This window comes from Lactobacillus kefiranofaciens, assembly GCF_900103655.1.
GTDB lineage: Bacteria > Bacillota > Bacilli > Lactobacillales > Lactobacillaceae > Lactobacillus > Lactobacillus kefiranofaciens.
Genome location: NZ_FMXC01000013.1, coordinates 1 through 49,568 on the forward strand (window position 1 = coordinate 1; position 49,568 = coordinate 49,568).

Below are 49,568 nucleotides of genomic sequence, written 5' to 3' on the forward strand. Positions count from 1 at the left end.
TCAAACAAACAGCTAAAGATAATCAAATCAAAATTGAAAAAATGGAAGTAATGCCTGAACATATTCATTTGCTTATTAGCTTTAGACCATCAAAATCAGGCTCAAGCGTAGTCAAAGCACTCAAGGGAAGAAGCGGCTTTTTATTCTTCAAGAATCATCCTGAAATTAAGCAAAACAAGATGTGGGGTGGGCATTTATGGTCACCCAGCTATTACTTTGGCAGCGTAGGAAATATGTCTAAAGAAGTAGTAGAAAAGTACATCAACGATCAAATCTACAATGCCGTTAAAGACGGCGAGCCCTATCCATCCCCGCATTAAAATACGAGGATTTCCGGGCGATTTTCATTAAAACCTTATCTTAATCTATTCGTCTTCACTAGATACAGCAAAACCAAACCGCCGATCATGGCTAATTCCGGTACCACGAGATAAGCTAGCCCCTTATGTGGTAACAAGTACAACAAACAAATTGCAGCCACTAATAACGAGACTGCCATATCTGTCCACTCGATCATGTGATATTCTCTTGTAATCCAGCTAATCACCAACATGATAATTCCTAAAACAATTAAAATAATAGCAACAAAAATTATCATCGATGAAGCCGTAAAATCGTGCCAAACAGGAATTGTCCCTAGTAAAAAAATGATGCCAAAGATAATAGCAGTTAGCCCGGCATTAAAGAGGCTGAACTTTTCTCTTCTACCTTCAAAGGCAACAAAAATCGCTGCTAATGCTATTCCCCAGTTAATTACTAAAATCGTTAAATGCATTTTAATACCAGCTTGGCTTGTCTCCTTCAGTACCTGGCTTGCCTAAACCAATTGATTCGCCAACATCTTCCTTAGGATTCTTGATCAAATAGTAAACGTAGGCAGCAACAGACTTGCGTGATACCTCAGTATCCTTGATTGGTTCACCCTTCTTAGACTTTTCGTAGTCAACTTCATCCTTATTGTCCATCCAAGTTGGACGAATAATTGTGTAGTCTAAGCCAGATTCTTCAATTCTCTTAGCTGCTTTAGCATATTCAGTAATGTAGTCGCCTAAAGTTTCCTTATTCCATTCACCAAACTTGCCAGGAACTTCGTTATAAATGCCTAAAGTTGAAATCCAAATCAATCGCTTAACATGGGTATTTTTCATTGCTTCAATAGTTGCTTCGGCTTCCAAGTCAATATCATCTTTACCGCCCAAGTTGGCATAAACGATGTCTTGCCCCTTCATTGCTTTTTCAAGCTGAGCGGCATCGGTTGCACTGCCTTCAAAAATTGTAGCTTGATTTTTCTTATCTTCCATGCGTTTAGCATTGCGTAAGAATAATGAAGTTTGAACGTCTTTATCAGCAAATAAAAATCTATCTGCAATTTGGGCCACTTGACCGTGAGCACCAAGTACTACAACTTTAACCATAATTTCCTCCCTTTAATTATTGTAAAAAGTCCCCGATTAAATCTAATAGTTTACACTTATATATTTTACCACTTACCGCCTGTCTACATTAACGTACCCATACATGATAACCTAGAAGAAATCCACAAAAAAACGATCAAATAATTATAATGTTCTTACTCTAGGCGTCAATACCTTCTTTAAATTATTTTTAATTCTATTTTTTCTGTCCCCCCGTCAACATATATATAATCACAGGTAGTGCGACTAAATTAGTAACCAGCACTACCATCGTAGACATATAGAAAGCTCTCCATTCCTAGAGCATCTGAAGTCATTGCAAATATTATAAAATCCCATGTTGTATGTATTATCATAGCTAGCCATGATTTTCCTGTATATAAGTAGACAATCGCTAACAAGCAACCAAAGCTAAATACATCAATTACTTGAAATGTTGTATTCATGAAGCTCTCTTGTTCTGACAGAATATTAACATAATGATTTAAACTAAAAATTAAAGAACTTAGCAAAATAATCAATTCTACTCGCATTTTTTTGCTCTTAAATGCTAAGCCTAAAACTACTATGAAAGCATATCTCTCAAATACTTCGAGTATTCCTCCATTAATTGACGTAAGATAAACTAATGCAGAATTAGAATAAAAAAATAATGATCGTGCTGGATTTAAAACACTCAAATTCCAAACTGCTCCTTTTAAGTCTGGTGCAATTTGAATAAATGAAGCAAAAAAATCATACCAAATCAAAAAAAGCAACTAAGAAAGCAGACATAATTAATGATTTTGTTGTCCATTTCTGTTTTAAACTTACTCTTTTTTTAGTCCCCATGCCTTCAATAGCCAGTAGAGAAATACAATAAATGAGGCTGCAAAAACAAGACTACTTTTTTCAATAGAACTTATCAATATACTATTTTTATCTATAGGATAATTAATTAAGAAGCAAATAATTATATATTACTACACGCGTGGTGCTAGTTAAATCGTTTTAGTTAAATAAAAAGTCCAATCTTGTTAGACTCGACTTGTAAATAGTAATAATAGAAAAGAGTCTGACTCGATTGAACTACCTCAAGCTTAAGCGTTTTTCTCACCATTTACAAGTTAGTTTTAGTCGTTTGAATATGATTTGTCGTTCCTGGTACAAGCTGTATGCACCGGATTCTTTGAAGCATCGCAGAAATACTGATCAGACCAAGATATCTGATAGTTCTATACTGGCTATGCTTATCTGGCAAGCAGAATTAGGAATCGAATCTCAAAGAAGATTCTGTAAATTCTTTGTAGGATTATCCCATTCAAGATTTAATCGCAGATCTCGTCAACTTTTACCACTGATTTACTTGATTCGTCATGTTCTGAACCAAGAAGTAGATCTGTCAGGCAAAATATTGATTATTGATAGTTTTCCTGTTCCGGTCTGTCATCCTGTTCGCAATTATCGCGTTAAAATCTTTCACGATATGGCTGATATTGGATACAAAGCAACGAAAAAAGTCTACTATTATGGCTTTAAGGTTCATGCCATTGTAAGTGATGACGGCTACTTGCTTGATTACGCAGTAACTAAAGCATCAGTGCATGATGCCAAGGAAACTACAGAACTGATGGCCAATGCCCATCCTGTTAACCATTATCTTTTAGGTGATGAAGGCTACCTCGGCAAAGATTTAGCTTTCAAGTTAAAACAAATGGGCTATAAACTTTGGACACCATACCGCAAAAACACGCAAGGCGCCAAAGAGCACAATGATCATCAGCTAATGGCTATCAGAAGAACAATCGAGAGCGATTTCTCCTTGCTTAGCTATTACAACGCTGAAAATAATCGTGCTCGGAGTCTAACAGGTTTTCAGGAACGGCTTGAAGTTGCAGTTTTAGCTTACAATATGGCGTATTGTCTAGAACGATTTAACTAGCACCACGCGTATTACTACTTCGATACTTATTAATCGTAATAGTCACGTTTTAATTTTACTGAAGCTAACAATAGTCAGTGGGATAAATATTAATGTAAATCCTAGTATTCTAATAATCCCAATAAAAAGATTAAAAGTTGAATAATTTTTGAATAGTATTTGAAAGGCAATTAAATACACTTTTGCAAAATCATATGGTAAAAACATTACATTAAATATTCGACTCGAACACTTAATATATTTACTTTTATTAATATTTGAAAGTAATATATATGAAGTGATTAACGAAAAAAGAACTATTCCACTACCATATTTATTTAATATTTCAATGCCTGGATCTTTAAAAGCATTAGGATAAGCATACCTGTAGTAAATCGTCAATATACTTGAAATAAAAATTTGTATTTTTAACGCTTTGGTCCACTTTGACATTATTATCCTCACAGCTTTTACAGTGATTTAGCTAGCATCACGCGTACTACTTACAAAATTCCTTAATTACATCAAGCAATTTTAAGCTTCTAACCGCGTAGCTATTATGGGTTTGATGGGGCATGATTATTAATCGTGCATTAGGCATAAACTGACTATACCACCGGACATGTTCGACCTTAACCCAATCCTTTTCCCCAACCACGCATAAGGTTGGCGTCGTGATTTTTTTCAAATCATCAACTGAGATAAATGACTCGGTTAATTCCACCCGACTATCGCGATCTAACTTAAGAAAACGGTGAAATCCTTCAGTTAAATAATGATACGGACGAATACCAGCACCATTAACAAAAACACCTGCTACAATCATTTTCTTAAAAATATTGGGATGCTTTCTAGCTAACATCATGGCTACTAAGCCACCAGCATCAAAGCCAAAGCAATAACAATCTTCAATGCCTACCTGTTTAATAAAAGCATAGACATCTTCTACTTCAGTCTGATAATGCTCGGCAATATCGCCTTCACTAAGACCATGACCACGCATATCTAGCACATAAACGGTGTAATAAAGAGAAAGTGGCGCTACGATCTTATCAAACATGCCGCCACCTAAATGATGCCCATGAAGAAGAAGCAAAGGCGTCCCTTTGCCTAATTTATGGTAATAGAATTCGACTCCATTAACTTTTTCTTTCATCAAAGTTCCCCTTTATTGCGCATCACTATCACGCAAAGCTGAACGAGTCAGTTTTTTGTGTGCTTTCTCTTCTTCATGATCTTTGAAGATCGTCTTAATAATCTTATGCCATACCCGATAATTCCCCCGGAAATTATCCGCAACTTTCTTAATATTCGGCTGGTGAATAATGCTGCCCTTGCGTTGCCAATAATGATAGTATGGCCTCTGCGTATAATAAACGCCTTTAGCTACAGAAATATACTTAACATTAAAAATCTGATCCTCTAATAAAGAAATATCACGATCAAACTTTAAATTAAATTTCTTAATAATCGCAGTTTTATAAGCCTTATTCCAGCTATAGCCTTTCATCGGTGAACCAAAAACATTGGTTAACTTAAGATAGGTCTCTCCTCGCGTTAATAAACCACCTTCGGGATGACCTACAACTCGAGCCTTCTTATCTGGATAATCAAGCCAATAACCACACGAAACTAAACTAACATCAGGATGCTCCTCAAAAGCCCTAATAAAAAACGCGGTATAGCCTGGATCAGCCCAATCATCGCCATCGTGAAAGGTGACATATGGCGTGTCGAGATACTGCATCCCCACGTTGCGTGCGCCTGATGGACCACCATTTTTTTGGGGGATTAATTTAAAATATGGAAAGCGATGGGCATAGCTCTGAGCTACTTCAACTGAATTATCAGTTGAACCATCATCGACCACGATCAACTTAAAACTCTTGTTAATTTGCTTAAGCAAAGCATCAAAAGCACGTGGCAGATATTGTGCCGTATTATAGACCGGCATAATGATAGTTAACTTAGGCACTTGTAACATAATGTCCCCCTTTGTTGCTACTTATTATACCATCTTCAAGAATTAGGGCGAATTTAAGAAAGATTTAAGGCATTGATGATTACCTTTTTATGAATTTTTAGTATAATGTTTTCTATCAAATAGAATAAACATTCGCTAAAAGAAAGAAGCAAATCATGAAAAAAACAATTACACTATTAACAGCATTTTTGCTCAGCTTAGTCGCGACATTTTCATTTACTCAGCACACAGCTTTAGCCGATGATGATACGCCAGTAGTTACCTTGGGGACATCATTAACCGATCAGCAAAAGCAAGGCACATTAAAGACCCTGACTGCTCCATTAAATGGCGGCAACTATCAAACCATTACAGTAACTGGCTCTGACTTAGTTAAATATTTGAATCCATCAGGCGATAACTTCACCACTTCTTCTGGTGTTTGGTCTAGTGCGATGATTCAAAAAACTAGTCAAGGTTCTGGGATCAACGTTAAGATTCTAGATTATAATGGCAAAGACAATATCACTACTATCACCGCCAACCAATATAAGAATGCGGCGTTAACCGCCGGAATTACTGATGCCAATATTTATGTCACTAGTGCTATTCCAATCGACGGCTCTGGTGCATTAGCTGGTGTCTATGCCGCATATGCCAAAAACGGCAATGCCTTGAACCAAAAACAAGTCAACGCGGCTCAAGACGAGATGAACACATTGAGCGGAATTACTCAAAACAATAAGAATAAAAAAGGCTATTCTGATGCCCAGTTAAACAACGCTGTTGCTGGAGCCAAGTCACAAATGGCTAAACAAGGGCAAAATATTTCCGATAGTCAAATTCGCGATATTGTTAATAACCAAATCAACATCAATCATTTGGGTGACACCATTAACAACAACCAAAAGAACCAAATTGTTAACCTTTTGATCGAAATTCGTGATTCTGGTGCACTAAAAAATGGCGATTTCAAGGGCCAAGCCTCTAAGCTTTCTAGTCAAATTCAAGATGGGGCTAAAAATATTTTCAACAAATTCAATACTCCTGAGAACCGTAACTTGTTCCAACAAATTTGGGACAGTATCGTTAACTTCTTCCAGGGATTATTCGGCGGCGTAATTTTGCGCTAACAAATAAGTCATAACTATCAAATTGATAATTATGGCTTTTTCTTTACATTTTTTGATCCATATAACGGTTCAATGCATGATCCACAAATTCATTACCGCGATTATTAGCATGGCCCTTAGTCCATTCAAACTTGCTATCAGGGAATTGCTGGAGCAGACGATCCAATTCTTGCCATTCTGGAACATTTTTTAATGGGCCATTTGAGCGCTTCCAGCCTCGTTTTTTCCAGCCAGCCAGCCAATGTTTATTAATAGCATTCAGCACGTATTGAGAATCAAGGACAAAAAGCAAATGTTGTTTATTAAAGCCAAGTTCAATCAGTTTTTTAAGAGCATTGATTAAGGCCGTTTGTTCCATTTTGTTGTTAGTTGCACCATATTCGCCACCGGCTCCATGGACCTTTTGCTCATCCCATTCAATCAGATAAGCCCACGCTGCCTTATCGGTTTTCTTCACATGCCCACCCTTAAAGACGCCTGTATTACGAGTACCGCCATCAGTATAGGTAGTTGCAAAGTAATCTTGAGGATTGCTATGGGCTTGTTTTTTGACTGCTTTTTTCTTTTTGGGTGCGACAACATCATTTTTGACATTTGTACTCTTTTGTTTAATCTTTTTAATCGCTTGCTGCAAAGTGTCCTCATCTTTTTGCAGCACTTCACCCTGCGTTTTTTCATTCCAGTCTAAATATTCTGTTGCATCCGTGATTTGCTCAAAAGACTTATATTCTGCTCCTGAAAAGCCGTCAACTTGTTTTTTAGCCTCATCCCAAGTGCGATAAATCCCAGGTTGCCGGCCCTTTTTTACTGCATAAAACTTCATATTATTACCTCAAAAATCAAAACATTATTACTCATGGTAAAATATATTTGTTATTACCTTTAATTATAAGAAAAAACTAGTAAGCAGGTGACTAAATTGTTCTTTAACTCCAAAAAATACGCGGAAGAAGCCGAGAAAAATCATCAACATGATCTCCAAGAAGAGCCCAGCATGTTCAATATGATTTCTTTAGGACTATTAGCCACCTTTGCACCAACCCGCATCTTTCTTAAACTGCATAAAAAACATATTGAAAATAAAGCCACCATCGAAAATAGTCAGCTAGAGCAGGTGCCTATTATCTACTTCCATGGCTTTCGCGGTGGAGATTACACCACTAACGTCCTAGTTCATCGAGCTCTGCACGACAAAGGCAGTAAAAAGTTCTTGAAAGTCACCGTTGATTTGCTCCGCAATTTTAAACTAGAAGGCACCTGGACCAATGACAAGAACCCTATCATTCAAGTGGCCTTTCGGCAGAGAATCGTAGGAATCTATGGTATTGACTATTACTTAAGCTTTGTTTTGCCCTTTTTAGCCCAAAAATATGGTTTCAAAAAATATATTGCCGTGGCCCATTCTCTAGCCTGTCCTTGCATCATTCGCACGGAAATGAAACATTACTTCAGCAAGTCATTTCCCCATTTAGTCAAATGTGCCCTCATCGCTGGACCTTTTGACGGCTTAACCTACCTAGGCGATATTCCCAACGTTAATGTGCTTAACGAAAATGGCCGCCCGAGCATGATGAATCCGCACTATCTATATCTACTGTTCAATCGTAGAAAATTCAATCCTAACATCTCGGTATTAAACATCTACGGCAACGTTTTAGACAATACCAACACGGATAAGTTCATCTCTGTTGTTTCTGCCAAAAGCATTCGTTATATCTTGGCTCCCAAGGCACACTTCTATCAGGAAGTCGAGATCCGGGGAAAAAACGACGCAGAACACAGCTGGATGCATGACAATCCATTCGTAATTGATATTGTTGACAAATTTCTTGAATTAAAAAAGTAAGGTTTATTTTGGAGGAAATAAATGATTTGGTGGCATGATCTCATTAGAATAATTTTTATCACAAATACGATTCTAGCCTTCTACATTGTCTTCCACCGTAGACGGTCCGTCTCCACCACTTGGGCCTGGTTAATTATTTTATTAATTTTTCCCATTATCGGAATCACCCTATATGCCTTCTTTGGCCGAGGTATTTCCCAGGAAAATATTTTTGCAATTAACAAGCAGCATCATATTGGCTTACGGAACGTGCAAAAGTCAATTGCCAAGGCCCCTAAAAAAATCAGTTCATCAGATACTTCCAACGATGCAGATATTGCTATTAATTTTTTTAACCACAATAATGAAGCACCATTAACCAAGAACAATCAAATAAAACTTTACACCGAAGGTGAGACCTTCTGTCATGACATGCTTAAAGATATGGTCCGAGCTAAGGAAACAATCAACGTTGAGTTCTACACTTTTTATAACGATAATATCGGCAATCGCGTACTGCAATTACTAATCAAAAAAGCTAAGCAAGGTGTGCAAGTGCGCGTCATCTATGATGCATGGGGGTCAATGGGCGCAACTAAAGCATGGTTTGATCAATTGCGTGACGCTGGCGGTGAAGTCTTGCCCTTCATTACCTCTAAAAATATGATCACTAGATACCGCATCAACTACCACTTGCATAGAAAAATCGTCGTGATTGACGGTCATATTTCTTGGACAGGCGGCTTCAATATTGGCGATCAATACCTTAGCAAAAAGAAAAAATTCGGCCATTGGCGTGACAGTCAAGTGCGGATTGTAGGGTCTGCATCCTTATTGCTGCAAGAACGCTTCGTGATGGATTGGAACGCTTCAATCAAGCGAACCGATCAGCTCATTCGCTTTAACTCCACGCTCTTTCCCAATCTAGATGAAGAAGATATTCACGAAGGCGACATCCCTACTCAGATTATTTCTGATGGACCAGACCGTTATAGTCCTTATTTGCGTAACGGCATGATGCGCATGATGCTATTAGCCAGAAAAAGACTCTGGATTCAGACTCCATATTTAATTCCTGATGATGCTGTTTTTGCCGTCTGGCAGACGATTGCTATGTCCGGTGTTGATGTGCGGATTATGATCCCGTGCAAACCTGATCATCCTTTTATTTATCGCGCTACCCAATGGTACGCTAACGAATTAACCCGTTGCGGTGTCAAAATCTACATCTATGATGCCGGCTTCTTGCATGCTAAAACCACTATTATTGATGACAAATTTTCAACTGTGGGGTCAATGAATCAAGATTATCGTTCTTATGATCTAAATTTCGAAGCTAATGCTGTTTTCTATGATCGCAAATTCAATCGTCAAATGGCCCATGTTTTTGAAGATGATATGAAAAAATCGCATCTGCTTACCCGAGCAGAAATAAAAAAACAAGGTCGCGCCTTACGAACCTTGCAAAGTTTTTCTCGTATGTTATCCCCAATCTTATGATTGAATCTCAACTGGAATATTTTTACCAATGTATTTTTGCAAAATAGCAACCACTTCTTGCACCGAAATACGAAAACGCATCATATAAGCTTTATTATTGCTAGTTCTAAAAATTGCCATAACTAGCGGCTTCTTAGGATTAGGCACATCAATTAGCGTGATATTAGCGATTTCATCATACTTAACCGTACGCTTGAAGTAACCAGAAACTACCATTCTCTTAGAACTAAAGCCAGAAAAGCCATCAACAATACTAATTAACAAGAATAATGCCAAGAAAACGTTAATCCCTGGATCGCCTTTTTCAATATAATTCCAGGTGAAGCCCAACCAGATAAAAATTATCGCCCAGACAATTGAGGAGACACGATAATGCCCACGAACTTCTACTTTAGCTTGCCAATACCAACTATAACAAGCATATGCCAGCATAAAAAGATTAACTATAATGTAAAAATAGGACAGATATGCCATAAAAATTCTCCTCAATAATTTTATTACTTCTCATTATAACAAAGGACTGTTCTATAATTAAAGTATGTCGATTATGGAGGCAAAAATGAAACCAGATATAAATGAATTACAAACTGATATTAAGCAAGCTAAGCATATCGTATTCTTAACAGGGGCTGGTGTTTCTACACATTCTGGAATTCCTGATTACCGCTCTAAAAATGGGATTTACAACGGGATTAAGGAAAGTCCAGAAACTATTTTAAGCGAAGACACGCTTTATCATCGACCAGAATTGTTTTACCATTTCGTCATGGACAACATGTACTTCCCCGATGCTAAACCTAATTTAATTCATCAAAAAATTGCTAAATTCTGTAATGAAAAGGGTGATCTAATCACGCAAAACATTGATCGCCTTGATTCTAAAGCTGGTAATCAACATGTAACAGAATTTCATGGTAATCTATATAATATCTATTGCACCAAGTGTCATAAGCCCGTATCTTATGAAGAATATGCCCAAAACTATTTTCATAAGGACTGCGGCGGCATCATCCGGCCAGGAATTGTTTTGTACGGTGAAGCAATTAATCCACTTGCACTAAATAATTCCGTAAATATTATGCAAAAATCTGATTTAATCATTATTTGTGGCACCAGCTTTGTTGTTTATCCATTCGCGCAATTGCTAGCTTACCGCTCACCTAACGCCAAGATCTATTCTGTTAATAAAACTGAAATTCCAACTCCTGGCGTTAAGCAAATTATCGGAGACGCGCTTGATGTATTCAACAAATTAAACTAAAATAACACAAACTACCAACTAACAGATTAGGCGGTGAAAAAACATGGCAGAGGTCTTTTATTATGATTACGTTACAATCAAGCCATGGACTTATTTCTTAACAGCTTCAGAATTCGGTTTAACTTATGTAGGGCTTAAGGGGGATGAAACTGTTTCGCCAATTTTCAGCTTTTACCCTCACCGGATGCTTGTACGTGATCCTAAAAAATTGGCACCTTATGTTCAACAATTAAAAGAATATTTTGCCGGAACAAGAAAAATTTTCGATGTCCCACTCGATATTTCTGAATTTGGAACTGAATTTCAAAGACGCGCATTATCTGTAGTAGAACATATCCCTTATGGATCAACAATTACCTATGGAGATGTAGCTACTTCACTACCCGATGCAACGTCTTCACGTTCAGTTGCTCATGCCGTAGCTTTAAATCCTGTATTAATGTTTATTCCAGATCATCGGGTCATTTTGTCTAACGATCGAGTAGGAACCTATCGTTTAGGCCAAAAAGAAAAAATTAGATTAATAGAATTAGAAAAGAGTCACTTGCATGACAATTCTTAAAATGTATGCTCCCTTTTTTGATTTAAATAATTGGGCGCATGTCTTAACCAGCGGCAAGGATTGGATGATTATTCTTACCCTAATCTTAATGGAATGTCTGCTGTCTGTTGACAATGCAGTTGTTTTAGCTGCACAGACACAGGTCTTGCCTAACAAATCGGAGAGAGAAAAATCCTTGCTATATGGACTTTGGGGGGCCTACCTTTTCCGCTTCATCGTCATCGGAATCGGAACCTACTTGATTCATTTTTGGGAAATCAAATTGGCTGGTAGTATATATTTGTTCTACTTGTCATTCAAATTTTTCTATGATCAACGTCACCCTAAGCAAGCTGCTGAAAAAGCTAAAGAAAAAGAACAACGCGAGGCAGCTCATCATAAGGGCAAAAAGAAAAAGCATGTTTTGTCATTATTCTGGCGAACGGTTATCTCAATTGAATCAATGGATATCGTTTTCTCAATTGACTCGGTTCTTGCGGCATTAGCCGTTTCAAGCAATCCAGTAGTTGTGCTAATCGGTGGAATGATCGGGATTCTTTGCATGAGAGGAGTCGCCGAAATTATCATTAAGCTGATGGATATTATTCCAGAATTACAGCCAATGGCTTACGTTTTGATTGGGATTATTGCATTGAAGCTATTACTCGCACTGCCACCACTTAAATGGGAAATGCCTAATACAGCTTTTGCGATTATTGTCTTTTCAATCTTAATTTTGACCATTCTTTTCCACTTCTGGCGTGTTAAAAAACACGGCCACAAGCATCTTTAAAAACAAATTAAGAGACTTATCTCAATCTCTTGGGATAAGTCTCTTAATTTGTTTACAATTTGCTTTCAACGTATTGCTTTAAAACCACTGCTTGGTTATGCTCTCTATTTTTTGCACCATAAAGAAAGAGGACATCACCTGTTTGCAATTTTTCTTTTACTGTTTTAATGAACTCAGGAGTAAAATCGTTGGCATTTAATTCCTTGATATATTTCTCTTTAAATTCAGGGAACTTTTCGTCTTCATGGTTAAACCATTTTCTCAATTCATTAGTAGGACCAATCTGCTTGTCCCGTTCACCTAAATCTGCCTTGATCTTGCTCATGCCACGCGGCCACATCCGATCAACTAAAATTCTGTAGCCATCGGGTTGTTCATGATCATAAATTCTGACTAATTTAATTTCTGACATTTGATCTTCCTCCCCTTTTTAGATTAGTGTATAACTACACAGTAAAAATTAAAACAAGAAAGGCATTTATGGATTACGCAGACTATTTTACTAATCGCACAACTGATAAAATTACTTGCGACTTAATTGGACGACCTCTGACTTTTGACAATGGTGAAGAAAAATTAGGTGGCTATATCGTTGAAGCGGAAGCCTACATGGGAAAACGAGACCGTGCAGCTCATTCTTATGGTGGCCGCCGCAGCTCAGCTAATGAAGGCTTGTATCGCCGTGGCGGTACTATTTACATCTATGCGCAAAGGCAATACTTCTTCTTTGATGTTGCCTGCCAAGAGGAGGAACGAACCACAAGGAGTTTTAATCCGAGCAATTCATCCCGTCTGGGGCATTGACACAATGATTAAAAATCGCAATGGCAAAAGTGGAGTTTTGTTAACCAATGGTCCTGCTAAAATGATGCAGGCCTTTGGCATCCATGATAAAAACTGGAATCTGCATTTTTTGAGTGATTCACCATTTGCAATCGACTTAAATGATCAGCATAAACGTATTGCCCGGGAAATTATTGCAGCTAAACGTGTTGGCATCAACCAATCTGATCCAACTTGGGCTAATAAAACACTACGCTACTACGTTGCTGGTAATCTCTATGTTTCCGACATGAAGAAAAGAGATTACGCTTACAATGATGGATGGGCTTGACAAATTTTAATTTTTCTTTTATTCTTTTTCATTAGTTAAATAATTTTCCAATGCAATAGAGGTTGCGACAATCACAAGATATTTCGGAGTCCGCGAAGACGCAGAAGATTATCTCAGGGTTGCCGCCGAAATGGCTCTAGTATTCGTGTACTAAGCCGTTGGGCTATAGAACAATATTCTATAGACTGTCCTGGTTAGTCCCCAGGGAGCGCTATAAGATTTGGTTTAAACACTGATGATTATAACCTCGCGCATTCTTTGGAAGAGCGAGGTTTTTATTTACGCTTTATTGTATTGGCTTTATGTTAAAACTATTTCTGGAGGTTTTACAATTGAAGTCAAGATTTAGATGGATTGCCGTATTAATGACAATCCTACTCAGTTTATTTATTGGATTCAGCTTTAACAGTCATGCGACTCAGGCTGCTAAGAAGGATTCTGGCACATTGAAAATTGGGATGGAAGCCAACTATCCTCCTTACAACTTGACTCAACCCAATAAGACTAACGGTGCCGTACCAATCGATGGCTCTCATTCTTATGCCAACGGTTACGATGTGCAAATTGCTAAGATTATCGGTAAAAGATTACATAAAAAAGTTGTCGTAGAAAAGACACAGTGGGATGGACTCCTACCTGCTTTGACCTCAGGCAAGATTGACTTAATCATCGCTGGTATGTCCCCTACTGCTGAAAGACGCAAGGCAATCAACTTCTCAGCACCATACCGTAAGAGTACCTTCGTAGTTATCACCAACAAGGCAAGCAAATATTCTAACGCTAAGAAGTTAACTGACTTCAAGGGTGCTAAGTTAACTGCTCAACAAGGTACTCTTCACTACAACTTAATCAAGCAATTAAAGGGTGCTAAGCGTGAACCTGCTATGCGTGACTTTTCAGCCATGCGCCAAAGCTTAGCTTCTGGCACTATCGATGGTTATGTAGCTGAAGATATCGAATTTGAAAGCTATCACAACGTCAACCCTAATATTATTGCCGTTAACTTGAACAAGATGGCCGGTTTCAAGGTAGACCATGATGATTCTGTAACCAGTATCGGTGTTAAGAAGGGCAATACTAAATTATTAAACGAAGTTAACGCTACTTTAAGAACTATTTCTAATAAAAAACGCGATCAATTAATGTCGCAAGCTATTAAAGAACAACCTAAAGCTGGTAACGAAACTAAGAAAGAAAACTGGTTAGTTACCACCTGGAAACAATATGGCGGCATGATTATGTCAGGTATTGGCATGACTTTACTCCTTGCTTTAGTAGGTACGATCGTTGGTTTCTTCATCGGTTTACTGGTTGGTATTGTTCGTACTATTCCTACCCCAACTACTCGTGGCAAGCGTTGGGCATTGAATGTTGTTAAATGGTTATTGTCAGTTTACGTTGAAATTTTCCGTGGTACGCCAATGATGGTTCAGGCAGCCGTAATCTACTACGGTATCGCACAATTCTGGCACTTAAACTTGAATAGAACCGTAGCTGCCCTGATCATCGTTTCAATTAACACTGGTGCTTACTTAGCCGAAGTTATCCGTGGTGGGATCATTTCTACTCCTGAAAGTCAGTTTGAAGCTGCAAGTGCTTTAGGTATGACTCACAATCAAAGAATGTGGCACATCATTTTGCCACAAGCAATCAAGAACTGTTTACCATCAATTACTAACGAATTTATCGTTAACATCAAGGATACTTCAGTATTGAGTATCATCTCAGTTTCTGAATTGTTCTTCGTTGGTACAACGATTGCCAGTCAATCATTCAAGTTCTTCCCAACTTACTTAATGATTTCAGCAATCTACTTAATTTTGACTTTCACTATTACCAGAATCTTCAACTTGATTGAAAGAAAACTGGAAGGCAACAAGAATTACAACTTGATGGCTAAACAAGTCCAAGTTGGTTCTCCAAAAGATGCGGAGGCAAATAACTAATGACTGAATCAAACGACGTAATTTTAAGTTTAAAACATATGCAAAAGTCATATGGTTCACACAAAGTTTTGAAGGATATTTCCTTTGATATTAAAAAAGGCGAAATTGTAACTATCATTGGTCCGTCCGGTGGTGGTAAATCTACTACTCTTCGCTGCATCAACTTGCTAGAAGAACCAACTGGTGGCGAGATTGATTTTCACGGTGAAAACATCTTGCATCCCAGCTACAACCGTAATACCTTCAGATCAAAGGTGGGTATGGTCTTCCAGCAATTCGACCTATTTGAAAACAAGAATGTGTTAGAGAACTGCATGATTGGTCAGGAATTAGTCTTAAAGCGTTCTAAAGACGAAGCCCGTAAGATCGCCATGGCTAACCTGAAAAAAGTTGGAATGGAACCTTTCATTAAGGCGAAGCCACAACAATTATCTGGTGGTCAACAACAACGTGTAGCTATTGCCCGGGCAATTTCAATGGATCCAGAGGTCTTGTTATTCGACGAACCAACTAGTGCCCTCGATCCTGAGATGGTTGGTGAAGTACTTGAAGTTATGCAAAAGCTAGCCACTACTGGTTTAACGATGGTAATCGTTACTCACGAAATGGGCTTTGCCAAAAGTATTTCTGATCGTGTGCTCTTCATCAGTGATGGCATAATCACCGAACAAGACTCACCTTATGAGTTATTCGATCATCCAAAGAATGAAAAGACGCAGAAGTTCTTAAGCAACTTCAGAAATAACGAATTTTAAATCATATCAAAAGCCGAGAAGTTTAATTGCTTCTCGGCTTTTTTAATTTTGCTGATTTTTAAAAACTTAATTATTTTTTGATTTCACTTTACAAAAAACGCCATTTTTTGCAAACTCAAAGTCACTTTTTACTTCAATTTACAAAAAACCGCGTAATTTTTAAATGATATCTTTATTAGCTTTAATGCGAGCTAGTTTCCAACCTGTTTCAAAATAGGTTTTCCGCGTTTCCCGCAAATCATCATAATCGCTTTGCAAACTATCAATCGCATCCTGCAGCTGCTTATTCTGCTTTCTAATCGCATTTAGTTCAGGATCATTAATTACACCCTTCAGATGAACCTGTGCAGCCAAATAGCGCCGACGATGCTTAAACTCTTCTTGCAACGTCCCCAGCGCATTTTCATACTTAACCAGCTTTTTATTAATCTTAGTAATTTGACTATTAAGCTGAATAAATAATTTATACGGCATGTCCGACTTAATCCGGTTGCATTCGGCACAGGCTAAGGTCAGATTAGTCAAATCATTATTATGGCTCAATGATACGGGATCCTTATGATCGACGCTGTGACCACGTCTACCGCAATATTGGCAGCGATATTTGTACTTAGCCCTGATGCGCTCACGATCTATAAAATTGACTTCATTTAATTGAAAATCAATTTTTAAGCCCAACTTTTCCATGTTTTGCGCAAAAGTTACATCCTGGTCAGGAATATAATCTATTTCGCCATCTTCGCTTTTGATGATAGCTAAATTCAAATCTTCCCGCTTAACCTGCTGGCGGGCAATTTCATTACCATCATAATCCTGTAAAAAGTCCTCGTATCTTTTACGAGCTTTTTTATTTTGCACAATCCAATTAGGCTTAACTGGCGCATCATCTTTTTTACCCTCATAAGTATAAAGCAGACTTTGAGCAAACGTAGCTACCGCATAATTGCTATAATCATGTGGATCTAAACCACGCATCAAACAAATATCACAAATATTGGTCAGCTTGGGATTCATCAATCCCTCTTGCTTAAAGTGCAGGGAGTCCATGCGTAAACCACATGAACTGCATAAAAATTTCACCTAATCATCCCCTAACAACAGAATGCTAAAAGCTATTCGCTGCATCTTATCCTTTCCCGCAAAATCGCCTTTAAATAAATCAGGCAAAATATGTTTAATGAAGTACTGTACGCAAACCAGATCATCAAACTTCTTGATGGTTTCTAGACTTTCCTTAAACATTTGCATATAAACCGGGTTAGGATTACCTAATTCAATTTCACCATATGCTTCATAAAGCAAATCTAATTTATCGCAGATCGACAGAATTTTGCCTTCCAAAGTATCATCTTTTGCTTCAGAGAGACGCTTTTTATAAATATCCTGAAATTCTTTAGGAATCTCATCCTTGATAAACTTCGTTGTCATCGTTTCTTCAACGTCACCAATCATCTTGCGCAATTGTGGCGTCGCATATTTAACCGGAGTCTTGATATCGCCGATGAAACGTTCAGTGTAATCATGGTTTAAGCTTTTTTCGTAAAGAGCTTTCCAGTTAACCTTTTGCTTGCCCTTTACCTCTTCAATGTCACCCATCATTTGAGCCAGTTCAGCCGTTCTAAAGCAGTGATCGGCAACTGAATGATGATGATATTTAAAGTAGCCTGGTGCACGATCAATTGACTCTAAACTGTTAAAACCTTGAATATAAGCATTTAATCCCATGATTTTTCCTCCCTAAACAATTTAATTTTTCCAAAAATTTTTACTATGTTACCAAAAATCAAATGGAACTGCAAGAAAAGATACAAAAAAGACTACTAACAAATCTAAACGATCTCCTTAGTAGTCTCCTTGTTTTTACTTTTTTAAAACGAAATTACTTATTTTCGTCTTTTGCGGCCTTGTTCAAGAAAGCAACAACTGCTGCTACGTGAGCAACACGCTTCTTTGCGTTTCTCTTGTTCTTAGGTCTTTGGTTTGGTTCACAACCAGTGTTGTAATTTTCACCTTTACGCATAGTACTATACTTCCTTTCAGATTTTCGAAAATCTAGTATAGTTTACCATGCTCACCACTCAAGATCAAGTCTAGGCTTCAAGATCATTAGGCATGCGAGCAACTATGATGTAATTCAAAATTCGGTTGGCATAACTAGAATCATCTTGGAACTGTTTAATTGTCTTTTTAGCCAAACTAACTTTATCAGTAATCAAGCCATCAACTTGTTCATACATCATCTTCATCATCAATTTTTCATCATTAATGGTCCAAGCATAAACAGGATGATCTTGCAGGTGTGCCTGCCAAATAAAATCGGAATTCAGAGTTGAATATTCCATTGAATAGCCATCAGCTACGCTACGCGGATAAGTAAAATTATAAGGTTGAATATATAATACGAATAAACGCGGATTGATTTCGTGTAAGCCTTCAATCACCCGATAGTCGAGAGATTGAACTTGGTATTTGTTCTTGATAATCGTTTGACCATACTTTTGATTAAAGCGCTCAAGCATCGTCTTGGAATCTTGCGGCGTAGTCTTAATCTCTATCAGCAATTTTTGGTTAAGACGTTGAGCCTCTTTTAAGTAGTTATCGAAACTAACCAGTTTAGCCTCATGTCCATCCTCTTTAGCCGTTAATTTAGTCAATTGCTTCAAAGTTAACTCACTTGGCGTCTTGTTCACTCCGGTTAGCTTTTGCAAATTATCATCGTGAACTACAATAAATTGCTTGTCTCTAGTCTCATGCAGATCAATTTCTACATAATCTGGCTTCTCTTTGGCCGTCTTTCTTAATGATTCGAGAGTGTTTTGCACGCCATTCTTGTCATCAACGCCGCGATGGGAAATAACTACAGGAGCATGACTATTTACTCCAACTAGGTACAAAATATTGGTTACTACTGATGTGACAACAATTAACCCAAATACGACAGCTGTGAAAGTCTTTAAGATCTTACCCGCAGGCATTTTTTCTGTTGCCTCATTGATTGGCGTAATTTTTAATGGAGCAAAAATAATTAATAAACTGATGACACTCGCCCAAATAAAGACTAGTTCACTGCCAATTTGGATTAGCGACAAGTTAATAATTGCTAGCACTAAAGCAGGATATTTCCCAGGTAACAAATCCCAACCTAATTGCAAGCCATAAACGGCTAAATAAAAAATGGCTAAAATTGCGGAAACAAATATCCCAATGATAATTAGGCGCAGAATAATCGCCCACCATTTGGCATTCTTGGTTAATTGCCAGCTCTTTTTCATAGCAGTTCTAGTCTTCTTTTGCCCAAATACCATTAGTGGCAACGTAAAAATTAGCCTAATGCCAAATAGCAAAACAACTGCATAAAATACGATCAGAATCGTTAATAAAATTGGGGTTCTAGTCATATAATCCAAAATAAATTCTGGGATTTGAATTTTGGCTAACAGTGGCGTGCGAAATACAATATCGGCAAAAGGCACAACTAATAAGAAATACAGTCCTAAAAGCAGCAATGAGCCAAAACGGATCTTCTTTACGTTTGCCCACGTTTCTTTAAAGCTGCCTTTGAAGGTGAAATTCTCGCTATAGATCGCGCGCACCCCATGCAATAAATAAGCAAATTGCGCGTAAATTACTACTAGCAAAAGCAATAGCTCAATAATTAAGATTACGAAAACCAAAGTATGCGTAGTAATGATCGTCACTACATTTTGATACGAAACAAACGGGATTGCGCTTGCCTGCAAGACAAAAGTGGTAACGTAACGAAAGAGCGGAATGACTATAAATTGGTTAATTAAATTCAAGCTCAGAAAAAGCATCAAATATTGTAGCCAATGTCGCGTGAATTCTCGCGTGTATGCTTTAAGTTCTTTAAAAATCGACATATTTTTTCTCCTTATTACCTTCTTATTTTAAACTAAAAAAGACGAGGAAATACCTCGCCTTGCTTATTATTCATTTTTTTAGCATTGACCGCCATTTTTAAGATCATCTGCAGTAACTTCTTCTGGTCGATATTGACTAACCGTCATCCCGCCATCGATAATTCCACTGTCAGAAGACAAACTTAAAGTAGAATTACGAGCATTAACTACCAATCCTGGTTCAAAGTAGGTTGTCTCTGCTGGTGCAGTATATAGATCTAGCCCTGCGTTGTTTTCCATCTTGATGTCATATTTAGGATCTTTTTGAGACAAAACTACAAATTGAAAACTGTCGCCAATTGTGCAGGTGCCGCCTTTTTTAGAATATTTAGTGGAACCATCATCTAACGCGAGGATGACAATTTGATGCTCTGGATCCATCTTTGCTTCAATTACTTTTTTAGCTTCTGGTTTAATGTTGATTGAAATTTGTTCTACCATGTTTATTACCTCTCAATCTTGCTTTACTTAAATATAGCATTATTTACTTTATTTTTCCACTATAAATATGCTTAAAATGTAGCTCTATCTTTATTTTTTGAAATTTATCATTGCAAGCATCACAAAAAAAGCTCAAAATGGTAAATAGGGTTTTTAGACGATTGTAATATGTGAGGGGGACCTTTTATGACCGTCTTAAAGAATATTGCTAAAGATAGAATTCTACAAATTACTGTAATTATTACTATAGTCAGTCTTTTTTTTGCGAGACCGCGGTTTGCGGACATTAACTTCCATACGTTATGGTCTGTTGCCGCAATGTTAACTATTATCCAGATCTATGCATATTTGCACGTTCTGGATGTTTTAGCGTACAAGCTAACCAGTATTGCAGATAACACGCGAAAGCTAAACATGCTGTTCACGCTTTTATCCGTAATTGCGGGGATGTTTTTAGGTAACGACATTACTGTGTTAACCTTAATCCCACTTTATTTGAACATTGCTAAACGCTATAAGCTGCCACAGATTCTGCCTGTCACCTTAATTGGCATGGGTGCCAATATCGGTGCTGCTTTTACGCCATGGGGGAATCCACACAATATTTTCTTAGTTAGTCGATTTGACGTTAGTCCGTTACTGTTTTTCAAGTGGTCTGTACCTTATCTAATTATTTCTTTGGTATTAATGTGCTTAGTTTTTTTGTTCATTCCTAAAAAAGAAATCCCAGCTCAAAAAACCGAAACTATTCAGATCAGCTGGCGACCAACGATTATTACCACAATGGTCTTTATCTTCTTCTTCTTCGGTGTGTTCAGAGTGACTAATATTGTCTGGCCACTAATAGTTGCAATTGGCTTGGCTTTAGCGATCAATCCACGCATTATGCTTAAGATTGACTATGCTCTGCTACTGACTTTCACAGGCTTCTTCATTTTTATCAGCGATATTCAACAGATGCCTGTAATCGTCAATCTTATTCACGGTACGGTTTACTCAGAAGTTTCTACTTACTTTGCCTCAATTATCTCAAGTCAAGTAATGAGCAATGTACCTTCGACTATTTTAGTTGGTAAATTTACCAATTACGCTCAAGCTTTGTTCTTAGGTTCCAATATCGGAGGCTTCGGTTCAGCGATTGGCTCAATGGCTAATATGCTAGTACTGAAGACTTTCAATCAACACGCTAGTGTCAGTCGAAAGAAGTTCTTCATTCAGTGGACAATTATGCAATTTGCGGGGCTAATTATTTTAACAGTGATTGGCTTAGGACTACTGATCTTTAGAATTTGATATTTTCTATTAAGAATGCTCAAATGGCATTCTTTTTTATTGCCTGGGAAATTTTTGTTTGTTAAAATTAAACTAATACATTATATGCAGGGAGGAAAAACAATGTCACCATTAATCTGGATTATTATTGCAATTATTGTTTTAATAATCGCCATCTATATCGTTACTTACAACGGTTTGCAAAAAGCCCGTGTTTACGTAGATGAAGCCTGGAGTCAAATTGACGTCCAATTAAAGCGGCGCAACGACTTGATTCCTAACTTAGTCGAAACGACCAAAGGTTATGCCAAGCATGAAAAAGAGACCTTAGAAGGCGTCGTTAAGTTACGTGATCAATTAGTGAATGTCCCACAAGGTGATCACCAAGAAGCCATGAAGTTGTCTAACCAAATTACTGATTCATTGAAATCAATTTTTGCGTTATCTGAGGCTTACCCAGATCTAAAAGCTAACCAGAATTTCTTAAAACTGCAAGAAGAATTAACTAATACCGAAAACAAAATTGCTTATTCTCGTCAGCTTTATAATTCAAGCGTTGCCACATATGATCAGAAGTTACTTACCTTTCCCTCAAATATCATTAGTAAAATTCATAAGTTCACCAAGGTAAATTACTTAGAAACGCCTACTGAAGAAAAAGACGTTCCTAAAGTTAAGTTCTAAGAGGTTAAATTATGCTTTACCAACAAATTGCCCGTAATAAACGGAAAACTGCCCTTATTATGGTCCTCTTTGTGGTGATTCTAACTTTAGTTGGTGCGGGAATAGGCTATTTATTTAGCAATAGTCCATGGATAGGTATCATTATTGCACTCATCGGAAGCTTGCTTTACTTGTTTATCACTTGGCGCAACCCCGCCAATATGATCATGAGCTTGAATCAAGCACAAGAAATTCAAGAAGCAGATAATCCTGAGCTATGGCATATTGTAGAAGACATGGCAATGGTAGCTAGAGTTCCCATGCCTCGAGTATTTATCATTCCCGATCCTAGTCCCAATGCTTTTGCGACTGGACGAGACCCGGAACACAGCGCGGTTGCCGTCACTCAAGGCATTCTTGAATTGATGGATCGTGAAGAGCTTGAAGGCGTTCTAGGTCACGAATTATCACATGTTCGCAACTATGATATTTTATTATCGACGATTGCCGTAGTATTAGTAGGCGTGATTTCATTCATTTCTGGTATGGCATCAAGATCGATCTGGTTTTTCGGCGGCAGCAGCGATCGCGATGATGACCGCAGTAGCAATGCCTTCGAGATGATTTTCAAGGTAATTGCAATTATCTTCGTGTTAATCTTGGGTCCTATCTCTGCATCCCTTGCGCAGATGGCCCTCTCCCGTAATCGGGAGTACCTAGCTGATGCTTCATCCGTGGAATTAACTCGTAATCCACAAGGATTAATTTCTGCTTTAAAAAAGATTGAAAATAGTCAGCCAATGAAGCGAGCTGATCGCAGCAGCGCCGGATTATACATTGAGAATCCATTCCACAACCATGGCCTATCGCACCTATTTGACACGCACCCACCTACAGAGGACCGAATTAAACGTTTAGAAAACATGTAAAAAAAGAGATCTTGCGATCTCTTTTTCTTTATTTCAAATTAATGTTGGCCTGCTTAAACAACTCAGCTCGCATGGCTGCTGGCGTCATTTGGTAGTATTGATTAAATTTTTTATAGAAGAAGGACTTACTTGAATATCCTACTCGCCCAATAATATCTTTTAACGAAATATCAGGCTGCGCTAATAATATTCGTGCTTCACGCATTCTTCTTTCATCAACATGATCCACAAAGCTTTTACCCGTCTTCGACTTGACCATATTAGAGAAGTAATTGGCATTGAAGCCAAAATACCTAGCAGTTTTAGTTAAGGAAATATCCGCAAAATGAAGGTCGATGTAGTTGTCTAACGCGCTACGTTCGAACTTCGTCTTATCTAAACTGGTTGGCGTAGCCATACGCTGCGTCCTAATTGAGATAATCAGCATCACATTGAGCTCTGCCCGAATCAATGCCTTAGCAAATAAGTTATTATTTAAATAGCCACCAATAATGTGCTGCATTACCTGAGAAGCGCGCGTTAATAAATTGTTCTTTAACCAAAGAACATGTTCATTTTCCAAGTTATCGACAATCTGATTAATTACCTCATCTTCTCGGTCGCCTTTTGAACTAAAATCATTAAAATATTTACGATATCTAAAACTCGGCTTAAATTTTAATTTAGCAAGCACAGCGTCTGGATTTTGTTGCATAATTTCATACTTGCACTCCTCCGTAAGCAAGAGAACATTACCAGACTTCATTGCAACGATCTTTTCACCGCTCTTAATCGTCACATTACCTTTAGCAACATAAAGGATTGTCGGGACGTCCATCCGATAACGATGAATGCCTTTATTATGATTTTCAAGGTAGATAGTAAATAAATCAAAATCTGCGTTTCCAGCTCTTAGTCTAATTTCATTCTTATCTGTTGGATTTGACTGTAATATACTGGCAAGATATTGGTCTAAAGTAACAGTTGCCATAAGTTGTCCACCTTTCTATTTAATATTTCGTGATAATATCATAAGTATATTATAAAACATTTTTTTGATAATTATTGTGTAATCATGCTCTCTTGTACCGAAATAACTTTCTTTTTTTGCAAGTAGACAGGGCATGAATCATCTTGTACAATCGAGTTTATGACAGTAACAATTAAGCAGGCTACTTTTTCTTATGAAAAAGACCCCATCATCCAAAATCTCAACATGAATATTCCTGTCGGTTTTACCTTATTAGTTGGTCCAACTGGTTGCGGTAAATCTACCTTATTAAAGATAATCGCTAGTCTTTACCCCAAATATGCTGGCAAAATGACGGGAAGCGTCGATCTGCATGGCTTAAAGAGTGCGATGATGTTCCAAAATGCGGCTGAACAATTTACCATGGCAACACCGCGGGAAGAGATTATCTTTGCCTTAGAGAATTTGCAAATAACGCCAGCAAATTATGCGGAGCATTTACAAAAAGCCTTTGAATTTACCCAGATTCAGGACTTGCTAGACCAGAAGATCGATACCCTATCTGGGGGCCAGCAGCAACGTGTAGCTTTAGCTGTACTAATTGCGATGAATGTCGATATTTTTTTGCTCGATGAGCCTTTTGCTAGCTGTGATCCAGAAGCACGACAATTCTTAATTACTAAATTAGCTGCTTTAGCACAGAATGGAAAAACCATTATTTTAAGCGATCATGTATTAGATAGCTATGAAAGAATTTGCGATCACCTTTTCGAATTCAAAGCCAAAACTGTCGAAGAATTGTCTAGCAGTGAAAAAGAAAAGCTATTTAAACAAAATCAAAAGTTGCATGATCAATCTTACTCCTTTGTTCTGCCAACTGGCCAGCCCATTTTTAAAATGCGACAGGTTGAGATTAGCCAGAATAAATTATTGCTCAAGCAAGATCAATTAGATTTATATGGCAAGGCTACTCTAATCACGGGAGCAAACGGCGTAGGCAAAAGTTCGCTGTTTAAAGCAATGACCAAGATGATTGAGTACAAGGGCAATTTTACTTATCTTAAGCGCGAAATTAAGCAATTAAAACCTAGAAAATATCTTACTGAGGTAGCACAGATTTTTCAAAAGGCTAGCGATCAGTTCTTAACCGTCACTGTAAGAGATGAATTAGCATTAAGCAAAAAAGACCGCAACCAATTTTTCACCGATGAAAAGATCACCGAATGGCTGAAAAAGCTAGGACTTCAATCTCATCTAGATCAAGTCGTCTACACCTTATCTGGTGGTCAACAAAAGAAATTGCAGATTTTACTAATGTTAATCACTGGGCACCAAGTATTATTGGTCGATGAACCACTTAGCGGCCTTGATCAGCAATCAATTAAACTAGTTTTAACGCTAATGCATGAATGCCAAAAACAGCTGCAGCAGACATATTTAATCATCAGCCATCAGACTGCTGAACTCGCGCAGTTCTGCGATTACCATCTCGTTTTTGCGGATCAGCAGCTAAAATATGTGGAGAGGTAAATCATGAATCCCAGTTTAAAATTTATTTTGGCTTTTATTATTTCCCTGGAAATATCGCTTAAGGCCAGTTTAACGACTAACTTGATCGTGATTGCCTTTGCATTGGTATATCTGCTAATTACCAAAATAAAGACTAAAGAATTAATTTTGTTAATTGCTCTTCCTTTTATCGCGGCCTTTACAATCTTTGCGACCTTGTATTGGTTCTCGCCTACGCCCGATCCTTACTACGCCTGGAATTTGTCAACGCGTGTTTACGTTTATACGTTGACGATTACTTGCGTAACGCGCAACACTACCGCAACAGATTTTTCCCGTTCACTGGAGCAAAATTTGCATTTACCTAGCAAGTTCGCTTACGGAGTTTTAGCAGCCATCAATATTGTGCCCAAAATGCAAATGGCTGTGAAGCAAATTCGTACTTCCGCAATGATGCGGGGGATGTATCTCAGCTTTTGGTCGCCAGTCTTGTATTTCAAGGCAATTCTAGTTGCTTTAAATTCGGCAGATAACTTGGCGCAAGGCATGGAATCGCACGGCTATGTCGAAGGCCAAAAAAGGTCTACTATTGTGGCAATCCCATTAACGTGGAAAGATTGGACCATCTTCTTTGTTTTATTAATTTTAGTAAATATCTCATTATTTTTATTTAGGTAGCAAAAATGGAAATTATCGAAGGAAAGATGCCCTTCATGGGCTATGAAACTTATTATCGAATTGTAGGCAAGCGCAGTGAAAAGCCACCACTAGTCTTGCTTCACGGCGGACCTGGCTCAAGCCACAATTATTTTGAAGTGTTAGATAAATTAGCACAAATCGATGATCGCCGTATTATCATGTACGATCAATTAGGCTGTGGCAACAGCAGCATCCCCGACGATTATCCTGAACTCTATACCAAAGAAACTTGGATAAGGGAATTAGAAGCACTACGGCAGCATCTGGCCCTACGCAAGATCCATTTATTAGGACAAAGCTGGGGCGGCATGCTCGCTATTATTTACATGTGCGATCATCACCCTGAAGGGATTCAAAGTTTGATTTTGGCATCTACCCTATCCTCTGCATCCCTATGGAGCAAGGAACTCCACCGTATGATCAAATACCTGCCAATTGAAGAACAAGCTGCAATTCACCGGGCAGAATTAACCGATACTTTCACCGATCCAGATTACTTGAAGGCCAATGAGCATTTCATGAAGCAGCACGCAATTGATATGACTAAAAAATGGCCAGAATGCGTGATGCGTGAAAAGCGGGGCGGCACGGTAGCCTACGAGACCGCGTGGGGTCCAAACGAATATACGCCGGAAGGCAATCTGCATGATTATGAATACACGGATAAATTAGGCAAAATAAAAGTTCCAACTCTGATTACGAGTGGAACTGATGATTTATGTACGCCATACGTGGCTAAGACGATGCAGGACAACATTGCTGGTAGTAAATGGCGGTTATTCGAGGGATGCGGTCACATGTCCTTTGTCCAGCAGACGGATGAGTATATTGATATGCTACATAAGTGGCTTGATCAACATGATGAATAAATTTAATCTTTATTCATTTTTTAGAATTTGATTTAACCAATATTGTGTAGCAACTATTGTATCATTAAATCTTATACCTTTAGCAAAACTATAAGATTTAGTATAACTATCCCATAACATGTTCATTTTAGGGTTATTTTCAATTAATTTTATAGTGCTATTGCAATAATCGAAATCAATTTTTCCATTACGATAATATTGCACTTTACGGTACTTACAAGTATTATTAAATGCCCGTGCTAAAATAGAAAAATCTACAGTTTCATTTTGTTTAAGCAATATATATAAATCAAAAAAGTCTTTTAATCTAGTATTAGCAATACTTCTGGTTAATACCGTTTCTAATTTTTCTGGAACTATGGTTTCAACATTGTACGCTAAAATATTAATATCTCTATCTTCTAAAATTAAGTGATGTTTAAATTTGATCTCTCTAGGCGTAATTTTATCTCCTGTTGAGACATCAACTTTTATATTGAATCTTAGTTTTTGAAAAGCAATTGCATCAAAATACAGCCTATAACCAATATAAGTACCATTTTCATGAATTTTATGGCAATCAGTTAATTGAATCATTAATGGATCTTGAGGATTGGGCATTATAGTACAGATTTCTTTAAAGATTTCTATAATTTGTTCTTTAGTTAAATCAAAACCTTTAATTTCTGTATCTATATCTTCAGTGGAGCGATTACTAATTCCTACAATTGAAGAAAGTAAAAAGCCACCTTTTAAAATAAAATTATTCCTATATTTTGATAAAGAAATACGTTCTAGTAAATCATCTAAAACTATTTCTTTCCATAAAACTCCTATTTGGTTATTTTGTATATTATGAGCTTTAGCATAATTTTGAACTACTGCTTTGAACTGTCTAGCATCTCTAAATTCTCTCACAACAACACCTCTAAATAACTTTGAACTTGATTAATTGTTTTAAATTTTTGCGCAAACAAAAATAATTCTCCAATATCTTTGTTTTTCCTATTAGCCCATTTCTTATATGCATTAGTCACTATATCAGGATCAACATGATTCTGTGGACGCAATATTTCAGCTAACGTTCTTTCTAAACTATACGTTTTAACTTCATTGCCATTCATCGTTTTAACTTTAATAATTCCTAAGTCAAAATACTTACTCAATTGTGTATGTGCACTAATTTGTGTTGATATTTTCGAAGTGTTATATCCTTGCGGAAACATCATATCTAATTTATCAGGGTAACGATCCGAAAAATCTAATAAGTACAAAGCAGTATTTAAACAATAAATTCCTCGTTGATACTTTAATTGATAAATTGAAAACATATCTGGTAAATAATCATTGAGAGTATAAATTCCTCGTTCAGAACGCTCAATGTCATTATTTTTTTCCATTTTACTCAAATCATAATTAGAAAATTGAGTCTTTAACTCTTTTCTAGTAAATGTACTGTGATTATCAGAGGAAAGTTTTGATAAATTATCTAGCAGTTTTATCACTCTTTTCAGCTGTTCAATCATGCTATATTTTACTATAGATTATAGCATGGTTGAACAATTTTCTTCTAAATTAACTTTTTCGGCACTGTTTACATCAAAAGAATTAGATTTTTAAATTTATCCATTTCATACCCCATCATTGCACAACGTGGGGTATAAAATGGATATTTTTTCTATCAAAAAACGAAGGAGCAAATCTCTCTTCTTCGTCTTCCCTTATTCTTTCACTGCGTTGATGAGCCTATTTGAAGTTCACTACTTTCACGTAGCGCTTATTTGTTGCGGTTGCACCGGCTACCCGGTAGTAGCGCTTGCCGTTCTTGAACTTGTATGAGCCACCGTATGTGGTAATGGTAGTGCCCTTTCTCAAGACTGTGTAGTCTGCACGGCGCTTGCTGGTAGCGTAGACGTAAGCGTTACGCTTTAACACGCGGCCGCGGCCACTGATGTTGGTAGCCTTGATGTAGGCATCCCTGTCAGACAACTTGTAGTATTGCATGCCGTTAATCGTTACCAATGATGAGTTCACTGTAACTTCACGGTATGAGCCATACTTTTCACCGAGTGATTTGCCGTTTTCGTCGTATAAAAGTGCAGCATGCATGATCTTCATAGAGCTGTCTTAGTTTGAGCATCTGAGACCGTGGTCTTGCTGTTGGCCAGATATCTAGTCTGAATCCATAATCCATGGTTCTTGGTATTAGCTTCATTCTCAGAAATCTTTGAAACACTGGTAAAGAATTCACCATCAGTATACTTAGTCAAATTACCGATGTAGTATTGATCACCTTGATGACTTACCACCCATCAAATAGATGGGTGGTCTCTTTATTAGAGCTTTTCTGCGAACAGCCTGACTTTTGCTCTTCATTCAAAAATGTCTGCTCAAATATGCTTAAGCTTTGTGGCTTTTTAATTTCCACCAGAACATAGCGGTCGGCCTATCTTAGCAAGGCTTGGCCCAAGCCTTATCTGTTATTTTCTTAATTTATTGCCCTAGCCAAGATATTCTTGGCGGCATTTTCGTCTCGATCATGATCTGTTTGACAGTATGGACAAGTCCAGTTTCTGACTGCTAGCCAGTCTCTAGTTTTCATGTGCGCAAACTGCGGATTCTTTCTGCCGCATGCCGAACAGATCCGGCTGGTATACTGTGGTGGCACCACAATTAATTTCTTGCCGTACCACTCGCACTTATACGCCAGCAGCGCCCTGAACAGCGCCCAAGAAGCATTGGCGATATTGTGCGCTAATTTGTGATTGCCTAAAAGATTCTTGACTTTCAAATCCTCAATGGCAATCACATCGTAGCTTTTAACCAGTTCAGTGGTCACTTTCTGCAAGTAATCATATCTGATGTTTCTGATCTTTAGCTGGTACTTGCTTTTGGTCTTTCTCAGCTTCTGCCAATTAGAATAATCATACTTATCAATCTTAGTTTCATGCTCATGATTAAATCTAGCCACTCGCTTCTCAATCGCTGTGCGGTTACGGTCGCAATGACTTTGACGCCTGATCATTTCTTTTTCCAGCTTAAAAGTATCAGGCACGCTAAAATGTCTGCCATCCAGCCACTCATTGCCTAAGCCCACGTCAATGCCGACCGCTTTACCGGTCTTCTTAGACTTAGTGCTGTATTCAGCCAACTGTCGCTTGTCTTTCACCACGGAAAAGCTGATATAGTAGCGATCTAAATCTTGTCGATAGGAAATGACGGCTTTTTGGATGCGAACATTTTTTAGCGTATTCAAAGAACTAGTTCTAAGAATAATGCCATTCTTTTTGCCAATTCTTAAATGATGCGGACTAAGCACTTCTATTTGAGCTTGAGCGCCAGCCTTGGTTTGATATTTAACGTTTTTAATCGTTGCTGTCTGTAAATAATATTTACGGCTTTTAAACCTAGGCTTGCCTTGCTTGACCTGCTTTTTAGTTAAAAAGGCCCACATCGCATCGCTAAAGCGCTCGACTGTGAACTGCAAAGAAGTGCTGTTGATTTTCTTAAGCCAGGCATGCTCTTTGCGCATTAAAGGCTGCCAACTCTTCAAGATCCCAATCTTGGGAAACTTAAGCTGAGGATTGGCCTCATAGCGTGCTTCAAAGGTGGCCACGAACTGATTCCAGACAAAACGATTAGCCCCAAACAGCTGCCAAATCCAGGCGATTTCTTCGCCCTTTGGATAAATCCGATATTGTCTAGTGCCAAGCTGAATTTCTTGTTCAGCCAGCTTGGTTTTAAAAGCCATAATTTCATCTCCTTTTTTTGAAAATAATGACATTATTTGCGTATTTAATTTTACCATTGAAAGAATAAATTTAGGCAAAAAAGCAGGAGAAAGAACAAATTCATCCCCTCATCAATAGATGGGGAGGTATTCTTTGTTCTTTCTCCTCACTGTTTGTTCTTATTGCATAAATTGCTCAGACAATTTTGTCTTATATTCAGTATTAGTTAAATCATCTCCTGACAGATCTAGATAATAATTTGCTGCTATAGCAGATTTAAGTAAATACTCTGTTTTTAGCAATCCATCGCCTGTCTGATCATATTTGGCAAGCAAATCTAATGATATTCTCTTTAATTCTTTAATATCATTTGTTTGATAAGCAAGCTCAACTTGAGCAATTATTTCTTTTATATCTACTTCGCTAGCAACAATTTCATCATATGAAATATTCATGCTAGTAAGCAGCTTTTCAAAAATCTCTACAGGTAATCCTTCCTCGCCACGTTCCCAGCGAGATAACGTAGATGGTGAAACAACCCCAACCTTTTGAGCCAATTCATTAAGAGAAACCTGTGCTTCTTTTCTAATTTCTTTAAATTTTGGACCAACGATTTTATCTATTTTGCTATTTCTTCTTTTCAACGAAAGGACTCCGTAATGTTAAGTAACAAATTATCAAAACTTTTAATATCTATCATAATTGGTGGAGGAATAATTACAGCTAGTAGTATAAGCTGCCTTCCTTACCTTCAACTAATAATCTAATATAGTACTCTTTATTAAGCAAAAAGCAATCTAGATTGCACAAAAACAACCTCTATTCTTCTCAATCGAAAAATAGAGGTCTTTTTCTACTTATGATACGGACTACCTGAATTAATCATGAACGCACGATAGATCTGCTCAATCAGCACCACCCGCATCAACTGGTGTGGCATCGTCAACTTGCCGAAACTGATCAAATCATCCCCACGCTTGTTGACCGCATCACTGGTACCCAAGCTACCGCCAATCACAAAAGTAATATCCGAATGACCATAGGTCGCTAGATCTTGAATCTCTTTAGCAAATTCCTCACTGCTTCTCTGCTTTCCCTTAATCGCAGTGACATAAACGTACTCCTTGTCCTTAATTTTGTTCAGGATTCGCTGGCCTTCGATTTCCTTAACCTTTTCGTCCTCGGCAGCACTAAATTTCTCAGGTGCTTTTTCATCCGGTACCTGGACAATCGACACTTTAGCGAAGCGGCTCAAACGCTTTTTATATTCCGCAATCGCATCTTTAAAATACTTTTCTTTTAATTTTCCAACACAAACAATTTTAATATTCATAATTCCTAGTTTACTACAAAAAACCGCTTAGAGTTTTCCACATTTTTCTTAAAATCAAAATCTACATTTTGTGGTATGATGTTAATTATATTCTATAACTTGTGGTGTAAATTTTTTTGCAAAAGATTTTCCCACAGCTAAATTATGAAAGCCCTTTTTCACAAACTTTATTTATAAAGTATGATTAGATCAACATGAACGCTCGTTTTAGCATATTTATTTCACTAAATCTTGCTAAAAATAGCCTTTTTTGTCCACAAGTGTATAAGCCTATAGTTTAGCAGTTATACACAATCCACAGAGTTATCCACAAGCATAAGTAAAAAGATATCCACTTGACAATTTATAAAACCGAACTTTTACTTGTTACACATTCTAATAGTTAATAAAAAAGACTATATCTAACTTAATCCGCATGATATAGCCTTTTTATGTTATTTACTTTTTTTAATCTATTGCTTAATTGCCTTCAAGCTTAACCTTCAAATTGACATTTCTGCCATTTCTGTTCACGGTTACATTGACGGTATCACCGACTTTATGGCTATAAAGGATACTGTGTAACGATGCCACATCTTCTACCTTCTTGCCATTAACTTGAGTAATAACATCGCCGCTCTTCATCCCTGCATTAGCAGCTGAACCATTCTTGTTGACTGAGGCAATGTAAATACCGTCTTTCAAGTTAGACTTGATCTTCAAGCGACTTCTGTAGCCTTCTGGAATACCTTGCAAGGCAATGACCCGTATGCCAAGTTGTGGGCGAGTAATTTTACCCTTCTTAACCAATTCATTAACAATCGTGACTACTTCATTAGATGGAATAGCAAAGCCCATCCCTTCTACAGAAGTACCATCACTTGATTGCGACAACTTCATTGAGTTGATCCCAATGACTTGACCAGCTGAGTTAACTAAGGCACCACCAGAGTTGCCTGGATTGATTGCGGCATCAGTCTGAATAACCGTCTGTTGGTTACCCGATGAAGTAGAGATCGTTCTAGCTGGAGCTGAGACAATTCCTTGCGTTACCGTAGAAGCATATTCGCTACCTAATGGTGAACCAACCGCAATAACAGTTTGACCAGCTTGCAGGTGCTTAGAATCACCAAATTCAGCTGTCTGCGTTACATATTTAGCATCAATGGATAAAACAGCTAAGTCTGTCGTGCTGTCTTTACCGACTACCTTAGCCTTTACCGTTTTGCCATTGGCTAATTGTACTTGGACGGCATCGCTACCTGAGATTACGTGATTATTAGTTACAATGTAGCCCTTGCCGTTCGACTTCATATAGACAACGCCGGAGCCTTCACTATAGGTCTCAAGTTTGCCATTTTTACTTGATGAACTATCGCTATCGTCACCAAATAAACTACTATAGAGTGAGTTAGTACCACTTGATGATTGTCGCTTCAAGTTAATTACGGATACTACAGCACCCTTAACATCGTTATAAGCAGTAGTCATAGTGCCACTTGTCTTAGCACTCTTTTTTCCGAAATCTTGCTGCTATTTGAAGATACGCTCGTTTGAGCGGTGTTATTATTCACTGAAGCATTATTCATTTGATCAGCAGCGTAATAAGATACGCCACCACCAATAAGCCCACCAACTACACCGACGATTGCAGCAGTAGTAATAATCTTGCCGTTAGTATTTTTTCTTCTAGGACTGTTTGGCACTTGGCCATTAGTTTGATTTTCTACCATATAATTGTTCTCCCCTCATCATTAGTAACATCATACCGATCAAATTTGAACATTGTATGAAAAATTATCTTAAAAATACTAAATTTCTATCAATTTAGTTGGCTTATTAGGTTCCGTATCAATAATCTGCACATCATCACTCAAGTTAGCATCCCCTTCAACCAACATTTCTTTCGCCGTTTCATGAGCTAGGTATTCGGTATTGTTGTGCTGACTACGGTGAGCTAGGAAAATGTGCTTCGTCTTAGGCGTTACCACGTCAGTTAATGCTTGTGCGGCCTCATCATTTGATAAATGCCCCACGTCTGACAGAATTCGCTGCTTTAACGGCCAAGAATACGGTCCATTACGCAACATCATCGTATCATAATTGAACTCCATCATATATGCATCGGCATCTTCAATAGTACCTTCAACTTCTTGTGAGACATATCCTGTATCCGTTAAAAATGCGATGCGCTTTCCGCCACTAGTGAAGACGTAATATTGTGGTTCAGCCGCGTCATGACTAGTCGCAAAGGCTGTAATATCGACATCGCCAAAGGTTTTAGTCTGACCGGGTTCAATCGTGTTCATCTGCTCGGCCGGCAACTTGCCAATTTTTTGCGTATCTAATAGATATTGCCAAGTTCCACCGTTAGCGAACGCATCAATTCGCGAATAGCGCCGCATTAAAACGCCTAATCCGCCACTATGATCTGTATGATCGTGACTTAAAAAGGCCATATCAATCTCATTAATATCTACGCCAACATCAGCCAGCAACTGTTTAGTTTTCTTACCAGACAAGCCAGCATCCATCAAGATCTTATGCTGGCCCGTCATAATTAAACTGGTATTGCCAGTTGAGCCGCTTGCTAAAATGGAAACCTTCACAATCTTTCCTTTCTATTTATTTTTCAACATTATACGCACTCAACTGCAACATCTGCGCTGTATAAGCATTGACCCGCTTCAAGGTGATATTTTTAGTCGTCTTATTTTCAATCCATACCAGCCAAGTAGGCAATAAAATCGTGCTGCCACGTACTTCGGTCAACTTAGAATAGCCTAACTTTATTCGCATTAACCGGGAATTATTAGTCAACTCTCGATTAGTATACATTGCCCGAACCGCACGCCAAGCACTAATAGTCGACTGCAATTCTCTAACTGGACTAGCTGTTCCCATATAGGTCTCAGTATAATTCATAATCTGATGATTTTTTACATTAATCGTTAACTGAGCGGAATTAGTGTAAATATCGCCATAGTCTGAACTCTGTACAAAGACGTAATTATCATCGCTGGACATATCAGGTTCATACTTGAACTTTTTCCCATAAGGCACATTCTTGCTATTATTTTTGAAGTCATTCAGCTGCTCTACTATTTCTTTTGGATTTTTACTTAAGAAGAAAGAAATCTTAGGCGTTGCATACAGAGTATTGTCATTCTTAGAATAGCGTGCTTCAACGTTCGTTAACGCATCTGTTTTATCTGATAAAAAATCGCGATTTTTCGTAGCTAGATAGTAACCGGAAGCTGGCATGTTAGAAATCTGGTTAGGTAAGTCAATATTGTCTGACTTCATTTCAGAACGAATGCTAGCCACGCTTCGTGTTGGGGTATTGCTACCGCTCAGGTTTACAGGTGAACGCAAGATTTCAATTCCTAGGTAAATATCAATTAATAGGAAAACAATGAGAAACAACCATTCAATTCGTTTATGGTCCATCTTTATTTCACCCCATTATTCTTAACCCGATTATCAAACTTATGGTATGTAGTCAGATCCTGTTTCTTCCATTCATCCATACTCTTCCATTCGCCATAGGCCTTGACGTAATAGGTAGGAATCAGATTGATCAAACTATGATGGCTAGAATCATCTTCCATCTTAAAGCCAACACCGATTCTTTGAATATCGCTTTGCTTTAAACCATGAGCAGTCAGATCACTAATTACATCTGCAGTTGGTTTGATTTCCTTAGTCTGCCCGTCAAACGGGATTGGAATCTGAAAGTTAATACTGTTAAAGGCTACAGTAATGGCATCCGTTGAAAAAGTCGTTTTTACTTGCAAATCGTGCTTGTTTAAAAATACTGGGATGCCTTCAATGTAATTCAAATAGCTAACGTTAGAGCCATCCGCATCGAAGAAACGCAAATCTTGTTCCGTTAAGCCGATTTGGTGCACATAATAGACGCTGTCCAACAAGCGATTAGTAGCATTCGGAATCTTATTCTTTTCAAAATGCGTGTACAGATAATTATGCTTGCCCGAATTAGGATCCGGCACCCTTAATCTCGTGTAGTAATTGAGCGAGTACACCGTCTGGCCCGTCTTATTGGTCTTGCTAGTTACACCAGAGGTGCCAAGCAACCTAGAAACAAAGTAGGAATAAGATTGATGGTTAGTTAAATAGCTATAAACCTTAGCGTTGATATTTTTGACATAAAACGCTGAATACCCTTCTTTTAAGCGAACTAAACGAATCTCATGCTTAGTTCGCGCCGTTTTAGCATATTTTCTTAGTTTATCGAAATTAGCGCCCTTAATCTTAACCCGGTAAATCTCATTAGTTTGATCATTTCCCAGGTAAATCCAATGGTTAGAATTAGAAACGAAGAAACGGTTAAACTCACGATTATCCTTAGTAGACTTATTCAAACGGTTAAACAAGGAGAAGGTAATCTCATCTGGATAAACTAATTGCAAATATTTAGGACTGTTAAGATATTTTTCGTATTCATCTTGTGACTTAATGACTTTTTTAATTCGATTAACAGCCTTAGCCTTTTTAATCTCTTTAGTAAATTCCAGAGTCAAATTATTCTTAGAATCATATAACTGGCACAATTTGCCATCAGAGAAACCATACGAGGTGGTAGGAATATATAAGTCATATAGCGACTTAGTGTTATGACTGCGCACCTGCTTGGATTCATTATCCTGATTTTGTCCAATATTGCTAAAACGTTGGTCACTAGTCATGATAAAAATCCATAAAACGGCCGACAGAATGATGACTATCAGGGTTCCTAGCCCTAAGAAAAAGTCACCGAATTTAAATTTAAACTTCATCCCAGTCATCCTCCTCTGTCATTGGTTCATAAGGCAAAGAAATATAGAAAGTAGAACCTTTGCCTTCACTACTGTCAGCCCAAATGCGACCATGGTGGGCCTCGACAATTTCTTTAGCAATGGCTAAACCTAAGCCGGTACCACCTTGAGCACGTGAACGTGCCTTATCTACCCGGTAGAACCGATCGAAGATCTTATTTAAATCTTTCCTTGGAATACCCAAGCCTTGGTCAGTAATGCTTAAGATAACGTGATTCTGACTCTGAGCCAAGCGCACGGTAATCACACCACCATCTGGAGAATACTTAATGGCATTGTTCATAATATTGTCAATTACCTGCATCATCTTGTCAGTATCGATCTCAACCCATAGAGCCTGATTGCCTAATTCACGCTTAATCGTGTATTTCTTCTTTTTATCTTTATTCTTATCGGTTTTTACAATCATATCGAAGCGGTTGAGAATATGGTTAACAAAATCATTTAAATTAACGAATTCAAGATCCATCTTGGAGACGCCTCGGTCCATTCTAGACAAGCTTAAAAGATCGTTAATCATTCTGATCATCCGGCTAGTTTCTTGCTGCGTCACTTCCAAAAACTTTGGTGCGATCTTAGGGTCTTTCCAAGCACCTTCATTTAAAGCCTCAATATAAGCCTGCAAGCTAGTCAGTGGCGTCCTCAATTCGTGTGAAACATTAGAAACAAATTGCTTTTGGGAATTTTCATTCTTCTGCTGTTCAGTTACATCATGCAAAACACAGACGCTACCAGAAACGAAGCCAGTTATACGTTTAATTAGTGAAAAGCTAGCATGCAGAATCATTTCATCAGGCGTACCTGCATTAGTAGTAACGACGATCTCTTTTTGACTAGAAATCAAATCTTGGGAAGAAGTATCTTCTAAGCCTAATACTTCCGCAATTGGCTTATTAATAATATCCTTCTCTTTAGCATTTAAGTAACTCAAGGCCATGTGGTTAACCACGCTGACATTGCCATGACGGTCTGTAGCAAGCAACCCATCGCTCATGTGCGACAATACGCTGTCTAGCCGACGCCGCTCACTATCTGATTTTTCTTGCGAACGTTCAATCCGCACGGACAAGGTATTAAATGCTTTACCCAATTGACCCAATTCATCATTAGAGTAGATCTTAACCTGACTAGAATAATCGCCATCGGCAATATGCAAGGCTTGCTTCTGCATTTCTTCAATCGGCTGTGTAATTGCCCGGGAAATAACCAGGGATAAAAAGGCTCCAAGCAGCGCCGCAATTAATGAAGCGATCAAGAACGTTAGTGAAATCTGCCTTAGATTGTCAAAGACATCTTGCATGCTGGCCTTAACATAGATTGCACCGACATTATTATTAGAACCATTGCCACTAGTTAAGGGAGAGATTTGAATCATGTAATTGCCGTGATCATCAACTACTTTGTTGATCTGGTGTCCGGTTGAAATTACCTGCTTAACGTCCGTGTTGTTGATTCGCTGTCCTATCTTGCTTTTATCATTCAAGTTAGAAACGGCCCGAATCGTATCCTTATTATCGACGACGATAATTTCACTAATTGAGTCATTATTATAATCATTAACAATCTGGTTCAGACGATCATTGGCACTCTTATTATCACTAGCTAATTGATTAGCCAGTTGGTTGCTGACGATTGTTTGAATCTGAATAGATGATTGGAAGTTCTCAATACTATTTTGTTCTAATTGTCTAGTAAAATAAGCACCAATTACTTCAATCGTAGCTAGCAGCATCAGCATGAAGACAATCGCTAGCTTGGTATTGATCGAATTAAATGTGCTGTTTAATCTTTTTTGAATTCTTTTCATTATTCTTATTCAACAAAAAATACAAAAAAGAAAGCCACCTGTTGATACAGTTGTGTGGCTTTCTTTATTATCCTTCACTCGGTTGTTTGACATAGTAGCCGACACCACGCCGCGTAACTAAAATCTGAGGTTGGATTGGATTATCTTCAATCTTCCCTCTTAAGCGGTGGACGGTTACATCAACAGTCCGCACATCACCAAAATAGTCATAGCCCCAAACAGTTTGTAAAAGGTGTTCACGGGTCATTACTTGTCCCATATGCTGAGCCAAGTAGTACAGTAATTCAAACTCACGGTGCGTAAGTTCAATCTTCTTACCACTCTTTTCAACAATATAGGCATCAGGCATGATGACCAAGTTACCGATCTTAATATTCTTATCGGTCTCTTCTTGGCTAGCGGCTTCTGCCTTCTTCATAATATCACGCCGACGCAAGTTAGCCTTCACGCGGGCTACCAATTCTCGATTGGAGAATGGCTTAGTTACGTAATCATCGGCGCCCATTTCTAGGCCTAAAACTTTATCAATTTCAGTATCTTTAGCAGTTACCATGATAATTGGCATATCGTGCGTTTGACGAACTTCACGAGCAACTTCTAGTCCGTCTTTTTTAGGTAACATTAGGTCCAGGATCATTAGGTCTGGATCATATTCGTCAACTTTTTTAACAGCTTCTTCGCCATCATAGGCGGTGTCGACGTCAAAGCCTTCCTTAGTTAAATTAAATTTGATAATATCAGAGATTGGCTTTTCATCGTCAACGACGAGAATCTTTTTTGGCATCGGGAATGCCTCCTTTGTTCTTCTATTATACTGAATTTTGTAATATTAGCCAAAAAAATCTAATTTTTTATCAAAAAAGTCTTGCATTTTTAATCAATTAATAGCATAATAGTATCTGTTGATTAATTTAACACATGGGTGGCTAGCTCAGCTGGCAGAGCAACGGACTCTTAATCCGTGGGTCCAGGGTTCGATCCCCTGGCCACCCATAATAGATTCGTTAGAGATAAGATTTCGGTCTTATCTCTTTTTTGTGCTTATTACTCGTCTTGCTATCTCTTTGTTGCTAAAATATAAGTAACTAAGTATACGAGGAGGTTTTACGATGAATGAAGCTGTATTTTTCAATCCGGGGGATGCCATTGCATCTTCTCACGACTTTAAAGAAGCACGCCGCAGCGCACAAATCATTAAGGCAGAAAGACCAACTGGTCGACAAATTGTGATCGCGGAAAATGATAAAAATGGTGTATATGCCGTTTATTATGCTGATAGTGCTAAACAGAATCATGCTGGAGAAGCGCATCACATCAAAGATAAGATTTAAGAAAAGTCATTTTAGTTGACTTTTTTATTTTTTTCAAAAAAAGACTTGTCAAACATCAAAATAGCTGGTAATATATTTAACTGTCAGCACGAGAGCTGATAAAAAATATGGGTGGCTAGCTCAGCTGGCAGAGCAACGGACTCTTAATCCGTGGGTCCAGGGTTCGATCCCCTGGCCACCCATAATATGGAAATGGCACTGCAAGAAGGCGGTGCTTTTTTTGTGCCGTAAATAGAAAAATAGTGCAACTATCAAACAATATATTTCACTTTCAATAATGAACCTAAATAGTTTTAAAAATAGTACACAGATGCTATAATGCATAGTGCAACGAAGAAAATATGTCTATATGACAGTACTCAAAAAGCTCTACCTGGTCGAACAATAGGTAGAGCCTTTTTTTAACACTTATTGGCAACTAATAAGCGTGAGGGTAGATCGACGACTACTTATGATTGTTGTCTCGATGATCTAGCCAGTGCTCGAATAGTGCAAGCACTATACCCACGATTATGGGCGCAACAATCGAAGAAAATAAGTCCATGACAGTCTCACCTCCCTTCAGGATTTAGGAGGAAGTAGTCGTTGAAAATAATTTTAACATAGCAATGCGGTCAATTAACCGTCTTTTTTCATGCTATGATTAATAAAACAAGCCTACGGAGGAACAAGAATGAAGCACGTTTATTACTACCATAAAACCACCGACGATGTCGTCGCCAGCCATAATCAAAATTTCACTCTACCCGATGACTATGTAATTTTGCCTAATTCACGCGGTGCTAAAATCTGGTCTCCCATCGTTCGTCATCTAGCCCGCGCATTCGGTTGGCTAGTCTTCCGCGGTTTTAATCACGTTAAAGTAATCGGCCAAAAGAAGCTAAAACAGGTAGACGACGGCTACTTCATTTATGGCAACCACACCCGTCCGATGGGCGACGTTTTTACTTCGTTAACCATTTTCCCTATTAAAAACTTCTACGCCATCGCCGGTCAAGCCAACTGGGGCATCCCCTTCATCGGCAAATACCTTGTCCGCTACGGCGGCTTACCCGTCGGCAAAGACATGAAGCAATCGATCAAATTAATCAAAGCCATCAAAACCGTTATCCAAGATAAAAAAGGCGAAGTCTTAATTTACCCCGAAGCACACGTTTGGCCATACTACACCAAGATCCGTCCCTTTGGTTCCACCAGCATGCACTTCCCTGTTAAACTCAACGCGCCTAGTTTCGTTATGACTAAAACCTATCATCGAAGGAAGCTATCTAAGCGTCCTCGCGCCGTTATCTACATCGATGGACCATTTTACCCGGATCAGGATTTAAGCCGTAAGGAAGCACAAAGCAAGCTTCACGACGAAATCTGGCAAGCAATGACGAAGCGAGCACAGTTAAGTGATTATGAATATTGCAAATACATCCAAAAATAAGATCAGCAAGCATCCAGCTACTGGTCTTATTTCTTATGCTTATAAAAGTTTTATCTTCACATGGTATTATATAGGTAACATTATCTAAAACCAACGGAGGTAATTATGAATATACTTTTTTGCGGAGATGAAAACGCAGAAGACGGCGTCCTAATCTCGACGCTTTCTCTACTAAAAAACTCTGGCGCCCGAGAACTGCATCTCTACATTTTAACCATGGAAGCTCATAGCGATGAACGCAAGTATCATCCCTTCTCTAAACACGCGGCAGATTACATTCGCAGTCTCTTAGTCAAGGCCAATCCTAACAATACGCTGCAGCTAATCGACTGTACTGACTTGTTCATTCAAGAGCCTCCGACCGCCAACATGAACACGCGCTTTACGCCGTATGCTATGTTGAGACTATTTGCGGATCAATTGCCCGAGATTCCTGACCGCATCCTTTATCTAGACGATGATATTGTAATTCGCGGCGACATCACGGCTTTTTATAGACAAAATATCACTGGGATCGAACTGGTCGGCGTACTCGACTATTGGGGCAGATATTTCTTTCACAACGTTAAAACCAAGCACGTTTTTGACTACCTTAACTCCGGCGTTCTACTGCTAAATATGCCCAAGATTAAACAAACCGGGCTATTCGCTAAAGTACGTCACATGATGCAGACCAAGAAAATGTTCCTGCCTGATCAATCTGCCATCAATAAGCTTGCCGTAGCCAAGCGTGTCGTGCCTCGCCGTTATAACGAACAATACAAATTGCACAAGAACACTAAAATTCAGCATTTTACCACCAGCTTCCGCTTTTGGCCGTATTTCCATACTCAAACGGTCAAGCCTTGGGACGTAGCACGAGTACACAGCGTACTGCATTTACATGAATATGCCGATTTACTTAACGAATACCTCGCAATCCGCGATAATTTAAAGAAATAGATTTTATTTGGAGGGAAAACATGCAAACTATTCCTGTTTTTTACACTATTAGTGACAACTATACCACTTACGCTTATGTCTCCATTCAATCATTGATTGATCACGCAGATCCTAACCAAGATTATACGATCACCTTGTTGGTTCAAAAAATTAGTGCTGCACACAAACAGAGCCTAGAAGATTTATCAACCGACAATGTCCACGTGAAGATCTTCCATATTAATGATGAAATGGTTAAACCTATTCACAAGACTAAGGAAAATTACCTAAGAGCTCAATTCTTCACCATGTCGATTTTTTATCGTTTATTCATCCCTGAATTATTCCCGCAATATGACAAAGCCGTTTACTTAGATGCAGATACAATTATTTGCAACGACATTGCCAATTTGTACAATACCAAGATTGGTGAGAACATGTTTGCCAGCTGTCCCGATTTATCCATTCGCTACATGCCACTACTACAAAAATATATCAAGGAATGCCAAGGCATCTTGCCTCCTGAAAAATACATCAACAACGGCGTCATCGTCTTCAACATGAAAGCCTTTAGAGACAAGCATTTCGTCGATAAATTCTACTACTTGATGGATAAATACCACTTCGATAACGTTGACCCTGACCAGGCCTACATGAACGAGATTTGCGAAGACAAAATTTATCACTTGCCTAAAGAATGGGATTCAATGCCAAACGAAAGCATCCCTGAATTTACTAATCCTAAAATTGTCCACTACAATTTATTCTTTAAACCATGGCACTTCGCTGACGTGCAATATGGCCACTATTTCTGGGATGTCGCAAAAAAGACGCCGTATTACGCTGAACTCAAGCAGCAGCTAGACGACTTCACCGATGAAGATCGCAAGAAGGCTCGCCAAGACCTAGAATGGATGGCTAAAAAAGTTGACCTGATCGTCAACGAGCCACACACTTGGGCCAAGGTCAAACAGCACGAATCCGTCAAGATTGACTAAGAAAGGAACATTATGACAGTACCCATTTTTTACAGCATCAGTGACGACTTTACCAGATATGCGGTCGTTTCACTCCATTCTTTAGTAAAACACGCTAATCCCCAAACAGATTATACGATTTATTTCTTAAATCAAGACCTGTCCAACCAGCACCAAGCTGATTTATCAGCTTTAGGCAGCAACAACGTTCACGTTAAGTTTTTCCACATTGACGATGAACTGGTTAAACCGATTCAAAACCGGAAGGAAAATTTCTTGCGGGCAGATTTTTTCACAATGTCAATTTTTTATCGTTTGTTCATTCCGGAGCTCTTCCCGCAATATGATAAGACCGTCTATATCGACAGCGACACTATCGTTAACGACGATATCGCTAAACTCTATGACACCGAGTTAGGTAATCACCTATTCGCAGCCTGCACCGATTCTTCGATCCAATATGTAGCCAAAATGGTGAAATATATCAAAGACGTTTTAGCGTTGGATCCTAAGAAGTATATCAACTCCGGGATGCTAGTCATGAATGCTAAGGCATTCCGTGAAGAAGGCTTTATTGATCACTTCATGGATTTATTAGAGCATTATCACTTTGACTGTATTGCACCTGATCAAGATTATCTTAATGAAATTGGCGAAGGTCGAATCCTGCACCTTAATCCGCGCTGGGATGCCATACCTAATGAAAACACCGAACCCCTTGCTAACCCCGGATTAATCCATTACAACTTATTCTTCAAGCCTTGGCATTTCCGCAATGTTCAGTATGAACAATATTTCTGGGAAAACACCCAAGAAACTAAATTCTATGATGAATTAAAGGCTGAACTTGATCATTATACTGACCAAGAACGAGCAAACGACCGGGAGAAGCTTAATCATATGCTTTTAAAAGAAGATAAAACAGAAAAAGGCCCTAACAATTGGGCTAATGTTAAACAAAGAGAGCAGGTGGCACTATGATTTTTGGCGATAATCGCGAGGCCGTTATTAAAAATATTCAAAAAGCTGCTAATGACCGGGACTTCACTGCCAAGGTTGAGATTAGCGATCCACAAATGTCACTAGCTGAGCGTTTACAACTTGTGAATGATTATTGGCAAAGACGCAAGTCCTTTTCTAGCAAATTCAATAATCACGTGGGCCATGCTTTGTTTGATGCTTTAGCAAAAACTCTAGTCGGTTCTACTGAATTCCGCGGATTAGAGAACTTAAATAATCTACCAATTGGTGGTGCAATTTTAACGACTAATCACTATAATCAAATCGATTCTTTACCAATGAAATTATTGGCCGATAAAATGCATCATCCCCTTTCAATCGTTATTGAAGACACCAACTTAAAATTGCCTGGCTTTTTCCGCTATCTGATGAATTATGTGGGAACTATTCCTTTGGTTCAAAGTCCCAGCTACATCGCTAATGAATTTCCCAAGCACTTAAGTCACGCGCTCGTTCAAAACAATTGGGTCTTGATCTACCCAGAGCAAGAAATGTGGTGGAACTACCGCAAGCCGCGAAAATTGCAACGCGGTGCCTACTATTTTGCCGCTAAACAAAATGTGCCAGTTATTTCAACCTTCGTAGAGATCAAAGATTTGCCTAAGACTGAAAAGAAGGATGCCAATTTTTACGAAACTAGTTATGTCGTACATGTTTTGCCTCCAATTTTCCCCGATGTCTCTTTAAGCGCAAATGAGAATGCCCATCAAATGATGCAACAAGATTATCAGCAAAAGGTTGCTGCTTACGAAAAAATCTACGGTAAGAAACTTAATTATGATTTCTTAGACTGGGACATTGCGGGCTGGCGCGGTCATTTAACATCTGATAAAGCAGAATAATTTATCTAACAGTGACACTATGTTACTATTAAAACATCAAATTAACCTAAACTAGGTTAATAACTGAAATTTTGATCCAAAATGAATCCTCAAAAAGTGCAGATACAAAGTGCAGATACGATGTCTGCACTTTTTTGTTTACTAAGACGGGAATATTGTTCTTATTCATCTAAGAGAATATAATGATAGTTAGATAGGTATACCAGTATAGGTGAGGTGTGAAAAATGAACCTGAATCAGTTTTATTACTTCAATGAATTGGTTAAACAGCATCAATTCTCTCGGGCTGCCCAGCTCCTCCAGATCTCCCAGCCCAGCTTGTCTAATTCAATAAAAAAACTAGAAAAAGAGCTTAATTGCGATTTAATTGTGCGTCAAAATGGTCGAACCGAGCTGACTAACTATGGTCAAATTTTTTATGAAGCTAGTACTTCGATTGTCGCAACTTTTGAAAAAGCTAAACATGATATCAAACAGGCACAACGCGGTGAAAACAATACGATTGAATTAGGTTGTATCCCTACCGCAAGTGAATTTTTCTTGCCTCACTTTATTAATGCCTTCAAAGAGCAATGTTCTAAGTCAATTCATTATCTTTACCACGATGCTCTTCCTGAGTGTATTTGCCAGGAATTGCAAAACGAAAATTACGATATTGGTATCTGTACCAAGGTCGATAATTATCCTGACTTGACTTTCATCCCGTTATACATTGAAGACACAATTTTTACTGCTAACCAAGATAGCAATCTAGCTGCAAAATTAGTTTTACCGAAAAATACACGTATAATTTACCTAGTTTATAATTCCACGGCTAAATTATCGCCATCTACGCAAAAATTAATCAACTTCGTTACTAAATGAAAAAGCCTGACCTTTGTCAGACTTTTTTTGATTTACATTATTTATTTTCTGCAAAAGCAGTATTAGCAGCAATCCGACCAAAGGTAAAGATGTCAGCCAGTGAATTTCCACCTAGACGATTACCGGCATGAATGCCACCAGCTACCTCACCAGCCGCATACAATCCCTTAATTACGCTGCCCTTTTGATCAATTACGCGAGCATCAGTATCAATCTTTAACCCACCCATAGTATGATGAATAGCCGGCTTACGCGGTGTAGCGTAGAATGAAGCTACTTTACACTTCAAATTGAAAGCACTTTTGCCAAATTCCGGATCTACCCCTTGATCGACATAAGAATTATACTTCTTAATCGTATCTTCAAGCACTTCTGGCTGCATTCCAATCTGCTTGGCCAAGTCAGCTAAAGTATTAGCTCTAAAGAGCGTTCCTGCCTTTACCTGAGCATCGATAGACTCTTGGGTAGTGTTATAGGCAGTGGCCTTAATCTTGTCATCAGCAATCAAATAGAAGAGTCCGCCATTGGCAATTGCGGCTTTAGCCAAAGTATCACGTTCCGCAAACTCATTTACAAAACGCTTGCCTTGCTGGTTAACCATAATGTAGTTCTCAGGTGGTGTTTGCAAGCCAGTAAACAATTCTCCCGTCTTTGGATCAGATACCGGCATTAATTGGATAAAGCCCATACCGACCAGAGCTGCACCAGCTTCTTGACCTAACTTAATTCCATCGCCTGTAATAGCAGGTGAATTAGTGGTTGGCATATCATTATCAATGTGTTTCCAATAAGTATTATACTTTTGGACCATCTTCATATTAGCGCCAAAGCCGCCGGAAGTCAGAATAACAGCCTTAGCATGAACTGTAATCTTGGAGCCATCGTTTTTTTCTGCTACGACACCGACTACGCGGCCGTCCTCCAGTAATAAATGTTTAGCACGCGTCTCTGTTAATACAGTTGCACCATGTTCCTTGACCCAGTCACCTAACACATGGCTATAAGCATAACCCATTGGCTCAACCGGCTTATGACCTCTACGCCATAATGCACCAACTGGCATAGTTACTTGGCTATCATCGAACTTGACACCCAATTCCTTTAACCACTTTACTGAATTAAGTGCATTATCAACTAATTCTTTAACCAAAGCATAATTCCCATGAATTTCGTTGCCATTTAAATCTGTTCGCTTGCCTCCAAGATAAGTTTGAATTTCATGGAGCAATTTTGAATCGAATAGATAATTAGCGCCAGAATCAACGTATTCTTTAATTTGCTTTTGCAAAGCTTCAAAGTCAGACTGATATTCAGGATCGATTTGTTTAATTGGAGTAGCAGCTAGTTTTTCTAAGTCTTCTTTTTCACCAGCTAAGGCCTTAAATTGCTTTTGCCATTCAGGTTCAGCCGCGTTCATTGGACCGCCCGCACGAGTAGTGTTCCCACCAATTTGTGGGAACTTCTCTAAAACAACTACCTTTCTGCCATGTTGCAGACTGCGAGCAGCAGCTGCTAACCCAGCACCACCTGCACCAATAACCACAACGTCTGTCTCATATTCTTTATCCTGCACAGCAGATTCTTTAACAGGTTTAGCACGTTCGCGCCACTCTTGCGCATCTCCACCCGCTTCATCAATTGCAGCTGCAACGCCATCAACTACGCCGTGACTAGAAATCGTCGCGCCACTCACCGCATCCACGTTTAATGTTTGATTAGCCACAATTAGCTTTGGCAGACGATTAAAGACTTCATCTGCAACGCCTTTAGTTTCACCGCTCGCATCAACTTGGATATCCTTAATTTTATCTTCCGTTAGTGTAACTTTCATTGGCATGTAACTCGAGCCATGTCCCTGTGCTTTTATACTATATGTACCTGGTTTCATTATCTAGATCTTCCTTTCTTGTAAGGGCTTTCTCTTTAATTTTAATGAAGATCCAATCCTAGGTAAAATAGTTTTCTAGCTAATGCGTTATAATAATTTTATTATTGGAGGTATATTTATGAATGATCCTGAAGCATTATTACACTATCTTGATATCCTGCTTAAAGAAAGCAACTTTACCAAGGCCGCACGTGAATTATATATTTCCCAGCCGTATTTAACGCAATTAATTAAACGAATTGAAAAGAAATTAGGAACCAAAATCCTAAACCGAGACCATGTGCCCTTTTCACTCACTGACGCAGGAATGATCTATTACAAATATCTGGGAAATATTTCCTATAATGATCAGCAATTGAGTCGAAAGCTAGCACCTTTTACGCAACCAAACAAAAAAATTATTAAATTGGGTATCTGGACCAGTTTAGGTACTTATCTATTGCCACGATTATTGCCAGATTTTTTGCAAGAGCATCCTAATGTAGAAATCCAGCTATTTGAGAATTCTCCGCGTAATAATGAAACCAACTTGCTCAATGGCGATATCGATTGTTATATTGGTCAAACGCCAGAAACAACTTCACGTGATTTAAATTACACAGTTAAACAAGGTGAACAGTATTATGTAGTAATTCCACAGACATCACAATACTTCCAGTCTGGTAAGTTTATTTTGGCACCTAATGACTTAGACCTAAAAGAAATTCTGCAAGCTCCGATGGTGCTTAGCGCTTCAGAGTCGGCTATTCGACACCAGGTAAATGGTTTATTCCAAAAATTCCATATTAAACCGCAAATTGTTTTAGAAAGTAAAAGTATTATTACAGCAACTGCGCTAGCTTTACGTGGCGTGGGCTTAACTATTTCTTCTGCCAGCATTCTTACCCGGATGCGTCAAACACCAATTAATCTATTACCTATTGATGAGAATCTAATCTATATTAATTTCTTCATTGCTACACGGCAAAAGGATCCTGTTTCTGCAGCTGTCCAAGAATTAATTAAGAGTTTCAAGAATCTTGATCTAAATACAAACGTCTAAAAAAGCGCTTCGACTACCGAAGTGCTTTATGCTTTTTATCAATTTTTCTACACAAAAAAGGAAGCCCCCCTCAGGCTCCCTTCTTCTCCTTGCTCCGGCTGTCAGACTCGAACTGACGACATCTTGATTAACAGTCAAGCGCTCTACCAACTGAGCTAAGCCGGAATATTAAAAAAAGAGCACGGCA

At 38.3% G+C, this 49,568-nt stretch carries 52 protein-coding genes, 3 tRNA genes, 2 pseudogenes and 1 riboswitch; of the genes and pseudogenes, 27 read left to right on the forward strand and 30 right to left on the reverse strand.

What is annotated here, in order from left to right; translation table 11 throughout:
- Window positions 1-320 (forward strand): IS200/IS605 family transposase (tnpA, locus tag BLP58_RS06095; RefSeq protein ID WP_074484254.1); only part of this gene is annotated, 320 nt, incomplete at its 5' end.
- 35 nt (window positions 321-355) lie between these two features.
- Here tnpA and BLP58_RS06100 read toward each other — a convergent pair.
- The 3 genes from BLP58_RS06100 to BLP58_RS06110 form a co-directional block, all read right to left on the reverse strand.
- Entirely contained in the window at window positions 356-775 is a 420-nt protein-coding gene (locus tag BLP58_RS06100) for a hypothetical protein (protein WP_013855133.1), read from the reverse strand.
- A 1-nt stretch (window position 776) separates the two neighbouring features.
- Window positions 777-1,415: an NAD(P)H-binding protein gene (locus BLP58_RS06105; protein WP_013855132.1), complete on the reverse strand. Its 639-nt coding sequence runs from the start codon at window positions 1,413-1,415 to the stop codon at window positions 777-779.
- 251 nt (window positions 1,416-1,666) lie between these two features.
- Window positions 1,667-2,164 carry a CPBP family intramembrane glutamic endopeptidase gene (locus BLP58_RS06110; RefSeq protein ID WP_013855131.1) on the reverse strand — a complete coding sequence of 166 codons (498 nt, stop codon included), beginning with the start codon at window positions 2,162-2,164 and terminating at the stop codon, window positions 1,667-1,669.
- Window positions 2,165-2,478: 314 nt separating this feature from the next.
- Here BLP58_RS06110 and BLP58_RS06115 point away from each other — a divergent pair, with 314 nt between their 5' ends.
- Window positions 2,479-3,336 (forward strand): IS982 family transposase, encoded by an 858-nt coding sequence (locus BLP58_RS06115; protein ID WP_013855130.1) that lies wholly within the window; start codon window positions 2,479-2,481, stop codon window positions 3,334-3,336.
- Window positions 3,337-3,814: 478 nt separating this feature from the next.
- Here BLP58_RS06115 and BLP58_RS06125 read toward each other — a convergent pair whose 3' ends face one another.
- Both BLP58_RS06125 and BLP58_RS06130 read right to left on the reverse strand, forming a co-directional pair.
- Complete coding sequence (locus BLP58_RS06125; RefSeq protein WP_056956892.1) at window positions 3,815-4,471, reverse strand: alpha/beta fold hydrolase; 657 nt, start codon at window positions 4,469-4,471, stop codon at window positions 3,815-3,817.
- Window positions 4,472-4,483: 12 nt separating this feature from the next.
- Window positions 4,484-5,299 (reverse strand): glycosyltransferase family 2 protein, encoded by an 816-nt coding sequence (locus BLP58_RS06130; protein ID WP_013855128.1) that lies wholly within the window; start codon window positions 5,297-5,299, stop codon window positions 4,484-4,486.
- Between the two features lie 155 nt (window positions 5,300-5,454).
- On the opposite strand from BLP58_RS06130, the gene BLP58_RS06135 reads away from it, so the two are divergent.
- Window positions 5,455-6,411: a DUF1002 domain-containing protein gene (locus BLP58_RS06135; protein WP_013855127.1), complete on the forward strand. Its 957-nt coding sequence runs from the start codon at window positions 5,455-5,457 to the stop codon at window positions 6,409-6,411.
- Between the two features lie 43 nt (window positions 6,412-6,454).
- Here BLP58_RS06135 and BLP58_RS06140 read toward each other — a convergent pair whose 3' ends face one another.
- Window positions 6,455-7,234 (reverse strand): ribonuclease H family protein, encoded by a 780-nt coding sequence (locus BLP58_RS06140; protein ID WP_013855126.1) that lies wholly within the window; start codon window positions 7,232-7,234, stop codon window positions 6,455-6,457.
- Window positions 7,235-7,330: 96 nt separating this feature from the next.
- Between BLP58_RS06140 and BLP58_RS06145 the strand changes: the two genes are divergently transcribed.
- Window positions 7,331-8,257 (forward strand): alpha/beta hydrolase, encoded by a 927-nt coding sequence (locus BLP58_RS06145; RefSeq protein WP_056940934.1) that lies wholly within the window; start codon window positions 7,331-7,333, stop codon window positions 8,255-8,257.
- Window positions 8,258-8,278: 21 nt separating this feature from the next.
- Window positions 8,279-9,736 (forward strand): cardiolipin synthase, encoded by a 1,458-nt coding sequence (cls, locus tag BLP58_RS06150; protein WP_056956894.1) that lies wholly within the window; start codon window positions 8,279-8,281, stop codon window positions 9,734-9,736.
- Here the strand turns inward: cls and BLP58_RS06155 are convergent.
- The gene (locus tag BLP58_RS06155; protein ID WP_013855124.1) at window positions 9,731-10,210 is read right to left on the reverse strand and encodes a hypothetical protein; all 480 of its coding nucleotides are present in this window, start codon (window positions 10,208-10,210) and stop codon (window positions 9,731-9,733) included. The two genes, cls and BLP58_RS06155, sit on opposite strands and share 6 nt — an antisense overlap.
- Window positions 10,211-10,295: 85 nt before the next feature.
- Here BLP58_RS06155 and BLP58_RS06160 point away from each other — a divergent pair, with 85 nt between their 5' ends.
- From BLP58_RS06160 to BLP58_RS06170, 3 genes are read left to right on the forward strand one after another with little or no spacing between them, the layout of a single operon-like run.
- Window positions 10,296-10,997, forward strand: coding sequence for an NAD-dependent protein deacylase (locus tag BLP58_RS06160; RefSeq protein WP_013855123.1), 702 nt, complete (start codon window positions 10,296-10,298; stop codon window positions 10,995-10,997).
- A gap of 43 nt (window positions 10,998-11,040) precedes the next feature.
- Window positions 11,041-11,559: a methylated-DNA--[protein]-cysteine S-methyltransferase gene (locus tag BLP58_RS06165; RefSeq protein ID WP_013855122.1), complete on the forward strand. Its 519-nt coding sequence runs from the start codon at window positions 11,041-11,043 to the stop codon at window positions 11,557-11,559.
- Entirely contained in the window at window positions 11,546-12,331 is a 786-nt protein-coding gene (locus BLP58_RS06170; RefSeq protein ID WP_013855121.1) for a TerC family protein, read from the forward strand. Before BLP58_RS06165 ends, BLP58_RS06170 begins: the two co-directional genes overlap by 14 nt.
- Window positions 12,332-12,383: 52 nt before the next feature.
- Here BLP58_RS06170 and BLP58_RS06175 read toward each other — a convergent pair whose 3' ends face one another.
- Window positions 12,384-12,743 (reverse strand): DUF488 domain-containing protein, encoded by a 360-nt coding sequence (locus tag BLP58_RS06175; protein WP_013855120.1) that lies wholly within the window; start codon window positions 12,741-12,743, stop codon window positions 12,384-12,386.
- A gap of 68 nt (window positions 12,744-12,811) precedes the next feature.
- On the opposite strand from BLP58_RS06175, the pseudogene BLP58_RS06180 reads away from it, so the two are divergent.
- The 3 genes and pseudogenes from BLP58_RS06180 (at window position 12,812) to BLP58_RS06190 (ending at window position 16,146) form a co-directional block, all read left to right on the forward strand.
- A pseudogene (locus tag BLP58_RS06180) lies at window positions 12,812-13,445 on the forward strand (DNA-3-methyladenine glycosylase).
- Window positions 13,446-13,493: 48 nt separating this feature from the next.
- Window positions 13,494-13,667: riboswitch (Lysine riboswitch) on the forward strand.
- 110 nt (window positions 13,668-13,777) lie between these two features.
- The gene (locus BLP58_RS06185; protein ID WP_013855118.1) at window positions 13,778-15,391 is read left to right on the forward strand and encodes an ABC transporter substrate-binding protein/permease; all 1,614 of its coding nucleotides are present in this window, start codon (window positions 13,778-13,780) and stop codon (window positions 15,389-15,391) included.
- Window positions 15,391-16,146: an amino acid ABC transporter ATP-binding protein gene (locus tag BLP58_RS06190; protein WP_013855117.1), complete on the forward strand. Its 756-nt coding sequence runs from the start codon at window positions 15,391-15,393 to the stop codon at window positions 16,144-16,146. The genes BLP58_RS06185 and BLP58_RS06190 overlap by 1 nt, the downstream gene beginning before the upstream one ends.
- Before the next feature lie 159 nt (window positions 16,147-16,305).
- Here the strand turns inward: BLP58_RS06190 and BLP58_RS06195 are convergent, their stop codons facing one another.
- The 5 genes from BLP58_RS06195 to BLP58_RS06210 form a co-directional block, all read right to left on the reverse strand.
- Entirely contained in the window at window positions 16,306-17,226 is a 921-nt protein-coding gene (locus BLP58_RS06195; protein ID WP_143000324.1) for an HNH endonuclease, read from the reverse strand.
- A complete protein-coding gene (locus BLP58_RS06200) occupies window positions 17,227-17,871 on the reverse strand; it encodes a YfbR-like 5'-deoxynucleotidase (RefSeq protein WP_013855115.1) in 645 nt (214 codons plus the stop codon). It lies immediately after the preceding gene.
- Window positions 17,872-18,025: 154 nt separating this feature from the next.
- Window positions 18,026-18,166: a hypothetical protein gene (locus BLP58_RS11910; protein WP_003548644.1), complete on the reverse strand. Its 141-nt coding sequence runs from the start codon at window positions 18,164-18,166 to the stop codon at window positions 18,026-18,028.
- 70 nt (window positions 18,167-18,236) lie between these two features.
- Window positions 18,237-20,027, reverse strand: a complete 1,791-nt coding sequence (locus BLP58_RS06205) for a glycerophosphoryl diester phosphodiesterase membrane domain-containing protein (protein WP_013855114.1) — start codon at window positions 20,025-20,027, stop codon at window positions 18,237-18,239.
- A gap of 78 nt (window positions 20,028-20,105) precedes the next feature.
- Window positions 20,106-20,507, reverse strand: a complete 402-nt coding sequence (locus tag BLP58_RS06210; RefSeq protein ID WP_013855113.1) for an iron-sulfur cluster biosynthesis family protein — start codon at window positions 20,505-20,507, stop codon at window positions 20,106-20,108.
- 186 nt (window positions 20,508-20,693) lie between these two features.
- Between BLP58_RS06210 and BLP58_RS06215 the strand changes: the two genes are divergently transcribed.
- From BLP58_RS06215 to htpX, 3 genes are all read left to right on the forward strand, one after another.
- Window positions 20,694-21,800 (forward strand): SLC13 family permease, encoded by a 1,107-nt coding sequence (locus BLP58_RS06215; protein WP_013855112.1) that lies wholly within the window; start codon window positions 20,694-20,696, stop codon window positions 21,798-21,800.
- A 102-nt stretch (window positions 21,801-21,902) separates the two neighbouring features.
- On the forward strand, window positions 21,903-22,463 hold the full coding sequence (locus BLP58_RS06220) for a LemA family protein (protein ID WP_013855111.1): 561 nt from the start codon (window positions 21,903-21,905) through the stop codon (window positions 22,461-22,463).
- Between the two features lie 11 nt (window positions 22,464-22,474).
- Window positions 22,475-23,371 (forward strand): zinc metalloprotease HtpX, encoded by an 897-nt coding sequence (htpX, locus tag BLP58_RS06225; RefSeq protein WP_013855110.1) that lies wholly within the window; start codon window positions 22,475-22,477, stop codon window positions 23,369-23,371.
- A gap of 28 nt (window positions 23,372-23,399) precedes the next feature.
- On the opposite strand, the gene BLP58_RS06230 is transcribed toward htpX, so the two are convergent.
- A complete protein-coding gene (locus BLP58_RS06230) occupies window positions 23,400-24,341 on the reverse strand; it encodes a helix-turn-helix domain-containing protein (protein ID WP_013855109.1) in 942 nt (313 codons plus the stop codon).
- Between the two features lie 159 nt (window positions 24,342-24,500).
- Here BLP58_RS06230 and BLP58_RS06235 point away from each other — a divergent pair, with 159 nt between their 5' ends.
- The 3 genes from BLP58_RS06235 to pepI are packed head-to-tail and all read left to right on the forward strand — an operon-like array spanning window position 24,501 to window position 27,397.
- Complete coding sequence (locus BLP58_RS06235; RefSeq protein WP_013855108.1) at window positions 24,501-25,850, forward strand: ATP-binding cassette domain-containing protein; 1,350 nt, start codon at window positions 24,501-24,503, stop codon at window positions 25,848-25,850.
- A gap of 3 nt (window positions 25,851-25,853) precedes the next feature.
- On the forward strand, window positions 25,854-26,507 hold the full coding sequence (locus tag BLP58_RS06240; RefSeq protein WP_013855107.1) for an energy-coupling factor transporter transmembrane component T family protein: 654 nt from the start codon (window positions 25,854-25,856) through the stop codon (window positions 26,505-26,507).
- A 5-nt stretch (window positions 26,508-26,512) separates the two neighbouring features.
- Window positions 26,513-27,397 carry a proline iminopeptidase gene (gene pepI, locus BLP58_RS06245; RefSeq protein ID WP_013855106.1) on the forward strand — a complete coding sequence of 295 codons (885 nt, stop codon included), beginning with the start codon at window positions 26,513-26,515 and terminating at the stop codon, window positions 27,395-27,397.
- Window positions 27,398-27,406: 9 nt separating this feature from the next.
- On the opposite strand, the gene BLP58_RS06250 is transcribed toward pepI, so the two are convergent.
- The 13 genes and pseudogenes from BLP58_RS06250 to yycF form a co-directional block, all read right to left on the reverse strand.
- Complete coding sequence (locus tag BLP58_RS06250) at window positions 27,407-28,294, reverse strand: nucleotidyl transferase AbiEii/AbiGii toxin family protein (protein ID WP_013855105.1); 888 nt, start codon at window positions 28,292-28,294, stop codon at window positions 27,407-27,409.
- Entirely contained in the window at window positions 28,291-28,902 is a 612-nt protein-coding gene (locus BLP58_RS06255; protein ID WP_013855104.1) for a type IV toxin-antitoxin system AbiEi family antitoxin domain-containing protein, read from the reverse strand. Before BLP58_RS06255 ends, BLP58_RS06250 begins: the two co-directional genes overlap by 4 nt.
- 220 nt (window positions 28,903-29,122) lie before the next feature.
- Window positions 29,123-29,494, reverse strand: coding sequence for an SLAP domain-containing protein (locus BLP58_RS06260; RefSeq protein WP_013855103.1), 372 nt, complete (start codon window positions 29,492-29,494; stop codon window positions 29,123-29,125).
- A complete protein-coding gene (locus BLP58_RS06265; RefSeq protein WP_013855102.1) occupies window positions 29,491-29,685 on the reverse strand; it encodes a hypothetical protein in 195 nt (64 codons plus the stop codon). Before BLP58_RS06265 ends, BLP58_RS06260 begins: the two co-directional genes overlap by 4 nt.
- 179 nt (window positions 29,686-29,864) lie before the next feature.
- Window positions 29,865-31,127 (reverse strand): RNA-guided endonuclease InsQ/TnpB family protein, encoded by a 1,263-nt coding sequence (locus tag BLP58_RS06270; RefSeq protein WP_013855101.1) that lies wholly within the window; start codon window positions 31,125-31,127, stop codon window positions 29,865-29,867.
- A gap of 159 nt (window positions 31,128-31,286) precedes the next feature.
- The gene (locus BLP58_RS06275; RefSeq protein ID WP_013855100.1) at window positions 31,287-31,751 is read right to left on the reverse strand and encodes a helix-turn-helix domain-containing protein; all 465 of its coding nucleotides are present in this window, start codon (window positions 31,749-31,751) and stop codon (window positions 31,287-31,289) included.
- A 209-nt stretch (window positions 31,752-31,960) separates the two neighbouring features.
- Complete coding sequence (rlmH, locus tag BLP58_RS06280; RefSeq protein ID WP_013855099.1) at window positions 31,961-32,440, reverse strand: 23S rRNA (pseudouridine(1915)-N(3))-methyltransferase RlmH; 480 nt, start codon at window positions 32,438-32,440, stop codon at window positions 31,961-31,963.
- Window positions 32,441-32,899: 459 nt separating this feature from the next.
- Window positions 32,900-34,152, reverse strand: a pseudogene (locus tag BLP58_RS06285) (S1C family serine protease).
- A gap of 78 nt (window positions 34,153-34,230) precedes the next feature.
- Window positions 34,231-35,028 carry an MBL fold metallo-hydrolase gene (locus BLP58_RS06290; protein ID WP_013855097.1) on the reverse strand — a complete coding sequence of 266 codons (798 nt, stop codon included), beginning with the start codon at window positions 35,026-35,028 and terminating at the stop codon, window positions 34,231-34,233.
- A gap of 16 nt (window positions 35,029-35,044) precedes the next feature.
- On the reverse strand, window positions 35,045-35,869 hold the full coding sequence (locus tag BLP58_RS06295; protein ID WP_013855096.1) for a two-component system regulatory protein YycI: 825 nt from the start codon (window positions 35,867-35,869) through the stop codon (window positions 35,045-35,047).
- A gap of 2 nt (window positions 35,870-35,871) precedes the next feature.
- Window positions 35,872-37,218, reverse strand: coding sequence for a YycH family regulatory protein (locus BLP58_RS06300; RefSeq protein WP_013855095.1), 1,347 nt, complete (start codon window positions 37,216-37,218; stop codon window positions 35,872-35,874).
- Window positions 37,208-39,064 (reverse strand): cell wall metabolism sensor histidine kinase WalK, encoded by a 1,857-nt coding sequence (gene walK / locus BLP58_RS06305; RefSeq protein WP_013855094.1) that lies wholly within the window; start codon window positions 39,062-39,064, stop codon window positions 37,208-37,210. Before walK ends, BLP58_RS06300 begins: the two co-directional genes overlap by 11 nt.
- A 67-nt stretch (window positions 39,065-39,131) precedes the next feature.
- Window positions 39,132-39,848, reverse strand: a complete 717-nt coding sequence (gene yycF / locus BLP58_RS06310) for a response regulator YycF (protein ID WP_025084205.1) — start codon at window positions 39,846-39,848, stop codon at window positions 39,132-39,134.
- Between the two features lie 136 nt (window positions 39,849-39,984).
- Here yycF and BLP58_RS06315 point away from each other — a divergent pair.
- The 3 genes from BLP58_RS06315 (at window position 39,985) to BLP58_RS06325 (ending at window position 40,577) form a co-directional block, all read left to right on the forward strand.
- A tRNA-Lys gene (locus BLP58_RS06315) sits at window positions 39,985-40,057 on the forward strand.
- A 116-nt stretch (window positions 40,058-40,173) separates the two neighbouring features.
- Window positions 40,174-40,395, forward strand: a complete 222-nt coding sequence (locus tag BLP58_RS06320) for a hypothetical protein (RefSeq protein WP_013855092.1) — start codon at window positions 40,174-40,176, stop codon at window positions 40,393-40,395.
- Between the two features lie 109 nt (window positions 40,396-40,504).
- Window positions 40,505-40,577: transfer RNA gene (locus BLP58_RS06325), tRNA-Lys, on the forward strand.
- 263 nt (window positions 40,578-40,840) lie between these two features.
- On the opposite strand, the gene BLP58_RS11915 is transcribed toward BLP58_RS06325, so the two are convergent.
- Entirely contained in the window at window positions 40,841-40,939 is a 99-nt protein-coding gene (locus BLP58_RS11915; protein ID WP_143000325.1) for a type I toxin-antitoxin system Fst family toxin, read from the reverse strand.
- A 129-nt stretch (window positions 40,940-41,068) separates the two neighbouring features.
- Here BLP58_RS11915 and BLP58_RS06330 point away from each other — a divergent pair, with 129 nt between their 5' ends.
- The 6 genes from BLP58_RS06330 to BLP58_RS06355 all read left to right on the forward strand — a co-directional run bounded on the left by BLP58_RS06330 (window position 41,069) and on the right by BLP58_RS06355 (window position 46,451).
- Window positions 41,069-41,827 (forward strand): lysophospholipid acyltransferase family protein, encoded by a 759-nt coding sequence (locus BLP58_RS06330; RefSeq protein ID WP_013855091.1) that lies wholly within the window; start codon window positions 41,069-41,071, stop codon window positions 41,825-41,827.
- A 105-nt stretch (window positions 41,828-41,932) separates the two neighbouring features.
- On the forward strand, window positions 41,933-42,769 hold the full coding sequence (locus BLP58_RS06335; RefSeq protein ID WP_013855089.1) for a glycosyltransferase: 837 nt from the start codon (window positions 41,933-41,935) through the stop codon (window positions 42,767-42,769).
- A gap of 20 nt (window positions 42,770-42,789) precedes the next feature.
- A complete protein-coding gene (locus tag BLP58_RS06340; RefSeq protein WP_013855088.1) occupies window positions 42,790-43,746 on the forward strand; it encodes a glycosyltransferase family 8 protein in 957 nt (318 codons plus the stop codon).
- Window positions 43,747-43,758: 12 nt separating this feature from the next.
- Complete coding sequence (locus BLP58_RS06345; protein ID WP_013855087.1) at window positions 43,759-44,706, forward strand: glycosyltransferase family 8 protein; 948 nt, start codon at window positions 43,759-43,761, stop codon at window positions 44,704-44,706.
- Window positions 44,703-45,587, forward strand: coding sequence for a lysophospholipid acyltransferase family protein (locus tag BLP58_RS06350; RefSeq protein ID WP_013855086.1), 885 nt, complete (start codon window positions 44,703-44,705; stop codon window positions 45,585-45,587). The genes BLP58_RS06345 and BLP58_RS06350 overlap by 4 nt, the downstream gene beginning before the upstream one ends.
- 225 nt (window positions 45,588-45,812) lie before the next feature.
- Entirely contained in the window at window positions 45,813-46,451 is a 639-nt protein-coding gene (locus BLP58_RS06355) for a LysR family transcriptional regulator (protein WP_013855085.1), read from the forward strand.
- A gap of 37 nt (window positions 46,452-46,488) precedes the next feature.
- On the opposite strand, the gene BLP58_RS06360 is transcribed toward BLP58_RS06355, so the two are convergent.
- Window positions 46,489-48,339, reverse strand: coding sequence for a flavocytochrome c (locus BLP58_RS06360; protein WP_013855084.1), 1,851 nt, complete (start codon window positions 48,337-48,339; stop codon window positions 46,489-46,491).
- Between the two features lie 118 nt (window positions 48,340-48,457).
- Between BLP58_RS06360 and BLP58_RS06365 the strand changes: the two genes are divergently transcribed.
- Complete coding sequence (locus BLP58_RS06365) at window positions 48,458-49,381, forward strand: LysR family transcriptional regulator (RefSeq protein ID WP_013855083.1); 924 nt, start codon at window positions 48,458-48,460, stop codon at window positions 49,379-49,381.
- A gap of 92 nt (window positions 49,382-49,473) precedes the next feature.
- Here BLP58_RS06365 and BLP58_RS06370 read toward each other — a convergent pair.
- Window positions 49,474-49,546 (reverse strand) — tRNA-Asn (locus tag BLP58_RS06370).
- Between the last annotated feature and the right edge of the window lie 22 nt (window positions 49,547-49,568).

Excerpts from the sequence above, each read along its gene's own strand:
- BLP58_RS06100 (WP_013855133.1), bottom strand. The coding sequence starts at position 775 with ATGCATTTAACGATTTTAGTAATTAACTGGGGAATAGCATTAGCAGCG.
- BLP58_RS06105 (WP_013855132.1), bottom strand. The coding sequence starts at position 1,415 with ATGGTTAAAGTTGTAGTACTTGGTGCTCACGGTCAAGTGGCCCAAATT.
- BLP58_RS06125 (WP_056956892.1), bottom strand. The coding sequence starts at position 4,471 with ATGAAAGAAAAAGTTAATGGAGTCGAATTCTATTACCATAAATTAGGC.
- BLP58_RS06130 (WP_013855128.1), bottom strand. The coding sequence starts at position 5,299 with ATGTTACAAGTGCCTAAGTTAACTATCATTATGCCGGTCTATAATACG.
- BLP58_RS06135 (WP_013855127.1), top strand. The coding sequence starts at position 5,455 with ATGAAAAAAACAATTACACTATTAACAGCATTTTTGCTCAGCTTAGTC.
- BLP58_RS06140 (WP_013855126.1), bottom strand. The coding sequence starts at position 7,234 with ATGAAGTTTTATGCAGTAAAAAAGGGCCGGCAACCTGGGATTTATCGC.
- cls (WP_056956894.1), top strand. The coding sequence starts at position 8,279 with ATGATTTGGTGGCATGATCTCATTAGAATAATTTTTATCACAAATACG.
- BLP58_RS06155 (WP_013855124.1), bottom strand. The coding sequence starts at position 10,210 with ATGGCATATCTGTCCTATTTTTACATTATAGTTAATCTTTTTATGCTG.
- BLP58_RS06160 (WP_013855123.1), top strand. The coding sequence starts at position 10,296 with ATGAAACCAGATATAAATGAATTACAAACTGATATTAAGCAAGCTAAG.
- BLP58_RS06165 (WP_013855122.1), top strand. The coding sequence starts at position 11,041 with ATGGCAGAGGTCTTTTATTATGATTACGTTACAATCAAGCCATGGACT.
- BLP58_RS06170 (WP_013855121.1), top strand. The coding sequence starts at position 11,546 with ATGACAATTCTTAAAATGTATGCTCCCTTTTTTGATTTAAATAATTGG.
- BLP58_RS06175 (WP_013855120.1), bottom strand. The coding sequence starts at position 12,743 with ATGTCAGAAATTAAATTAGTCAGAATTTATGATCATGAACAACCCGAT.
- BLP58_RS06190 (WP_013855117.1), top strand. The coding sequence starts at position 15,391 with ATGACTGAATCAAACGACGTAATTTTAAGTTTAAAACATATGCAAAAG.
- BLP58_RS06200 (WP_013855115.1), bottom strand. The coding sequence starts at position 17,871 with ATGGGATTAAATGCTTATATTCAAGGTTTTAACAGTTTAGAGTCAATT.
- BLP58_RS11910 (WP_003548644.1), bottom strand. The coding sequence starts at position 18,166 with ATGCGTAAAGGTGAAAATTACAACACTGGTTGTGAACCAAACCAAAGA.
- BLP58_RS06205 (WP_013855114.1), bottom strand. The coding sequence starts at position 20,027 with ATGTCGATTTTTAAAGAACTTAAAGCATACACGCGAGAATTCACGCGA.
- BLP58_RS06210 (WP_013855113.1), bottom strand. The coding sequence starts at position 20,507 with ATGGTAGAACAAATTTCAATCAACATTAAACCAGAAGCTAAAAAAGTA.
- BLP58_RS06215 (WP_013855112.1), top strand. The coding sequence starts at position 20,694 with ATGACCGTCTTAAAGAATATTGCTAAAGATAGAATTCTACAAATTACT.
- BLP58_RS06220 (WP_013855111.1), top strand. The coding sequence starts at position 21,903 with ATGTCACCATTAATCTGGATTATTATTGCAATTATTGTTTTAATAATC.
- htpX (WP_013855110.1), top strand. The coding sequence starts at position 22,475 with ATGCTTTACCAACAAATTGCCCGTAATAAACGGAAAACTGCCCTTATT.
- BLP58_RS06230 (WP_013855109.1), bottom strand. The coding sequence starts at position 24,341 with ATGGCAACTGTTACTTTAGACCAATATCTTGCCAGTATATTACAGTCA.
- BLP58_RS06235 (WP_013855108.1), top strand. The coding sequence starts at position 24,501 with ATGACAGTAACAATTAAGCAGGCTACTTTTTCTTATGAAAAAGACCCC.
- BLP58_RS06240 (WP_013855107.1), top strand. The coding sequence starts at position 25,854 with ATGAATCCCAGTTTAAAATTTATTTTGGCTTTTATTATTTCCCTGGAA.
- pepI (WP_013855106.1), top strand. The coding sequence starts at position 26,513 with ATGGAAATTATCGAAGGAAAGATGCCCTTCATGGGCTATGAAACTTAT.
- BLP58_RS06255 (WP_013855104.1), bottom strand. The coding sequence starts at position 28,902 with ATGATTGAACAGCTGAAAAGAGTGATAAAACTGCTAGATAATTTATCA.
- BLP58_RS06260 (WP_013855103.1), bottom strand. The coding sequence starts at position 29,494 with ATGAAGATCATGCATGCTGCACTTTTATACGACGAAAACGGCAAATCA.
- BLP58_RS06270 (WP_013855101.1), bottom strand. The coding sequence starts at position 31,127 with ATGGCTTTTAAAACCAAGCTGGCTGAACAAGAAATTCAGCTTGGCACT.
- rlmH (WP_013855099.1), bottom strand. The coding sequence starts at position 32,440 with ATGAATATTAAAATTGTTTGTGTTGGAAAATTAAAAGAAAAGTATTTT.
- BLP58_RS06295 (WP_013855096.1), bottom strand. The coding sequence starts at position 35,869 with ATGGACCATAAACGAATTGAATGGTTGTTTCTCATTGTTTTCCTATTA.
- BLP58_RS06300 (WP_013855095.1), bottom strand. The coding sequence starts at position 37,218 with ATGAAGTTTAAATTTAAATTCGGTGACTTTTTCTTAGGGCTAGGAACC.
- walK (WP_013855094.1), bottom strand. The coding sequence starts at position 39,064 with ATGAAAAGAATTCAAAAAAGATTAAACAGCACATTTAATTCGATCAAT.
- yycF (WP_025084205.1), bottom strand. The coding sequence starts at position 39,848 with ATGCCAAAAAAGATTCTCGTCGTTGACGATGAAAAGCCAATCTCTGAT.
- BLP58_RS06320 (WP_013855092.1), top strand. The coding sequence starts at position 40,174 with ATGAATGAAGCTGTATTTTTCAATCCGGGGGATGCCATTGCATCTTCT.
- BLP58_RS11915 (WP_143000325.1), bottom strand. The coding sequence starts at position 40,939 with ATGGACTTATTTTCTTCGATTGTTGCGCCCATAATCGTGGGTATAGTG.
- BLP58_RS06330 (WP_013855091.1), top strand. The coding sequence starts at position 41,069 with ATGAAGCACGTTTATTACTACCATAAAACCACCGACGATGTCGTCGCC.
- BLP58_RS06335 (WP_013855089.1), top strand. The coding sequence starts at position 41,933 with ATGAATATACTTTTTTGCGGAGATGAAAACGCAGAAGACGGCGTCCTA.
- BLP58_RS06340 (WP_013855088.1), top strand. The coding sequence starts at position 42,790 with ATGCAAACTATTCCTGTTTTTTACACTATTAGTGACAACTATACCACT.
- BLP58_RS06345 (WP_013855087.1), top strand. The coding sequence starts at position 43,759 with ATGACAGTACCCATTTTTTACAGCATCAGTGACGACTTTACCAGATAT.
- BLP58_RS06350 (WP_013855086.1), top strand. The coding sequence starts at position 44,703 with ATGATTTTTGGCGATAATCGCGAGGCCGTTATTAAAAATATTCAAAAA.
- BLP58_RS06355 (WP_013855085.1), top strand. The coding sequence starts at position 45,813 with ATGAACCTGAATCAGTTTTATTACTTCAATGAATTGGTTAAACAGCAT.
- BLP58_RS06360 (WP_013855084.1), bottom strand. The coding sequence starts at position 48,339 with ATGAAACCAGGTACATATAGTATAAAAGCACAGGGACATGGCTCGAGT.
- BLP58_RS06365 (WP_013855083.1), top strand. The coding sequence starts at position 48,458 with ATGAATGATCCTGAAGCATTATTACACTATCTTGATATCCTGCTTAAA.